This is a genomic window from Thalassotalea sp. G2M2-11 (assembly GCF_017168195.1).
Lineage (GTDB): Bacteria > Pseudomonadota > Gammaproteobacteria > Enterobacterales > Alteromonadaceae > Thalassotalea_E.
In genome coordinates this window covers 980413-1038083 of record NZ_JADNYL010000001.1, presented here as the reverse complement: position 1 = coordinate 1038083, position 57671 = coordinate 980413, and the positions used below count along the sequence as shown (strand labels likewise).

Below are 57671 nucleotides of genomic sequence, written 5' to 3'. Positions count from 1 at the left end.
CATTCGTTAACCGCCCTTCGCGCTTTACGAAACTACGTACTTTGCGAATGTATTTACCTTCTTGTTCGGCTTGCTCAATGGTTTTATGGGTTCTTTCAGTCATGATCATTCTTACACAAAAATTGGGCGCATATTATCTATGTTTAAACCAATAAACTCAAATAAGATACATATATATTCCATCAATTGGGTGAATTTTCTAATTCAACAATGTCAGAACTTGGCTAATTTTAATAAAGATTCAGGCGAAAATGAATCAACATTCTAGATAGGCTCTAAAATTCATTGCTCGAATACAAAGCGCTATCTATAAAGTCAATGTTGTGATAAAACGCCTACAAAACTAAGCGAATGAAATAATCACAGCAATAAAAGCTTATACTGAACTTATATGTCGCTGTTTAGTTAAAACCAATAAAGCAAAAGTGTCTTGAACAATTAGTCGCACAATTTAAAACTGAATAAGGGCTACCGAATGCAATACATATTCCTTTTACTACTTTTACTTTTTCTTCCACCTAGCCATGCAGAAGTCGTTTGGTCTGATGTAAGCGCATCATTTTTACAAGGTAGTGACTATCAAGTAGGTGATAATAAACGTACCGTGTTTACCTTTGAGCACGCTGCAGCTTATAGTTGGGGTGACAGCTTTTCATTTGTTGATCGCTTACATTCTAACAATGGCGATCGTGAAACCTACGCTGAGTTTTCACCACGAATTAAATTATCTTCTTATCAAAATGACATTATCGACAGCGTTTATATTGCAACAACCGCCGAGGTGGGAGATGGTTTCACTAACTATTTAGTCGGGCTTGGCACTAATCTCAAAATTCCCCAATTTATCTATTTTAAAGCCAACTTTTATCATAAAAATAATGACTTTGGTGATAATGCCGTACAAACAACGCTCAGCTGGGCACTGCCAGTTGGACCGCTGATGTATGATGGTTTTATGGATTATGTTACCTCTACGGACACTAGCAGTAGTAGCATGAACCTAACGTCTCAGCTTAAATACAACATTGGCGACGCATTAAATTTAAAAACTAAGCTTTATGTCGGAGTTGAATACGTTTTTTGGCAGAATAAGTTTGGCATTAAGGGGGTTGATGAAAAAAATGTTAATTTACTGGTGAAATATCATTTTTAACATCTTTTTTAACATCAATGAAATAAAACGAAAGCTAAAAGCCTGAGGGAATTGCCCATCAGGCTTTTAACCATCAAGTAAGCTATTCGGCCCACCAAACATCGTAAAGCTCGCTTACAGACACAGCGGTAGTACCATTATCTTTTAACCATTTTTCCACTGCTGCTCTATCTTGTTCTGTACATTTACCAAGCTTTTGCGTACATATTAAGCCATGCCAAATGGTGTCACCTTCACCACCAAAGCCTAAGCCGTTTGGCTCGATCACTTCAGCAAAAAAACGATCAATAAACTGATCAACTTCATCAGATTTAATATCATCGGCAAACTTCCAAGCGACATCAAAACCTAACTCTTGAAATTCATCAACTCTTAATTTTTTACGCAAGCGTCTACTACGGTTTTTCGCTTCAAACTTCATCATAACCTACTTGTCTTTCTCTACTTGTTAATGGGCGGAGCATAAAGGTAAAAACACCATTTGCCAACAAAAACAATTATAGATTACCGAAATCGTACTAGCCTTGATTGAAAATCATTTAAGCAGTGATTAAAGCTCTGGCAAATTATTTAATTGATCTGTGTCAAATAACAAGCTGCATTTGACGTAATACAGGAAAAAAACGCACCTAGAAATTTTGTTTTTTTAATTACCGTCTACGCTTAATTATTAGAGATAACATGAAAGCAACTTTTTGTAATAATAAAGATTATTAGTGTATTTATGGCAAAAGGTTCACTTAATCACTCACATTTGATGAAAAGCAATGAATACGCATACATATTCTTTTAGCCAATTTAGTAAGCACTTTATATTTAGTTTATTGATCTTACTTACTCTAAGCTGCGGGCAAGATGGTCAAGATGGAGCACAAGGACCTATGGGTGAGCCTGGGCCACCTGGGCCAACAACACCACCTATAAATACTGAACCCGCCACGTCATTGACAGTCACGATCACAGGCGTTGAAATAAATAGTGCTCCTGTTGTTCATTTTTCTATTTCCGATCAAAATGATCAGGCTTTTACTTCACTGACTGCTCCCCGCTTTTCTTTAGCTAAATTAATTCCCGGCGCCAATGGCGATAGTGATGCCTGGCAAAGTTATATCAATCGAACCGAAGATGCCGATGGTAATGGTCCGGGGACAGAAACAAAAATTCAGGCAACTCAAGACAGAAATGGCACTTTAGTCAATCATAATGATGGTAGTTACACTTATACCTTTGCCAACAATATCACCGAAATAACAACACCTTTACCAGTCAATTATCAGCCAGAGTTAACTCACCGCTTGGCAATTCAAATCAGTGGTAATGATCAACCAACCACTAACAGTATTTATACCTGGCGTCCTTCAGATCAGGCAACTACAGGGATTTTAACCCATGATATTGTCAAAACAGAAAGCTGTAACTCATGTCATGACGGGTTAGCAATGCATGGTGGTGGGCGCATTAATACTCAATTATGTGTGACTTGCCACAACCCTGGTAGCACGGATGCAAACAGTAATAACAGCTTAGATTTTAAAGTGATGATCCATAAAATTCACCGAGGAAAATTTTTACCAAGCGTGCTTGCTGGCAATGAATATGCGATTTGGGGTTATCGCGATAGCAAGCATGATTATTCAGAGGTCAGCCTACCGATGAACATTCGTCACTGTAGTAAGTGCCATGACAGTGAGGATCCAGTCACGGTAGATGCCATCAAATGGCAAACCACTCCAACAATAGCAGCCTGTGGTTCCTGCCATGACGATGTTGATTTTGCTCTGGGCAAAGATGGTGGCCACCCTGGCGGTGTGATGGATGACAACAGTGAGTGCACGGTTTGTCACCGCGCTGGCGGTTTTGTTGGCAGTATTGCTGATTCGCACAAAATCGACACACTAGTTGCGAGTAAGAACTTTAAATTCAATATCTTATCTGTTACTCGTACCCGCGCCAATGACATGCCGCAAGTCACTTTTTCTATCACCAATCCGCAAAATAACAACGAAAGTTACGATATTTTAAACGATAATGAATTTACCGCAGCAAATAGAGCTTCGCGCATTGCAATCGATCTTGCGTGGAATACCAACGAATATAGCAATGAAGGCAGTGGTTCACCTGTGTCAAATGCAGTATCGCTTAACCCATTAGCTAACGCATTTGATAATGGTGATGGCAGTTTCACCGTAACATCAAATGTTGCGATTCCCGACAATCAAATGGGATCTGGAGCGGTGGCTGTTGAAGGTCATCCTGCGGTTGATCTCGATGGAGATGGTGTTTACTCAGATCGGGTGCCAGTAAAAAGTGAAGTTGCCTACTTTTCTATCACCGATGATGAAGCTGTTGCCCGACGCCAAATCGTTGCTATCGAAAAATGTCAGGCATGCCATGTTAATTTGAGTATGCACGGCGCTAATCGTAATGATAACACTGAACTATGTGTAATGTGCCATAACCCCAGCGCCACAGATATCAGTAAACGTAACCCACCATCAGCCGATGGTTTAAAAGAACGCTCTATCGATTTTAAACGGTTAATTCACAGTATTCATGCTAGCGAGATGCGTACCAGCCCATTTATTGTTTATGGTTTCGGAGGCTCTGAGCATAATTTCAGCCATGTCACTTATCCTGGTAAATTAAACAATTGCGAGACTTGCCATATCAACAACAGCTATCAACTACCATTAGCCGTAACAGTACAAGGCTCTACCATAGATACAGGCGCAAGCCTGACTGACCGAGAGGATGATCTAAAAATTACTCCCACCGCAGCAGTGTGCTCTTCTTGCCACGATGATTATTTATCAAAAGCACACATGGAACAAAATGGCGGTGCATCTTTTGCTACCAGTCAAAGTGCTATTGATAACCATGACGTAGTAGAAACCTGTACATTTTGTCATGGCCCTGACGGTATAAAACCCGTTAAAACTGCCCATGGGATTGAATAAGCATTGGTGAACACTACAAAGGGAAGAATTAATAAAGTGAGCATGAATGAAGCGCTTATCAAATCCGTTATTAACAAAGCTATGAAAGTGGTTGTTGGCTTATTTATAATATTAACGTTAGTCAGCCTTAGTTTTTTAGTTGATGCTACTGAGCAGAAAAAACAATCGTCTAACACTGAAATCGCCGAATATTCTAAAGCAGGTGCAGACACCTGCTTACGATGTCACGATCAAGAGTCAACCTTTCCAGTGTTAGCCATTTTCAATTCGGCGCATGGCAACAAAAATGCCAAACATGGCCCTTTTTCTTCTTCAGGTCTTCAATGTGAAAGCTGTCATGGCGCAGCAGGAAAACATACCGTAAAACGCCTAAGAAAAGGTCGAGTCAGAGCGGCAATGATTAGCTTTACCGACCAAGACACCATATCAAATGATGAGAAGAATCAACTGTGCTTATCCTGTCATCAAGCATCTACAACCCGCCATTGGCTGGGAAGCACACACCAAAGCAGCGATCTAGCATGTACCGACTGCCACCAAATACACGTTCGCAATGATCCCATATTAAATAGCGCTCAACAGCTCGAACAATGTGGTCAATGTCACACCAAAGAGAAAATTGCCAGCCATAGTGCATTTTCGCACCCACTAACCTCAGGTCAAATGGGTTGTACCGATTGCCATGCCGCGCATGATGCCAACAATGAGCAATTATTAGCATCAGATTCAGTTAATGAAACCTGCTACCAATGTCATGCAGAAAAACGCGGGCCATTTTTATGGGAACATGAACCCGTTAGTGACAGTTGCCTAAATTGTCATCGACCACATGGTAGTAATCAAGCGGGTTTATTAACTCAGCGTGCTCCCTATCTATGTCAAAACTGTCATAGCAGTGATGGCCACCCAAGCTTTAGCTCTGGTTCTGACTATTTGCAGGGCCAACAAGCATCAGCATTTTTACTAGGACGAAGCTGTGCCAACTGTCATGCCAAAGTACACGGTTCCAATCACCCATCCGGCAATAAACTGCTGCGTTAGGACAAGTTATGAATGGTGTATCCTTTATTAATAAACGTCTGATTATCTACACAATTTTATTATCCTGTGGTGCAAGTGCCAGCCCTTTTTATGCCTCATCAGCCAGTATTTCTTCTGAGTCTGAGTTATCAACATCAGCAGCGAAAATTGATAACTGGCACTGTGAATACTGCCCTAATGCACAAGAGTTGACAGGTTATGTTTCGCTAAATTTCTCGTTATTGTCTGATGATGCCTACACTTTTAGCACTAATACCGGCATTGAAAAAGATAAGCCGGTCTTTGTATCCGCTCAACTCATGTATCAAAATGATCAAGGACAATATGGTCAATTTTACTTAGATAAACTCGGATTAGATTCACTTGCCTTAACAGGCAAAGCGGGCCTCTACGGCAGCTACCAATTCACTGTTGATTATCAACAAATTCCACAGCGAAAATATCATCAGCTGCTCACGCCATTCACTTTTAACGATAACCACCTGCAACTGCCTGATTACTGGCAAAATCTGGATACGATATCCACTAACCAAGGCCTCGACACCAGCAACTGGCAACAGCTAGATAACGCGATAGACTGGCAAAAGCTAGCTTTAAACTGGCGCTATTTTAGCGATGACAATTTTGATTATGCATTAAATTATCAACAACTTAAAAAATCAGGACTGCAACAGTTTTCTGCCGCACAACTAATTAATGCCAGTTATTTACCTTTACCCATTAACCAACAAACGGAGCTACTTGATGGCAATATCAGTTATCACCAAGACAAGCTATACCTCAATTTAGGCTACTTTATTTCTCACTTTAGCAATAGCAATGACTCTTTTTTTTACGATAATCCTTTTTCCAGTTATGTTGCAGGTAGTAAAACGGGTCAATTTTCTGCCGAGCCTGAAAACCAAGCTTATAAAATAAAGCTTAATCTTAACTATCGTCCAAGGATGACAACCTCGTTAAAACTTTACGCCGCACTTGGTAAAATGGAGCAAAATAATGCTCTGCTCCCCTATTCAAATAACGCATTTTTAGCCCACGATTTACCAGTCGATGATTTTAATGCACAAGTTGCTACTAAAGATCTTAGCCTCAGGCTATATAATAAATGGTCACCAACATTTAAAATCAATGCTAAATATCAATATAAACAAAGAGATAACAAGAGTAACCGCTATAATTTCACGCCAGTTGTTACCGACACCTTTATTGGTGACAGCATTGAAAACATTCCTTATGACTTTACCAAAGAAAAATGGCAGCTTGATGCTAACTGGCGTTTTTACCGCAAGCAAAAAGCCAGTATCAGCTTAAAAAAAGCCAATACTACCCGCTTTGCACTAGCACATTTTAAAAACACCGAACAAGGCATTGTTGGCAAGCTTCAACTGCAAGATCAAGCTAATCGCCACTACAATATAAAAGCCTCACACTTTAAACGTGACGGAGAAAAACAATCAGAAAATCACTATTTAGCCGTTAGTCAGAATCCATTGTTATATCGCTATAACACAGCAGATCGCATTGAAAATAAGGCCAACATCCATATCAGCAGTAATTTAAGCAACCAATTAGCAGGTAACATAAACGGTTATTTCAGCAAAAGGCGTTATCATCAATCCACGCTCGGCTTACAAGATGACAATCGCTATCACTACGGGATTGACATCAACTGGCAGTTTAAACCGCATGCAAATTTTACCTTGTTCTTTCAACAAGAAAAGATTAATGCCACGAGTAAAATTGGTAGCCGCTTCTCTTATTGGACAAGTAAACACCATGACGATATTGTCAATCTTGGTATGACATTAAAAGTGAGCCAACTCATCGATGACAAAGCCAGCTTATCAATCGAAGCACTCAATTCCGACGGCAACAGCCAAAGTAAAATAACAACCACAAGCTCAGAAAAACTGCCAGATATAAAGAACATATGGCGACGTTTAAAGGTTAATTTTAGCTATCAGATATCCCCTCAGCTTAGTGGCGAGCTGTTATACCAGCACGAGAAACTTGCCAGTGATGATTTTGCTATAGACAAACTTGAGCTAAAAACTGGCGATAATCTGTTAACGTTTGGCGCCCTAACACCAAATTATAATCTGAACTATACCAGCATGAAATTCACCTATACTTTCTAAGCAAACAAGCTCACACACTAAAACAACCAAGGAGTTTTAATAATGGATACAAAGGCAATGTTTAAATTACTTAGTTTTTCTACACTGTTAAGTTTTAACACGCTTGCTTTTACCGATACTACAGAAATAGTAAATACTTGCATCAATTGTCATGGTAAAGATGGGATCAGTACAGAGCCTGATATACCGACTATCGCTGGAGCTTCTGCTGCATTTATCGAATATTCATTGTTTGCTTTTATTGATGACGCTCGTCCAGCGCAGGAGTCTAAATACCGTTTAGGTGATACATCAAAACCGCCAACAAATATGAAAAAAGTTGTCGAGCAATTAACCGATGAGCAAATTAGCGAAATTGCCAACTATTTTGCTCAAAAGCCATTTAAAGCCGCCAAGCAAGAATTTAATCAGGCCTTGGTGAGCGAGGGGAAAAAAGTGCACGAACAAATGTGTCAAAGATGTCACAATGCCGGCGGTAGCGACCCGGATGATGATTCAGGCATTTTAGCAGGACAACACACCCTATATCTGGAAAATTCGATAAAGAATTATCTTAATGGTTCCCGCGAAATGGGTAGAAAAATGAAACAGAAAATGGAGCAATTAAATAAGAATGACTACCAAGCTTTGCTCGCCTATTACGCAAGCCAGCAATAAGCCATAAAAGAACCTATCAATGGCATCAACAATCAGTGTCCTATGATAACAACGCAGTGAGAAATAATTTTTGAGCAATTGCCTGTAAACAAGTACACTGCGTTGCATGAATCAAAGTACCGATATTACAGCGGCTTCCGCGTCGCATTTTAACCAAAACATACTTAGCTGGTTTCATCAGCAAGGGCGTAAACATTTACCTTGGCAGCAAAATAAAACGCCTTATCGAGTATGGATTTCAGAAATCATGCTGCAACAAACCCAAGTAGCCACTGTTATTCCATACTACCAGCGGTTTATGGAGAGCTTTCCCACCATTACTGATTTAGCAAATGCCGATGAAGATAATGTTTTACACCATTGGACTGGCCTAGGCTACTACGCCCGTGCGCGAAATTTACATAAAGCCGCGAAAATAATACGAGATGAGTATCGGGGTAAGTTTCCTGAGCACATTGAGCAAGTGGTTGCTTTACCAGGAATTGGTCGTTCTACCGCAGGGGCTATTTTAAGTTTATCACTAAAGCAGCATCATGCGATTTTAGATGGTAATGTTAAACGAGTGTTAGCACGTTATTACTTAGTTGAAGGCCATAATGCTCAAGCAAAGTTTGAAAAAGCTTTATGGCCAATTGCTGAGGCATTAACCCCCAAAAAAGAAGTAGAGCATTTTAATCAGGCGATGATGGATATGGGGGCAATGATCTGCACGCGTACAAAGCCTTTATGCCAGCAATGTCCTGTAATGGCTGGCTGTTTAGCTTTTGCCGCCAATGAACAAGCTAATTTTCCGCAAAAAAAACCAAAGAAAACAACGCCTGTTCGTCAAACCATTATGGTGATCCCACGCCTTAATAATCAAGTACTAATGAAAAAGCGACCTCCTGCCGGCATTTGGGGCGGACTCTACTGCTTTTTAGAAATAGAACAAACGGCAGCGCTTAACCAAACTCTTGCTGACTATGGTCTAGTGGTAGAAAAAACAACTAAGCTTACTGAGTTTCGTCATACTTTCAGTCATTTTCATCTTGATATCGAACCAATACTTGTCGACTGTACATTATCTACTAATAATCTAATCAACGAGCCAGCTCAATATAAATGGTACAAGTTAGACGATAGCAATACCCTTGGTTTAGCCGCCTCTACTTGTAAAATATTAGCGGAAATTAACGAGTTAGTATTACTGTAAAATGAGAATTACGGAGACGTTATGTTTAGTATAAAAAGTATTGATCACATCGTATTACGCACCGATAAGTTAGAGCAAATGCTGCATTTTTATTGTCAGGTACTAGGCTGCAAAATAGAGCGAGAAACCGAGCCATCATTAGGCTTAACTCAACTAAGAGCGGGTAATGCGTTAATCGACATTGTTGAAATCGACAGTGAGCTTGGTCGTAAAGGCGGCGCTGCACCGACAAAAAAGGGTAATAACCTTGACCATTTTTGTCTACAGCTGGAATCAATCAGTGAACAAGATATTAAAGCACATTTTCAACGCCATGGTATTGAAGTCGGAAACTTTGAAAAACGCTACGGCGCACAGGGTTATGGACAATCCCTGTATATAAAAGATCCTCAAGGAAATACCGTAGAAGTACGTTCTGAAATTTAATAAATGCGTATTATACCAATGGTATTAGAGCGATGAAAAAAACAGCTAAGAAAATAGATAAACAACTCAGAGAAAGCTTAACCCAAGTTTGTGAATACTCATTGGAGCAATATAATGGCTTCCAATGGTTAACCCATACGGTTAACTACGCTAACTTTCCTAAAAGTTTAAAAATCATATGTATTTTTGATACTGAGCAAAATCTAAAAGCACTGTTACAATCTAATGCTCAATTAGAACTCAACAAGCAAATCCAAGCCGCATTATTTAAAATAAACATTACCCTGCCTAACGCTACCAGCCAAATTAGCTACGATAGCGAAGAAAAATGTCAACAAACCCATAACGGTAATTGGGCTAGTAGACTTGGGCAATAAGGCAAACTAACCTATCGACTAGAATTGCACCAATATAATTAATTGTTAGACACTCGTGGCAAGCTAATGATCACAGCTAAGCCCCCACCTTTTCGGTTATGAATGGATAATTTACCTTCGTGTGCTTCCATGATTTCTCGACAAAGAGCTAAGCCAAGACCGGTGCCAGATTTTTTAGTGGAGTAAAAGGGGATCAAGGCATTTTTTAATACTTGCTCAGACATGCCTGTTCCTCTATCTTTTACTGCAATATTGACGTTATCAACACTTAATGACACTTCTATACCAACGTCTTCGGGTGCAGAGCCCGACTCCTGCGCATTCTTCACTAAATTAATTAATGCTTGTTCAACTTGGCTAAGATCTATAGCAACACAAATATCCGGTAACTCAGAAAACAAGTTAAAATCTAATTGTTCCTGTAAATGTTTAATAAAAGGGTTAAGCTCAGTTAGCTCTAATCTAGGTATGGGCAGTTTGGCAAATTTTGCATACCCTAAAATAAACTGATTGAGATGATCAATCCGCTCTTTTATGGTTGCAAAAATCAGTTCAAGCTTATTATTATCGTATTGTTTTGCGATTAATTGCCCAGAATGAGTGACAGAAGAAATCGGTGCCAACGAATTATTAAGTTCATGACTGATCACGCGGATCACTTTCTTCCAAACAGCCACTTCTTGGCGATTCAGCTCACGTGTCATCTGTTTAAGTAAAAATAATTGATGCTTTTTATTGTTTAATAAAAAGTTACCTCGTGATAAATGCCATGTTTCATTACTGCCTTGGTATTCAATGGTAAATAAGCCGTCTTGATGATGAGCAATGGCCGCTCGTAACGCCTCAGGCCATTGTTTTATCAGTGTAGAAAATATTTTCCCTTCCATTCGCCTTCCCTGATTAAGAAAATGACGGGTCGCAGTATTAGAGTAAACAAAATAATCATCATCATCGACAAGAAACATCATAATAGGCGAGCTTTCTATCACTTTATCAAGCAATAACTCACGTTGATAAATATGCTGCTTTTCAGATCTCAGCTTTTCTGCCGCATCATTATAGAGGTAGCAAAGTTGACTCAACTCATCTTTACCCTTCACCGATAAGCTATTGGAAAACTCATTATCTTTAAAATTAAGTAAGCCAGTTTCTAGCGCAGCAATTTTTTCAGATAAATTAGCAAACAAGTAGTTGACTATAGCCGCCACGAGCAATGATGTTAATAATAAAATCAATAACAATAACATCCAATCTGTCTGCTGCAGGTAGACATACATAACAGCATTGCTTATCCAAGTGACAGCAACAGCAATAGCAATAATTTTCGCCTTGAGCGTATGCAACATTATTTACTTATTCCATATTTATCCATACGACGATAAAACGCCTGTCGACTCAAACTTAATGACTGAGCCGCTCGACTAATATTACCGTCATATTCGGCAATCGCCTGTTCTATCATTTGCTGTGTGATTTGCTCACTTTGAGTAGCGCTATCGGTTGCTACCTCTGTCAAACCAAAATCTTGTGCCTGCCATTCCGGCGATTGCGACAATAACATTGCTCGCTGACAGGCATTTTCAAGCTCTCGCACATTGCCCGGCCAAGGATGGTGTTGCAATGCTTGAGCGGTAAGTTTGGGCATCGGCTTTTGATTATCAGTGAAGTGTTCAACTAAAGGTAAAATATCATCCTTGCGCTGATTGAGTGCTGGTAATTCAAGCCCGATAACATTTAAACGGTAATAGAGATCTTCTCTAAATTTTCCTGCTTTTATATCGTCAGCTAAATTCGCATTGGTTGCACTCACCACTCTCACATCTACTTTAATGGTTTCGTGGCTGCCCAAACGTTCAAATTCCCCTGTTTGCAGTACTCGAAGCAACTTCACTTGACCGGAAAGTGATAAATTGCCAATTTCATCCAAAAACAAAGTTCCGCCATCTGCAGCTTCAAAACGACCAATGCGTTTTTTATTGGCACCAGTATAAGCACCAGCTTCTGCCCCAAATAGCTCGGCTTCCATCAAATCAATAGGCAAAGCGCCAATATTAACTTTAATAAAGGCCTTGTCTGCACGTAAAGAGTTGGCATGAATAATATCAGCAATTTTTTCTTTACCGGCACCATTTGGCCCAGTAATTAACACGCCAACATCTGATTTTGCCACTTGAATACTCATATCAACCAAACGCTGCATCACCGTGCTTTCAAACACTAAACCACACAAGTTTGCTTGTTGATTAAGAGAGTCTCGTTCTCGCTTTTGTTGACTCAATCGCTGCGAGGCTTGTTGTAACTCATTTAATTCAATTAAATTGTTGATAGTGATTAACAGTTTTTCATCATCCCATGGTTTACCAAGGTAATCTGCAGCCCCATGCTTAACTAGCTCAACAGCCATAGACAGATCAGTCCATGCAGTCAATAAAATCACCGGTAAGTCAGGCTGAAGTTTACGAATTTGATAAAACGCTTTTTTGCCTTCTTCGCCACTGGTTGTGTCTTGCGTAAAATTCATATCAAGAAGCACTAGTGCAATACGCTGATACATAATCATTGGCATCGCTTCTGCGGGACTGCTTGCCGTCACCACTTGATAATCATGTAACTCTAATAATATGGTTAAGGCATTACATACTGACGGGTTATCATCAACCACTAAAATTTTATCCATAAATCCAATTTTTACCTTTAAGCAAACTTGCTTTGAAAACAACTTGTTAGCACTTTACACGCTCCTCTATGTTAGAGGTTATAACAGCATTAATAGCATTGCTATTAATGCTTTTTCCTAATTAAACCGAGCGTGTCGCAATTGCAGGAGAAATCATCGACGCTTTTCGCGCAGGCCAAAATACTGCAAATTCAATCACCAGAACAATACCAACTATAGTGGTTACAATGTAATTCAATGATAGCGAAGTAGCAGAAAAATAAGTCATTAAATAATTATTTAATACCAATGCCAATACTACGCCAATCACAATACCTAACCCAGCAATAAGTGCACTTTCTGTCATAAAGTAGCGCTGTATTTCCATGCGACTTGCCCCGAGTGCTCGCCTTGTACCTATTTGTTTTTGACGACGATTCACATTAAAAATGGTCATCCCCGCGATACCTAAAGCGGTAATAAATACTAGGACTGTTATGATCACTACCAGCATGTTAGTCATCAATTTATCACTTTGATAACTACGTTCTTTCTTTTCGATAAGCGTTTCGGCAGGTGAGACGACTCGGCGATTCTCTAAAGCTAATAAAAGCTCTTGCACACTCGCAATTACCTGATTAACTTCCTTTGGTTCAATACGCACAATAAAACGCATAAATTGTTTCACATTAATCATCGGCATTAATGCTGTTTTCTCGACTAAACTAGAGTGCACCCAAGAACCCTGCATTTTATCGATAATACCAATGACCTGAATAGGAATATCGGTACTATATATAAACTTTCCAACAGCATTACTTTCAGGAAACAGCTCGTCGGCCAGTGCCTGCGTGATAATAGTGACTTTAGGCACGTTACCATTGTTGTCACGAATAACAAATTCATCTGGACGAAAGTTTCTGCCTTGGGCAATCGTGTGTCCAAAAACATCAGCAATATTATAATTACCAATAAATACTCCCGCACCGCTTGATATAGCCCCATCAGTTTCAAGCTGGTTACGAAAGCTCCATGAATCACCACTACCAGATAAAGGTATTTGGTTAATTGGCGTAGCCTCAATCACACCAGGTACTTCAAGTAACTTCTGTTGATCAAGTAACAATTGGTTGGCAATGTTGACTGCATCATCATAAAAATACACATCAAAACCAATAAGTTGAGTTTCAGGTAGGCCACTATCGCGTTGCATAGTATCAATACGCTCTTTGATAATAAACGCAGCATTACTGACAATCGCCAGTGTTAAGGCGATTTGCATGACGATAAGTATAATACTGCTCTTATTACGCATCATTGCATTGAATATCGGAGATATATTTAACATAACGCGGCTCCTATTGGGTTTTAAGGTAAATTGAAGGTAAGGTATTACAAACGCGCCATGCCGGATAAACACCTGCCAGCACCGTTGCACAAATAGCGATCACCGGGGCAGATAAAAACATGACCATATCCATGGTGGCGACAAAATCAAAGCCAGCAAAATTATTTTTTAACAGAGTTAACCCTAAATAAGCGAACACTAAGCCAAGCAAGCCACCTATTAAGCCTAATAGCCCCACTTCAACTAAATGTTGTGAAAAAACCTGACCTTTACTTGCACCTAATGCCCTGCGCACACCTACACTAGGTGCGGAACGTAAAAACTTCGCTAATAACAAGCCGATAGAGTTCACTAAGCAAACCGTTAAAAACATAAAGCTCACAGCAACCAATACGTAACTGTCATCCCCTACGACTTCGTTATAATCAAGCCACTGCTGAACATTTCTTAGCACGGCTCGCGCATCATCACGTTCAAATCGTGCCAGTTTTTTCTGCTCGTCAACATAGCCAGTTAAAAACTGTTGAAAATGCTCTTTCGCCTCAGCATCGGGTAATTCAGCCCAATATTGCAGCCATAACACTTCAGATGCTAATTTGTCTTTAAAGGTATTATTACGTTCATCCTTCCATCCATTGTTATTACCAAATGAAGGGAGTTCATAGGTGCTTGAAAGCACAAGCGGAATAAATAATTGCTCTGTCGACTGGAAGCTACCATTGTTTAAATCATAAAACTTAGGTTTAGGGTGCCAAGGCTCAATAATACCAACGATCTGATATGTTTTATCATCTAAAAAGATTTCCTTTCCGGTATTGTCGCCGCCACCAAATAACTTGTTATTCAAGTCTTGATTAATCACTACCTGCAAGGTGGGGTTCTCATCAACTTTTTCGCTCCAAGGCGCGCCATATAAAAACTTAACATTAAACATTGAGAAAAAATGACGCGTAGTTACCCTAGCGGTACGCAGTAATGGGGCAAACTTAGGTTCAAGTGTGCGTACCGAAAACCCCGTTTTATACATTGCGGTATGTTTATACTTTGGCATCACACGCATCAAATTAGTTGCATCTTGATAGGCTATTTGAAACGGCACATTATCACTGGTTGGCCATTCTGATGTTTTGCCTGACGATTGTAACTGCACAGCAAATAACTGTGATGATTTTTCAGGTATTGGGTTGGTTCCTGTCATATGATTGAGCGTAAGTGCAGTCATGGAAATACCAATACCACACGCAATAGCAAGCACCATAAGCAAAGTTGTAATAGGCGTACTTTTAAGGCTTTTCGCCGCCAACTGTAAATAATAGCTAAACATAATATCCCCTTCTCTCACCTAAGCGACAGCATTCTTATCTGTGTCATTATTAACAGTGCCACCTTGATAAATAGTGAAATCACATAATTGACCATCAACGATTTGAATATTACGTTGAGCACGTCGTGCTAATTCAGGATCATGTGTGACCATAACTATGGTAGTTCCTTGCTTATTAATGTTTTCTAGCAGCTCCATCACTTGCTTTGCCATCAAGCTGTCTAAATTACCGGTTGGTTCATCTGCCAGTAAAAATTTAGGCTCGCCAGCTAATGCTCTGGCAATCGCAACACGTTGCTGTTGACCACCGGACAATTGAGAAGGTAAATGCTTCATGCGAGCCGATAAACCAACGGTTTCCAGTGCATGTTCAATTTTTTGTTTACGTTCTTTATTACTAAAACCTCGATATCTAAGTGGTACATCAACATTTTCATAAAGATTTAAGTCAGGGATCAAGTTAAACCCTTGGAAGATAAAGCCTATTTTTTCATTGCGTAAGCGAGATAACTCACGATCTGATAAGCCAACAATGCTTTGCCCGTCTAATTGATAATCTCCTGACGAAATATTTTCCAATAATCCTGCAATATTTAGAAAGGTGGTTTTCCCTGAGCCAGACGGGCCAGTAACAGCAACAAATTCTCCTTCTGCAACAGATAAGTTGAATTCTCGCAACGCGTGAGTTTGTACTTGCTCTGTTTGATAAACTTTATTAATACCTGACATAACTAACATAATGCTCTCCTTACAATAATTTTTTTTAATTTGTGGTTAATAAAGCAAGACACGCGCTTTATCATCGAAGATATCAAGATTTGAAATCACTAAGGTATCTCCCTCTTCCACACCACTTAATAGTTCAATATGACTCATACTTGTTGCGCCACTTTTTATGGTGATTCGCTCTGCGGTGTCTTGGTTTACCAGATAGCCCATTGTGCCTGCACCACTTTGATAAAATTGGCCACGACGCACCATTAGTACATCTTGTTTTTGTTCTAAAATAATACGACCACTCACCCGCTGATTTTGTCTTAAGCCCGCCCCTTGAGTGTCATCCATTCTCACTCTTGCGCTCACTTGACTACCGATCACTTCAGGTGAAATCGACGCTAACTTGCCATACAAGGTTTTACCCGACATGCTTACTTCAACAGTCATGCCTAGACCGAGTTCATCAGCGTATGCCTCAGGAACTTGTAACTCAGCCTCATACGCTGAAAGATCGACGATCATCATCAGCGAATCATTGTTATTAACTTTGGCTTTTTGCTCGACTAACCAGTTACCGACAATGCCGCTAACCGGAGAAATAATCACTAACTCATCAACCTTACGTTGTAATTCAGCTAAGCGTTGTTGCTGCGCTTTTAACTCTAACGCTTTGTCTTCAACTTCAAATGCCAAGGTATCAATTGCCAGCTTAGCTTCTTGTTCGGCATGACGTGTGCGAAGGCGAGACTTTGACAACTCATCTTGAGCTTTTTCAAAGTCAATTTGACTAATGATATTTCGTTTAATCGATTGATTGGCTCGGCGAGCTTCGCGCTCAGCCGCCGCTAAATCAACTTTAGCTATCTCAAGTTTCTGTTGATATTCCAGTTGCTTACGACGAGAGGATAGCTTTTCTCTATTGAGTGCAGACTGTAACTGTTGCACTAATGTTTTTTGCTGATTTAATGTTGCCATAAGTTGTGGACTATCAATCAAAGCCACTTTTTCGCCTTGCTCAACGGTATCACCTGGCTTAGCAAATAAGGTGACCAATCCTGGCTCTGGGCTATACAAAACAGGCGCATTGGCTGCGACAATCTTACCCGAAGAAACAATATCTCTAAGTAAGTCGCCACGCTCAACTGTTGCTAATTTTAACTGTGCTTTTGCCACACTCACGTCATTACTTAACCAAGAGCTTGTTGCCTGCCACGTAACCGCAATAGCTAAAACACTGACAGCCATTATGACGCTTCTTTTCAGCCAAGAGGTTTTCTTGTTAATCATCAATGTGTCTTGTTGACCAGTATCTCGGATCATCTTTGTTTCCTTTTCTTCGATATAACCAACAACAGCAGTTTACATACCAAAAATTTAACCTACTGATAAAAAAGAGAATTAATCAAAAACACACAAAAGAAAAAGTGTCCGCGGACACCTATTTACAGCCAAAAGATCATCATTATCGGACAGTGGACACTTTCGAAAATTAGAATAAAAGACCAAGCAATATCAATTAAAGTCATTAATTGCTATAACAACAAAAAATCATGGTGATAATGTCAGCTTTTGCTGCCGATGAACTGTTAATCAACTCGATATAAAGCGAATCAATGAAATGAACATACTCATTCTCTCCAACAAAGATATTGCCAGTAACTATGCGTTAAACTTGTTGCTTCCTCAACTTAAGCAAGATCATGACTTGCACCTGTGGTTATCTGAAAAAGTAGGAAAAAACAACAAACAACCCAAGCAGCTAGTGCAATTAAAGTTTTTTGAACAAAATTTATTCAACCAACTTTTAGCACCATTAATGAACGCTAGTAACATCACTAAATTTACTGATTTTGAAGGTTTCAACACTTTTTTAAAAGCTAAAGTAAGAGAGGAAAATAACATCAATGGCAGTGCAAGCATTCAACGAATAAAACAAATAGCCCCTGATCTCATTATTTCAATTCGTTATGGCGGAATTTTGCGAGAAGCATGTATTAACATTCCCACTAAGGGAGTCATTAACCTACACTCTGGCATATTACCTAAGTACCGAGGTGTAATGGCAACCTTCTGGGCAATGCTTAATGGCGAGCCAAACATCGGCACGACATTACATACCATTGATGATGGCTCAATTGATACGGGTAAAATAATTAAAGTGTCTAAAATCCCCATCAAACATGGACAATCATACTTGCAGCATACACTTGAGCTGTATCAACAGGGCGTTGAAGATATTATTGACGCAACAAACACCCTTAGCAGCAACGACAAACTATCAACCACCCCACAAGCGCAAACTAATAGCTACTTTACCTTTCCAAGTGCTGAAGATTTAGTTCAATTTGAGCAAAAAGGCTTAACCTTAGTTAATGAACAAGCCTATTTAGATTTTATCCGTGATACCTATTTTGCTGCTAACCATTAAATTTATAACCCTACAGTTTGATTAAGCAATGATTTTACTCGATAAATGCTAAGCAAAGCACAATGGATATGATAAAATCCCCTCTATTACATGATAACGATAAGAGACTCCTATTATGAGCAGAACCGTATTTTGCCAAAAATTACAAAAAGAAGCCGAAGGCTTAAGATTTCAACTTTATCCCGGTGACGTTGGCAAACGAATTTTCGATAATATTTCGCAAGAAGCATGGAGTGATTGGCAGAAAAAACAAACCATGTTAATTAACGAACACAAAATGAATATGATGAACCCAGATGATCGCGCCATCTTAGAAAAAAACATGGTTGACTATTTATTTAATAATATCGAACCCAAAATTGAAGGATATGTTCCTGAAAATAAATAATCGACAGGACGATTAAATCAAAGTGGCGTATTAATAAACACTTTTTTAGTCAGTGAAGACTGAATTCACTTTTTTATTGTTGTAAGCAACATAGTTTAACTAAATTAGCTTGTACACTTTATATACTGAACAACACATAAATATTGTCGATTAGCGTTATAAAGCAGCAATAAGTTGAAAAAAGCGTCAAACAAAAACTTTTTTAAAAAAAAGTGTTGACCTTGATAACGAAAAACAGTTTAATACGCCCCGTCTTCAAGACAAGGCAAACAAAGCCAAATCTGTGAGACTTTCCAAGTAACTCAATCGGTAGAGCCACTTGGAACTGATTTGAAAATCCCTAGATGGTTTTCAAATAAAACCGAAATTGCCCAGATAGCTCAGTCGGTAGAGCAGAGGATTGAAAATCCTCGTGTCGGTGGTTCGATTCCGCCTCTGGGCACCATTATTTTGAACTAGTGTTTATGTTACTCAACAAAACATTAATTCGGTGCCAAGGTAAACATTCAATAGAATACATTACCGCACACAAAGCTTTGTGTGCCGACTTAGCTCAGTTGGTAGAGCAACTGACTTGTAATCAGTAGGTCGCCAGTTCGACTCCGGCAGTCGGCACCATTTATCAGATAAGCCCAGTATTCGCTGGGCTTTTTTGTATCTATCGCATGTGTAGTTTCTTACCCATATATCAGTTACACCACTAACCTGTTAAACACCACAATATCTGCATCCTATTCCAAAATAATTTATCAATTTTGAAATGAAAATCGTTATTTTTTTTGAATAATTTTATTCGAAGCTACATCAAATTCATAAGATAGATGAGGAATATTTTCAGTTAAGTTGACTACTTTCAACTTAACCATTAGATTTGATTACCTTATTTATCGAATATCGTTTACAGGGATGTGATGAAAGCAACTTACCTAATATTGGCCTCTTTACTAGTAACATTTAGCCACTCACTAAAAGCTGCCCAATGGGAAATAGAAAAAAGGGTTGAACCTAAATACCCAATAAAGGCTGTAAAAAATGGCTTAGAAGGATGTGTCAGAATGCAGTTTTTTATAAACTCTGATGGTAAGCCTATATATGTTGAGCCAATCAAAAGTTCAAACCCTAAATTGTTCGATGGTGCAGCAGTTAAAGCTTTATCGAAGTGGCGATATAAACCTTCGGAAAGTAATCATAATAAAACTCCAGAACGGCAAACTGTGGAATTAAGCTTTTCAATGTCATCAATCTCTGATGTTAATCATAGTTGTGATGCTCCAATGACGGCTGAATCCAATGATATTGATATATTTCGTCAAGATCGCTTATCGATGCCTATAGATGCTAGAAATCTTCAGTCTTGGAAAGATTCTGTTGCAAAAATTGTAGGGGTATTATCAGATGATGAAATTCGTCACTTTGTTCAAAGTTTTACTTCACTAATCTCTATACAAATAGGCTCAAAAAAAGATAAGTTAGAAGCATTCCTTACTATTGTTAATGGCTTAGATTATTTTCAGCTCATGGAATTAGCTGATATTAAGCCAATCAAAAATGACTCTTTAACTGAGAAAGAAAGTGACCTTGCTGTTGATCCAACCAAATATCCATTGATAAATATGAAGCAATTTTTTCATACATGGGAAATTAGTGATTTGGCAATTAGTATAGAGTCTAATTTATATAAAGAAATATCGTATCAATTATTAAAAGTTGAGCTTTTAATTAAAAGTGATGGAACAGCTAAATTACTTAGTACGTGTAGAAAAGTAAGTGATGAAATGAAACTAGCATTAGAAGAATCAATATCTGATTGGCAAATCACGAAAAAAGTTAAATCACCAAAAACGGTTAGATTCATTTATGGTGTTCCTGCGCCTGCAGAAGATGGTGCGTATGTACATTGTGATGACGATTGGCATCAGTAACGCTTTCACTTGAAATGCGAAACTAACTTCCCTTTCCCCCTGCTCCCCCGAGCCACTTCGAAAGTAAGGGAGGAACGAGGCACCATTTATCAGATCAGCCCAGCATTAGCTGGGCTTTTTTGTATCTATTCTAAAAAAGTGCTTGGCTAAATTCTCAATCAATTTTCATTTATACCAATATTTTCTCTAGCCTGCACTATTCGTGGTTTATACGTTAGCTTGTTATTTATTTCGTGTTATTGATAGGCACAATTTCCAGCCTAATTTAAACAAACCCCATTAGGGCGAATTGGGTATTAGGGTGAAATCATCAAGATAAACGAATATTTCAGGTAATTTTTACAGGACAAAAAGGATTTAATCCGTTACTTGGATTTAATTCGGTATTCCCTACTCCGCACTAAGTTTGTAGTAGAGAGCGCGGTGTTTTGATAATTAGGGTAAATTATCTACTGGTGTAAATTTCCGAACTGGCTATTAGCACTAATAAAATCAGTTAGTTGGGTATCTGCCTTTAATAAAAATCACCTTCATTAATCCTCATAAATCATATAACCTTATGCTTTCTAATATTAACAAGGAATGGTTATGAACAACATTGAGTCTCTTATTCCACAAAGAAAACACCTTATTTTCGACATTCTTCAAGGACTAGACTTTGATATGGCTGATTGGTCTGACTCACTAAAATCGGATAGCCCTCCTAGTTCAAATCCCAAGTACTGTTTTAATTGGTCCTTTATCCGTGAAGACAACCAGTTAATTGTTCTTAATCTATGGCATGAAGAACTTGTTGAATCGAACGGAATAATATTTCAGGAACATAAATTTAAAGAGTTTGCAGCAATAACGTCAGAAAAAAAACGACGAAATAGGGCTTTAGCAATTGATCAAGCTTGTCGTACTGCTTATCAACAAAATATTCCTGTCCGAGTAGTAATCTGCAAAGGTGATATAGCAAATGGTAAGGTTCATAAAAGAGAATTGGACAATGAAGTGTGGGCAATTACAGGTTACGACCTAGTTAGTGGTGCAACCATAATACAACGTGGCGTAAACCCTACTAATAAAATATTAATCGATCAATTTGATTTAGACCGTTCTAATAGCACACCAATTCAATATGAAAGAAACGGGGTCACTTATGTACGTTCCAGCTTTGTAAGGCATAAAGTTCTAATGAGAGCTAATGGGAACTGTGAATTTTGTGGCAAGCAAGGGTTCACAACTAATAATGGCGACAACTATTTAGAAACCCATCATATAACACCACTCGCAGAAAATGGGCCAGACAGTATTAAGAATGTTATTGCTCTTTGTTCAGAGGATCATAGAAAAGCGCATTTTGAAAAAAATACGCTTCTTACTAGAGAAAATCTATACTCAATAGTTAAACAAAATATAGAAAAACAACTGGTAAAAGTAGTTTCTCAGCAACTACTTTGTGAAACTTAACTTTTAACATTAATTCAAATAGTTATTAATAGTCATTTAAAAATTTAATGTAATTAGATAAGCCATCTAAATCTGGAAAAATCGTGCCTTGATGCACACCGTATTTGATCAATTTGTCCATGAAATACTGTTTACGATTAGATGGTATTTTTATCTTAGTTATTTTACTAGTTTCCAATTTCATGTCTTTAGATGGATGAATCGTAAACATTCCAGATTGTGCAGTGACTCTCTTAGTATTATGTGATGGAAAAATAGCGATAATATCCTCTAATTTGGATAAATCTACGTCCTCTTCTTTTTTAAAGTCACCTATATCATAAATATAAACAGCCGCATCATCCTCACTTAAGCTCTGAACAGCAAAAAAGCATGCAACTAGAGGACTTAAACTCCAATCTAGTAATCTTGTTGGCAATCCGTGATGCTGTCCAATAATCAACCATTCTAGTTCGCTTTGGGGCACATTAGGTAAATGCGCTTTTGCATGAGTTTTAAAGACCCACATAAGATTCCTTTCCCTGAGGTCTGCATTTTCGACTTCAGAATGCCTAAAAAGAGAAGGCAACAAAGGATATTCATGATTAGACACCCCTCGACATAAAGCTGATTTACTGAAAGGCTCAATTGCTTTATCAAACTCTGCGAAAGTCTTTACTACTATTAAATTATCACCTTCTCTGAATTGAGTTAAATCAGAAGTTATCTTTTTAGAATCTTCATTTCTAAAAGCTAAAAAAACATCTGCTATCAGCTTTGCCCTTCTCAAAGCCCCATATAACTCTGAAGGATTTTGATTTACATAATACCTTTCACATAAGTTAGCCAAACTATTATTTTGGTCAGGATGCCTTTCATTACCAATACTTAGAATATCAACATAATCATTATCGAAACTGATGTTACCTGTAGCTGAACACGCCCCAAACTCTTGATGGATAAAAGGTAAAACATGAGTAGCATTATATAAAATGATCTCGTCATGTCCGATATACTCTATGAGCTCTTGAGCTATATCGTGGAATGTAGGCTTATCCAGCAAAAACTCAGGAGTTAAGCCACAGACATCAATCCAACTTTCTTCAATTGATACAGGAGAATTAAGATAAACATGGAAGTAACGTTCTGTCACAATACCATCAATGACTTCAGCACAGCCAATTTCAACAATTCGATTATTATCTGAAAATTTTGGTCCTGTCGTCTCTACTGATATTGCAACTAATCTCATAGCTTATGATTGAACGTTAAATAACTTACTGAGTAGTATATGATTTTACTGTCAGCCTAACAAGATAACGTGTACACCATGATTCCTACTTTAGATTAATATGAGTGAAGTGTTATAGTGTTAATTAATCATTAAATCTATCAATCACTGCTTTCATTTTCTCAGCTACCTTATTTTGCTCAAGGTGTGCATAGCGCATGGTAGTAGCAATGTTGGTATGCCCTAAAATGTGAGCAGTTTCCTGAACCTTCATACCATTTTGCACTTATCTACTTGCACAAGTATGGCGAAAATCATGTACTCGAAAATCTTCAATACCAGCATTTTCAATAGCACGGCGAATAGCAATTGTGGAGTGCTTACGCGGATTATTGCCTGATTTATCGGTGAATATCCATTTCTGATGTACCTTAAGCTGTGTTAATCCGTTCAAGCCTGAGCTATTTTGCCTGAAAAGTTGACTAGTTTTGTCCTAGCTATTCTTTTTTACTCGTCCTTATACTACAGCGAATAATCGAGAATAATAATACTAAAGGTAGTGCATATGTCGATGTCAACTCCACAAGATCAAAACCGTTCAAACAAGAACTTTAACCTTAGCTCAGTAGCGCTTGTCATTAGCGCGCTATTGTCAGGCAATATACACGCACAAGAGCAACAACAGCAAAAAGAAGAAAAAGAGAACAAGATTGAGCGCATTAGTGTCACCGCAACTCGCCATAGTGAGAATCTGCAAGAAGTTCCAATTGCTGTCACTGCAATATCTGCCGCCGAATTAGAAAAAATGCAAATACACGATTTAGGGGATCTTGAATCAAATGTACCCAACCTTAATTTGCATTCAGGGGATGCTTCTAACGCGGTTATTTACATTCGCGGTGTAGGGCAAATTGATTCAATTTCATTTAACGATCCTGGCGTGGGTGTTTATCTCGACGATGTTTATTTAGGCCGCGTTCAAGGTTCCTTTTTAGACGTGATAGACCCAGAACAAATCGAAGTATTACGTGGCCCACAAGGTACGCTTTACGGTCGCAATACCATAGGTGGTGCCGTACGTTTTACCAGTGCTAAACCAACCCATGATAACAGCGGATATATTAACCTTAATGCTGGAAACTATAACGCTCTAGGCATAAAAGCCAGTGTTAATGGTAGTTTGATTGACGATGTATTAGCAGGTCGTTTTGCGATAGCAAAAAGCAACCGAGATGGCTTTAGTAAAAACTTGCATGACAACAGCGATGACTTTGATAAAGACACACTCACTTGGCGCGGTAGTTTGCTATATCAGCCAAGCGATAACTTTTCAGCCTACTTAGTAGCAGACGGCTCTGAAGGTTCACCTTCTGCCTCTCGCACGCCGCATCGTGAAACCCCAATCTACTCGGTAGTTAAAGGGGATTATTACCCAGCCGCAGAAGACCCATTTAAAGTCGATGTTACCTATAATGATTTAGAAAGCCTGAAAACTTCTGGTATCGCCCTCACACTTGAATATATCTCAGGCAATTCAGTGTTTAAGTCCATTACAGCCAAGCGAGAAATGGAATACCGCACGCATTTAGATTTAGATGCCACCCCTGACGAATCTTTTGGTATTTATAACTTTGAAGATCAAAACCAGTTAAGCCAAGAGTTTCAATGGTTATACAAAGACGATACCTTTTCTATCGCTTCAGGTCTGTATTACTTTAACGAGGAAGATCTCAGTTTAGGTGGCGCAATTGCACCTGATTTTTTCGTAATGTTAGCACCTGAATTTTATTTCCCATGGCCGGTAATTAATGCGGGGCAGCGTGATCAAGAAAATACCAGCTCAGCCGCTTATGCCAATATTTCATGGTCAGTCACAGACAAGCTAGGTTTAACACTAGGTGCACGCTACACCATAGAAGAAAAAGAAGTCACCTCTAAAGGGGAAGAATTTTTCGGCACTGGCATCACCACAGCTGAAGAAATGGAAGCGGCATTTGATACTGGCATTGGCTACAACCCAACAGGTTATAGCGCCTCTGAAAAGTGGAAAGAATTTACGCCAAAATTTGTCTTAGACTACAAGCTTTCAGAAGACACTATGATATATGCCTCTGCGGGTAAAGGCTTTAAGAGTGGTGGTTTTAATGGCCGTATCACTTCATTTGCACAACCCTTTGAGCCAGAAACAATGTTGAGTTATGAAGTCGGTTCTAAGTCTTTACTTAACAACCAAAACATTCGCTTAAACATGGCAGCATTTTATAACGACTACAAAAACTTTCAGTTAAGTCGTTTCTCAATTGACCCTGACACGGGTGCATTTTTATCATTATTTGAAAATGCCGGTAAAGCAACAATTTACGGTGCAGAAATGGAGCTTGAAGCCGTCGCATCAAACAACTTAACCCTTAACTTCAACCTTGGTTATCTCGGTGGTGGTTACGATAAGTTCATTGGTGATTTTGAAATGGAAGTTAGTGATGAGCGTGAACTGGTCAATTCCCCAAAATGGAACGGTCGCGCCAGCTTTGAATACTTCTTTAGTAACTTCACCAGTGGTGAATTATCGCTACGTGGTAGCGCAGCGTTTCGCAGCAAAACTTACCTAACGGTAAGCAGCTCTGAAGTACTGGCGCAATCAAGCTATACCTTATTGGATATGTCACTTAATTACCTCTCAGAAGAAGGCAACTGGGGCGTGAGTCTTTATGGTAAAAACTTATCAGATGAACGATACCGTCAACATGGTTTTGATCTAAGTGCATCACCAGGCGTGCAATTAGGTTATTACGGTGCACCGAGAACTTTTGGCGTTAACGTTAATTATAAGTTTTAATCATGATGTTAGATAAACAAACCAAAGCGTTATTAGACAGTTTCGCCGAGCAATCTACAGATATTCACGATATTGAAATATCTGTAGAAACTTCCCGCGAAGGTGCCAGAGCAATGTTTTTAGGCTTAGCAGGGGAAGTTGATAGTCAATGTACTAGCGATGACATGGTCATTGAACACGGTGGTACTGAAGTCAAACTTCGTTGCTATCGTCCTGCACAAGCCAGCCCAGGATTAACACCCGCAGTGGTGTTTATCCATGGCGGCGGATGGTCACTGGGTGATGTTGAGTGTTACGACAGCCTCGTCAGAGATTTATGTCAGCAATCAGGGGCGATCTTTTTCAGTGTTGATTATGCGTTAGCGCCAGAAAATAAATTTCCCTGTGCGCTACACCAAGTGATTGGCGTGGTGAACTGGCTCAAAGCGAATCATCAGCAGTTTGACATTGCTCCTGAAAAAATTGCCTTAATGGGCGATAGTGCGGGTGGTAACTTAGCACTTGCCGCTGCCAATAAATTACATCAGCAGCAAACTGACCTCCTTGCCAATTTGTATTTAATTTATCCTGTGGTTGATTCCTTCTCACCTCACGATACCTATGCTTCACGCCTTAAATATGGCGATGGTAATTTTTTATTAACTAAAGAAGCGATAAAAGACACCTGTGATTGGTATCTTCAGCAAGATCAAAGCGCTAAAGATCCCGATGTTTCTCCTTTGTTTATTAACGATATGAAGCATTTACCTGCTACCAGTATGGTACTGGCCGGTTGTGATCCTTTATACGATGAAGGGCTATTACTGGCAAACAAAATGAAACAAGCAGGCATATTAAAGACGTTAACTTGTTATGAAAATACCATTCATGCGTTTTTCTCTTTTGCTGTATTGGATGTTTGTCGTTTAGCTCGGCAACAGTTAGCAAATCAATTAAGGCACGATTTATTTCACTAACTTCACAAAAAGAGCGTAAAGAGAATATAACAAACATAAATACCATTAAGTGACCATAGTACTAAAGTACCAATCAAGGTAGTTGATCTTGTCAGTTAATACTGGTTAACTGACTTTAGGTTCGGCTTTATTGGTTATTCAGGTATTAATGTTTCATTGTGCCATTATATCGTCTTGTTATATTCAACTGCTGCAACAAACGCTTGCAGCAGCGAATTTAACTTTTGATACTGTTGCCAAGCAGTTAGCGATTGATAAAAGCATTGATGACATCAACGTCATTGAGTTTATTAGGGTGATGGAACACTGCGCAATAGAACTGAGTGATGAAAGCCTACACCTTTGTAATAAAAAGTTACTGCCCGGCACCAATGACTTCGTGCTAAAAAGTTTGCACCACTGTCAAACCATTGAACAACTTTTACAAGAAATAGCTCGCGCTTATAATTTTATTCATGGCGGTGCATACAACTATTGTGAAGTATCAAACTCCCAGTTGCGCTACATCGTTGACGACAGTACATTTGAATATGCATCAACAGCTGATACTTTGTTATCACACTGCATGTTAGACAGTATGCTTGTTTTAATTCATGGCATTACCAGTTATTTAACCAGCGATGATACCAAGCTCAATTTGCTGCAGGTGAATACGAAAAGTAATAATGAGTCACTGCTTAACTCAATAATGACCAATGTTCCGGTTAAATTTGAGGAGAAGCATTACAGTCTCATTTATACCATTGATAAGCATTCGAACTTACTTAATCAAGACAAGTTAAAGCATTTAAATCTTACCTTAATTTACAGTTATCTCTCTAAGATGCTGAATCAGCAACAAGCGATAGACAATCATGCATCCATTTTAGATCAAGTACGTAATGAGCTTCATGCCGGTACCCTGTGCCAAGAAAAAATGGCAGATAAGTTAAATATCAGCACCGCAACATTGAGGCGGCGACTAGCAGAATATCAAATAAGTTTCAGAGAACTTAAAAATAATGAGCTAAATAAACAAGCCAAGGCGCGCTTAATGCAGGGAAGTAGCCTCTACGATATCTCTGATGCATTACAGTTTTCTGATGAACGCAGTTTTATCAGAGCGTTTAAATCATGGAATGGCATCACACCGATGCAATTTATTAATCAGCAAAATTCAGAAAATCTTAATACTTTTAAGTAAGCACTTACTCAGCATTACTCTCTTTTCATACTTATCATCAGGCATAATAACACCATGAACTATTTAACGCAGTTCACAACTTCACTGCGATAAGGTTTCAATCGTCACAAGACTTTCGATACCTGTCTGACTAACAGCAGAAACCGCTATTTTCTCAAGTATGACGTGAACAGGCTCATCTTTACCTTCTTGAACCAGTTCAATGTTAACCGGCAATGCAATACTATTATTCTGGCTAGCGAGTACCCGATAACGCCATTGACTTCCATATTGGCTATAAACTACATAGTGACTAAGCTCTTCAATATCGTCATTATCAATTTCAACAATAACTTGCTCATTTTCAAGTAAAGTAAATGAGGGCGCATCTGGCACTTCATCATCTAACCAGCTAGAGGCAGGCACTAATGCTTGAGTACTAAATGAAGCCGTTGTTAATCGTTTGGTCATTGGAGGATTATCTAAAATTCCCCCAATATGCCAGAAAATTTGACCCGTGTTATCTTCTAGCAATGCACGGTTGATCATAATTTGGTTTTGCACTTCATCCACTGCGCGCTCTGTTTTGGCATCATGAGTGCGGATCCCAGGCCAAATATGACGCTGTAAAGTGTTTTGTTTTTGCCACCAGTTTAATAGCATTGGGTAACTCTGCCCTTCTTGACTAATACGCCAATATAACTGAGGAGAAAAATAGTCGAGCCATCCCTCTTGTAACCAAAGACGTGCATCTGCATACAGCTTGTCGTACTGATCAAAACCTTCAATCCACTTTGGCTCCCCTGGTCGCCAAATGCCAAATGGGCTAATACCAAGTTTTACTTCAGGTTTAACTGATTTAACCACATGATACAATTCTTTGACAAAACGATTGACATGACTTCGCCGCCAATCTTGTTTCGACAGCTCACCGCCAGTGGCTAAATATTGTTGATAACTAGCTTGATCCGGAAAGGATTTGTTTGGGTGGTATGAAGGGTAAGGATAAAAGTAATCATCCATGTGTAACCCGTCGATGTTGTATCGTTCAGTGATGTCTTTGGCAACGGCAAGCGAATGTTCAATACTTTTCGGGTGGCTGGGATCTAGCCAATAGTAGCCACTGTCTAACGCAACCACCGCACCTGATAAGGTATTCACCAGCGAATGCTCACTAATTTCACCGCCTTCAACATGATGTACACGATAAGGGTTGATCCATGCATGAAGCTCAATGCCTCGTTGATGAGCTTCATTTATCCAAAAAGCTAATGGATCATAATAAGGGCTAGGTGCTTTGCCCTGCTCTCCGGACAAATAATACGACCAAGGTTCTAACTCACTTTCATAAAGCGCATCACCTTGCGGCCTGACTTGTAAAATCACTGCATTAAAATTGTGTTGCACTAACGCATCAAGCAGAGTTTTCGCTTGCTCTTGCTGCTCAGCAACCGAGACATCAGGCGTACTTGGCCAGTTAATATTAGCAACTGTTGCAACCCAAGCAGCGCGAAACTCTCTCCGTATCTCTATAGGCGGCTCAAAAGTAGCTTTAGGCCAGCTTAAGACAATAACTAGCACCAGCATAATGGCACAAACTATAAACGGTTGTGGATAGGCTCTTATGTAGTGAATCGTCAGCTGTTTAACCGTATTTAACCTTACTTTCATTTTTACTGATTCGTGTTTTTATATTCTTCAATGGATGCGTTAAGTAATTTAGCTTTGGCTGTTTTACTGGGTAATGCGGCGGCAACTTGTTCGAACTTTGCAATATTTTGCGCATTTAACACAGCGCCTATTTCTTTGGCTACCGTGCGAGCGACATAGAAACTCCCGGTTTGTAAGGTTTGGATCAACATAGCTTCATAACGTTCTCTTTGCTGAGGATAATCGGCTAATACCGCCATTGCTTTCATCATCACCTTAGGATCATAACTTTCAACTAAGCTGGTAATTAAGCTATCCGCATTTGCTTGGTTAACAGGCTGTGATGCCATCATTTCAATCGCTTGCATTTGTACGCGCCCTAACGGACTGACTAAATACTTGCCTGTGATATTTGCTAATGCTTGGTCAAACACTTGCTCTTTTTCATGATGTGCTTGTAGTTGCTTCAAGGTATCAACCAGCATTGCCTCTTGCTCAAACATTGATTGTTTCGGATCATTTTCATTGTATTGACACAAGCCATTAGTTTCACAGTTTTCAATTTGCTCTAATTTAACTAACAATTTATCACGCTGTTGGTAAAACTCAGCGTTATTAGGCTTTGCTGTGATCCCTTTTAGTGTTTGCTCATCGTCATTGGTTTTAGATAGAACTTGCGACTGTTGTTTATTGTCATCCTCAATATGCGCTTCGTGTGTATTTGACGGTTTTATTTGTGGTGTATCAGAGCTTATCAGTAAACGATTAGCTAGCACCGCAGCTAAAACAAAGACAATTGCAATGATCAGCTGTTTTGCCATTTTAATGCTCCCTACTCAATAATTCTCTAAAGATCAAAGTACCAACTAATAGCCATAAAAAATAACCATGGGTACTGCCGCCACCGCCTGATGAAGACTTAGGCTCTTCTGCTGGTGGACTTGGCGGCGTTGTTATTTGGCTAAAGGTAAATTGCTGAGATAAATTACTTTCAGGTAAAAGCATACCTGCGTACACAACCCCGTTTTGACCATTATGGCTGACGTGATAATACACCTCATTATTGACGCCCTGCACCGTTACATCATCCACGGTTAATTTAGTATCTTTTGCAATAGTGGCTAAGGTATCTGCACCTTGTTGTGGTGAAGTTTTTAACAAGGCTCCCGCGCTCTTCGCTACAAAGATTTCATCACCTGATAACGCAATCACTTTATTTTCATCAACAAGTTTGCTTACCTCTCCTTGGTATGCCCAATCTTGCCAAGTGTCATAATCTCCTGAAAAAATATAGCCAATTGTCGAGTTGTGCTTAATTTGGTAATAACGCTCTTGTACAGGAGCTGTTGAAAGCACAATATCTAATACCTGATAAGCTTGTCCTGTCACGGTATCGACATTTGTATCTGTGCCACCAGCGCTCTGACGTATGTTAATATCTTTATCGGTGGCAATAACTTCCCCGACCTTAAAACCATTTTGTAAATGACTCATGCACTGATGACGATCATATAGTTGTTTTGTATATTGCTGACTTTGTTGCTCTGATAAATGAAGCACTTGCGCTTTAGCGATCCTGTTGAACATTGCCGATAAACATACGGCATCTTGTGCCTGCACAACACAGTGAAACTCTCCTTGGTTAAGTAAACAAGTTTCACCACTAGAGAGCTGTAGAAAATTCAACCACCAAACTTGTTCATCCGTTTCTTGTGGTTGCTCCGGTGCTTGGTAGTTAGGTAAACAAAATTCAACTCCCTCCATAAAGCACTCAGCATCAATAGCACTTTCTAGTTCAGGCTGGCTGATATAGTTTTGCCAACTTGCCCCAAGATATTTGTTATAAAACCCATCATCCTGCCAAGCAGGGTTCTCTAACCAACGACAGATTTTACTCGGGCCGCCATTGTATGCTGAATAAGCTGAACGAGTGCGCTCGACCCAATTGTCTTCTGCCGATACACAGCTTTGCTCAGGCGCTTTTTGCCATTCTGAGTAGAATATTTCCATGGCATAAACCATATTCTCAAATATCTGCCAGCCTTTACCGTTATTTATTTCGGTAAAATGCCAACGATCATCAATTTGCATCATTCCGTGACCATGACCACTATCACCCCGCATCATTTTTGTTCGGCCATCAACAACAGCTTCAAAGTAATGACTCCAGAAAGTTTCTTGGTGAGCAACCGTTTTAATTGCACTGCCCCACGCTTCCATCTCATCTTGTGATGCATTCGGTTTTCGATTGATCAAGTAGTACTGCGCCGCGTCTATAATCACAGCATTTAGTTCATTCATATAGCGGTTGCGTTCTGTTGAGGCACTTTCTCCGCTATCAAAAATAATTTGGTTTAAGTAGTCTTGAACAAATTTAGGATCACCGAAAGGGTCAATATCACAATAAGCGGGAGCTGTACCAAAGTTCCAACTGGTACTTACCGTAGTTTTACCACTGCAAAGGTAAAAGTTTTCTGTATCATTGGGTAAAGCCTGTGCTTTAAACACAAACAATATTGCGAAAATAGCTAAATAATAATTATGCATAACCAAGCCTTTTGATGATAATACCAACAAAATAACTTATTTATTCCTAAAGGTAAACATTAAAAGAATATTATATTCCCAACTCTGTTTTATGACTTCAATTGACATACAGAATAAATATTGACTAGGGCGTGTTGAACTTTGCTGTTTAATTTTTGTTCGAGATAAAAGCGTTTTAATCGCGGCGTGAGGAATGACGCTTAGTCATCTAAGTAAATCTCCTCACAACAAAGAGTAAAACGCTTTTAACCGAACCTTTTAGGCAGCGTTTGTTGTCATTTCTACTATGTTGCCCCACATGGATGTGGGGTAAGGTGATTTTGCAGGAGCATAAAATCTTTAGTGCTTTATCATGTGGAACAACCACATATCAAAAGCACTGCCTTGTAAAAATTTCCAACAAACTGCTGCAAAAACAAACTTGAAAGATCAACGCACCCTAATAGTACTTGCAAAACAGTACTAAATATTGAACCCTAGTTTTACTGAATTCTTTAACCCGCCTGCTTAATAAGCATTAAAGCAGCTGATCAGAGTAGCAATATGAGTCAATCAATTTACGATTTTCAAGTAATAGATAACAAAAAACACACTGTTCCATTAAGCCAATATAAAGATAAAGTTGTGCTCATCGTAAATACCGCTAGCGCTTGCGGCTTTACTCCTCAATATGCAGGATTAGAAACTCTGTACAAACAATACAAAGAGCAAGGATTTGAAATTTTAGCTTTCCCTTGTAACCAATTTGGTCAACAAGAAAAAGGTGATAATGAGCAAATACAACAATTTTGTGATTTAAACTTTAATATTAGTTTCTCACTCATGGATAAAGTAGAAGTGAATGGAGAAAACACCGCAGAGCTTTATCAATATTTAAAGTCTCAGGCAAAAGGTATTTTAGGCACTAAGCGCATCAAGTGGAATTTCACAAAATTTTTAGTGAACCGCCAAGGCCAAGTCGTAAAACGTTATGCCCCAACAGCAAAACCTGAATCACTCTGTGCTGATATAGAAAAATTACTGTAATTTTTATAACAAAAAAGCCTTGGAGCAAGTTGCTGCAAGGCTTTAAAAAACAACAATAACAAAGTTGTCGTCTGTAACGTTACTCGTTCAATTTAGCTTTTCAAGTCATCGAAAAACTGCTTCACGCTATCGAAAAAACCGGTTTCTTTTGGACGATGCTTCGTCTGATTCTTACCCATTTTCTCTTCTAACTGACGTAAAAGATCAGCTTGATCACCCGATAAGTTCACAGGCGTTTCAATCACAGCTTTACACATTAAATCACCTGTTGCATGACTACGAACTGATTTAACCCCTTTGCCACGTAAACGGAACATCTTACCTGTTTGCGTTTCTTTCGGTACCTTCAGCTTCACTTTACCTTCTAAAGTTGGTACTTCAATCTCACCGCCAAGAGCAGCCGTTGTAAAGCTAATCGGCACTTCACAATACAAGTTATTCTCATCACGAACAAAAATAGGATGATCTTTAACATGTACTTGTACATATAAATCACCTGCTGGCGCACCATGTTCACCGGCTTCACCTTCACCAGATAAACGAATACGATCTCCTGTATCAACACCGGCTGGGATCTTGGCATTAAGCGTTTTGGTTTTCTCAACACGACCTTGTCCACGACATGAAGGACAAGGATCGGTGATCACTTTACCCTTACCAGAACATGAAGGACAGGTCTGTTGTACCGCAAATAAACCTTGGCGCATTTGTACTTGACCATGACCATGACAAGTAGAACAAGTTTTTGCACTGGTGCCTTTTTTCGCACCTGAACCATTACAAGGCTCACAGCTTACGTAAGTGGGTACTTTAATTTCAACCGACTTACCTTTTACAGCATCTTCTAAGGTCATTTCTAAGTTGTAGCGTAAATCACTACCACGGCGTTGGCGTGATTGGCCACCGCGGCGACCACCGCCAAAGATATCACCAAAAATATCACCAAATGCATCACCGAAATCTGCGCCACCGCCGAAACCGCCGCCGCCCATGCCGCCTTGCTCAAATGCAGCATGACCATATTGATCATAAGCAGCACGCTTTTGATCATTATTTAGCACTTCATAAGCTTCTTTGATTTCTTTAAACGATTCTTCTTTATCTTTATCACCCTTAGTACGATCTGGGTGAAATTTCATCGCTAAACGTTTATAAGCTTTTTTAATTTCTCGCTCACCTGCATCTCTCGATACACCTAGCACTTCATAGTAATCACGTTTGGACATAGTTTTTTACTTCACATTAATTGATACCAATTTGCTTAACCGCTCAATAACAAAAACTGTTATGCAAATGGATATTTTACTGACTCAACATCACCACTTTTTTGCATCCCGCTATCGTGGCATACCGTTCATCCTGAACATCGCCACTTTTTAGCGTCCTGCTATTGCGGCATACCGTTCATCCTGAACATAATAAAGCGCCGAGGTTATCGACGCTTTATTTAAAACACTCACTATAATCGAGTTATTAAAACTTATTTGAGTTGGCCTTAAAACAAATGCGCTATGCCAATGTAATAAAGCCGAACCCAGTTTTAACAGCGATTATTTATCGTCTTTAACCTCTTCAAACTCAGCATCAACTACATCATCTGCTGGCTTAGCTCCGGCGCCTTGTGCATCACCTTCTGGTGCTGCTCCACCTTGGGCTTGCGCTTTCGCTTGAGCAATTTCCATTAATTTAGCTGACGCTTCCATTAATGCTTGCTGTTTACTATCAATGGCTTCTTTGTCATCGCCTTTAATCGCTGCTTCAAGTTCAGTAATTGCCGCTTCAATTTTTTCTTTCTCATCCGCTGGTAAATCATCACCAGCTTCAGTTACTTGAGTACGAGTAGCGTGTACCATACCGTCAGCTTGGTTACGTGCCGTGACAAGCTCTTCAAACTTAGCATCTGCATCAGCATTCGCTTCCGCGTCACGTACCATTTGCTCAACTTCATCATCCGATAAACCAGAAGATGCCTTAATAGTGATCTTCTGCTCTTTACCTGTGTTCTTATCTTTGGCAGATACATGCAAGATACCATCAGCATCAATATCGAACGTTACTTCGATTTGTGGCATACCACGTGGTGCTGGGTCGATACCTTCAAGGTTGAACTGACCTAAAGACTTGTTTGCTTGTGCTTGCTTACGCTCACCTTGAATTACGTGAACAGTAACAGCAGCTTGGTTATCTTCAGCCGTTGAGAACGTTTGTGACTGTTTCGTTGGGATCGTTGTATTTTTATCGATAACTTTCGTCATTACGCCACCCATAGTCTCAATACCTAGAGATAATGGTGTCACGTCTAATAATAATACGTCAGTTACATCACCAGAAAGAACACCCGCTTGTACAGCCGCACCGGTAGCTACTGCTTCATCAGGGTTAACGTCTTTACGAGGCTCTTTGCCGAAGAAATCAGTTACTGTTTTTTGTACCAGTGGCATACGAGTTTGACCACCAACTAAAATAACGTCTGTCACTTCTGAAGTTGATAAGTCAGCATCAGCTAACGCAGTTTTTAACGGCTCTAATGTCGCTTTAACCATGTCTTCAACTAATGATTCTAATTTAGCACGTGTTACTTTGATGTTCATGTGCTTAGGACCAGATCCATCAGCTGTGATGTATGGTAAGTTCACATCAGTTTGTTGTGCTGAAGAAAGCTCACATTTCGCTTTTTCTGCCGCTTCTTTTAAGCGTTGCATTGCTAATGGATCTTTTGTTAAATCCATGCCTTGGTCTTTCTTGAATTCTTCAACCAAATAATTGATTAAACGGTTATCAAAGTCTTCACCACCTAAGTGAGTGTCACCATTGGTCGCTAATACTTCAAACGTGTGCTCGCCTTCAACTTCATCAATTTCGATGATAGAGATATCGAATGTACCACCACCTAAGTCATATACGGCTACTACTTTGTCGCCTTTTTGCTTGTCCATGCCGTAAGCAAGTGCAGCAGCAGTTGGCTCGTTGATAATACGTTTTACTTCTAAGCCAGCAATACGACCAGCATCTTTAGTAGCTTGACGTTGTGAATCATTGAAATAGGCAGGTACAGTGATAACCGCTTCAGTCACTTTTTCACCTAAGTAGTCTTCAGCCGTTTTCTTCATTTTTTTCAAAACTTCTGCAGAAACTTGTGGTGGCGCAACATTTTTATCACGTGCAGTTACCCAAGCATCGCCGTTATCAGCTTTTACGATGCCGAAAGGCATAATATCGATATCACGCTGAACTTCTTTATCTTCCCAGCGACGACCAATTAAACGCTTAATCGCAAATAAGGTGTTTTTAGGGTTAGTTACCGCTTGACGTTTTGCTGGTTGTCCAACTAACGTTTCGCCTTCTTCTGTGTACGCAATAATAGAAGGGGTTGTACGATCACCTTCAGCATTTTCAATTACACGAACATTTTCGCCGTCAAGAACAGCTACACATGAGTTAGTTGTCCCTAGGTCAATACCAATAATTTTGCCCATCTTGAGGATCTCCGAATTCTTAATAGTAATAAAATCTGTCGTTGGAATTTAAATTGGGGGCAGAAAAGTCGTTTTCAACTAAAAAGTGTAAAAAATTATAAAAAAAGTGACATTTTTACCCTTTAGGCAACCCCGTTAATTCACAACGGTCAAAACAAAAAACCAGACACAATGTCTGGTTCTTTAATAAATAAAAGTGCAAAAATTATGCTTGCGTATCAACGCCCGCAGCTTTAGATACCATCACCATCGCTGGGCGAATTAAACGACCATTTAATTCATAACCTTTTTGCATCACTGCAATCACAGTATTAGGCTCAACACCTTCTACTTCTTGCATTGACATTGCTTGATGTAATTCAGGATTAAAAGGTTGGTCTTGTGGATCTATCGCTTTTATCCCAAATTTCTCTAAACCAGCAATTAGCCCTTGTAAGGTTAAGTTAACCCCTTCAAACGTCGCCTTTTGCTCTTCTGCTTCGCCATCAATCGTCGCTAAACCACGCTCTAAATTATCAACAACAGTAAGCATTTCTGCGGCAAATTTTTCTAAAGCAAATTTACGTGCTTTTTCTACGTCTTGTGCAGCTCGACGACGCACATTATCCACTTCCGCTTTAGCACGAATAACAGAATCTTTCTGATCCGCCACCGTTGCTTGGGCTGCTGCTAATGCTAACTCAAGCTCGTTTATTTTTTCTTGCTCAGCGCTGATCGCTTCGTGTGCATGTTCGTGCTGTTCTTCCACTTGCTCTTCTGCCTCACCAATAATTTCAGCAGCTAACTCGTCTGAAGACATTTCTTCAGCACTCTTATTCTCTGTTGACTGTTTAGTCATGTAAAACTCCAAGATAAATCGTAAATGACGGTCAATAAATTAGACAATGTTGCTAATTATGGGGGCTGTATTAAATGATTCAAGAATAAATGTTGATCATTTCTTAAAAAGTACGCTTTACAACACTATTAAATACGGCGAAACTGCTGATATCTAGCTAAAAAAGTCTGTTATAGTATAAAGATGAGTAAACTATATAAAACCATCGGCCTGATCGGCAAACCTAATCATTCAAGGGCTGCTAATACCATCAATGCGCTCTTTGAATTTTTGTCTGAACAACAATATCAGGTGATAGTAGAAAGTTCAGTCGCCGATGCAATTTCACATCCAGCTCTAGCCGTTCATAGCTTGACAGAAATTGGCGAATTAGCCGATTTAGCCATTGTTGTCGGGGGCGACGGTTATATGCTTGGCGCTGCCCGAGTTTTATCTTGTTATAACATTGGTGTTTTAGGGGTTAACCGAGGTAATTTAGGTTTTCTTACCGACCTTTCACCGACCGAATTCGCTGAACCACTCTCTGACATTTTAGCCGGAAAATCACGCTCAGAGCAGCGTTTTATCATTGAAGCTGAAGTCTATAGACATGGAAAATTAAAAAGCTCAAACAGTGCGGTAAATGAAGCGGTTCTTCATGCCGGTAAAGTTGCCAGCATGATCGAATTTGAAGTATATATTGATAATAGCTTTATGTTCAGCCAACGCTCAGATGGCCTTATTATTTCAACACCAACAGGTTCTACGGCTTACTCGATGTCTGCAGGTGGGCCAATTTTAACACCTAACTTAAATGCTCTGTCGCTTGTACCTATGTTCCCGCATACTTTAACGAGTCGCCCGATTGTGGTTGATGGTAATAGTGAGATCAAATTAATTTTAGCCAATGAAAATTACGAGAACTTGCAAGTAAGCTGCGACGGCCATGTGATTTTAGCCGTGATGCCTGGTGACGAAGTGATCATTCGAAAAAGTGAAAATACACTACGATTAATCCACCCACTCGATCACAGTTATTTTAATGTATTGCGCACCAAACTAAGTTGGGGTAACAAGTTATATTAACTAAATGCACCATGCTAAAAAGCATAACGTATTTTGCAAAGCTAATATTGTTAATCAGTGTACAGCTTCATACTTGCCAAGCCATTCAGATTGACAAAACTGAAATCTCTTGGGCTACTGAAGAATGGCCTAATTACACTGATCGTGATGGTAGTGGCTTTTATCATGAATTATTCAATACGATATTTGCTAAATCTCCCTATACGCTAACGGTACAATATGTACCATGGAAAAGAGCAATTAATCACGTCTCTGAGAATAAGGCACACTTAACGGGAGCGCTACCGAAAGGTAAAAATTATAACTATGCTGAGCAACCGGTACTAACACAGCCTATCAGTATCTTGATAAAGCACGACGCAAGTATAAATTCACTTGTGCAGCTCAGCACACAATTAGGGACTTGGCCAGAGCGCTATAAAACTGAATTATTTCAACCCGAAATTGCGCCTTATATTAAAGGGGTTGGCAGTCAGCAGCGCAAGGGTGCGTTAAATTTGTTAATCAATGACAAAGTACAATACTACCTAGATATCCGATCCATGATTGAAGCTCAGCTAACAAACTTATCAGCTGAGCAACGAAAAAATTACCGGATAATCGACTTATCATCCTTAAACCTCTACTTTATTTTCAGTGAAGATAAGCAGGGGCAAGCCGTAAAGCGCTTCTACGACCATGCATTCCAACAGTTGCTCTCTGAGGGCGTTTTGCAAGAAATTTACAATAAATATCAAATAGCTATTCCAGATATTAATTAATCACTCATAAAAACTCCTAGCAGCACTTGCAATTAAAACAATTACTGTATAAATTAACACCTATATTTATATACAGTTGTTTGGGTGCGCTATGCTTTTACATCTTAATATTCAAAACTTTGCCATTGTTCGTTCGCTAGATATTGATTGGCGACAAGGCATGACTACTATTACTGGCGAAACAGGCGCCGGTAAATCAATCGCCATAGATGCCTTAGGTTTGTGCTTGGGCGAGCGCGCTGTGACTAACGTGGTAAGACCCAATTGTAAAAAAGCCGAGCTAGCCGCCACCTTTGATATTGCTGATAACCCACTCGCCCAACAGTGGCTTGATAAAAATGATATTTCTTACGACGATGACTGCATTTTAAGACGAGTTATCTCAAGTGAAGGCCGCTCAAAAGCTTATATAAATGGCAGCCAAGTACCGCTAGCGCAATTAAAAGATGTAGGCCGTTTGTTGATCAATATTCATGGTCAACACGATCACCAGTTAATCATTAAGTCATCTGAGCAGCGCCAGTTATTAGATGCCTATGCAGATCATCAACATTTACTTGATAATGTGAAGCACCAATACCAACAGTGGAAAAGCCTCACTTATGAATATCAACAACTACAAGAGAATCAGATACAACGAGAAGCTCAGCAACAATTATTACAATATCAAGTCAATGAGCTTGATGAATTTTCTTTGAATGAAAGTGAGTTTGAACAGTTAGAGAGCGATTATAAACGCCATAGCAATAGCCAGTACTTACTTGAAACCACACTGGCAACGTTACAAACATTATCCGAAAATGAACAATTTAATGCCTTAGACAGTGTTAGATCGGCTCATGATCAAATCAGTAAATTAGCCCATGTCGATACAAAGCTGGCGGAATTAGCCAATCAGCTTGAAAGTACTTTGATCCAACTAGAAGACACCAATAATGAATTACAAGGTTACTATCAACAGTTAGAGCTAGACCCGCAAGCCTACCAAATGATAGAAGAGCGTTATTCACTGGCTATTCAGTTGGCAAAAAAACACCAGGTATTACCCGAACAGCTTCACCAGCATCATGCTCAGCTTAAACATCAGCTCTCTCTTATCTCGTCTGATGAAAGCCGCTTAGCATCAATACTGGCCGATATCGACAACGCAGAAAACCAATATCGTGATGCCGCGAATTCACTCACTCAATCAAGAATAAAAGCGGCTCAAACCTTAAACAATAAAATTACCACTAGCATGAAAGAGCTCAATATGGAGCACGGGCAATTTGAGGTAAATATCAACCCACTTGAGAGCGGTAAATTATCCGCCCAAGGAATGGATGAGGTTAACTTTTTTATTAGTTTAAATCCGGGACAAGAGCTGGCAGCGATGAACAAAGTAGCCTCAGGTGGTGAGCTCTCTAGGATCAGCCTTGCCATGCAAGTTATTTTAGCCGATAAGGTGATCACGCCAACTTTGATTTTCGATGAAGTAGACGTTGGTATTTCAGGTCCTACGGCTGCTATGGTGGGCAGTAAATTACAACAACTGGCAACTAACACCCAAGTTATTTGTGTGACGCATCTACCGCAGGTTGCCAGTAAAGGACATCAGCAACTATTTGTCGCCAAATTAACCGATGGCGAGCACACTGAGACTAATGTAACGGAACTAAGTGAACAAGGGCGAGTCCAAGAAATTGCTCGATTGCTTGCTGGTGACAGTATCACCGAGCATAGTTTAGCCAATGCGCAAGAATTACTCGCTAGTTAACAAATTAGCCTGATAAGTCAGTAAAAAAACTTTGTAACTCTTTGCGTGCTTAGTTATCATCCACGTTCACTAGTTAAAGGATAATAAAAACCACCATGTTGTTAAGAGTATTCATCGCAATTTTTATGTTAAGCATTAGTGCTTGTTCAAGCTGGGTATACCGCATCGATATCCCACAAGGCAACTATTTAGAACAACGAGATATTGATAAGCTTAAACTTGCCATGACCAAAGAACAGGTCAAATTTGTTTTAGGCAGCCCAGTGGTATTAGACGCTTTTAATCAAGACACATGGCATTATGTTTATCGTTTTAAATCAGGTCGAAGTGAAAAGTTTGATGCTGAGAAGCAATTTGTGATCAAATTTGAAGATAATAAATTAGTCTCTGCCGAAGGAGATTTTGAGTTACCAGAAAGCTTCTATACGCCCATCGTCAATTAAGCTATTGGTCACTTATTTAATCAAAAAAAGCAGCAATTACGCTGCTTTTTTTGATTCAAATTCCACATATTTAACGTAGAATTATTTATTGCGTAATGGGTTTACTCTGCCGCCAGTCACTTTATCAGCACGCCCTTCTTCTTTTGCTTTTTCTGCTCGACGTTTGCGTACTTCTTTTGGATCAGCAATCAAAGGGCGATAAATTTCAATACGATCGAGATCTTTTAGCTTATCCGTTAATTTAGCGGTACGATTCCAAATACCAACTTTATTTTTTGATAAATCAATTTCAGGGAAAGTATCTAAGATACCTGACGCACTGATAGCCTGTTCAATGGTAGTACCGTCATCCACTGAAATTAATAACAGCTCTTGTTTGCTGGGTATACCATATACCACTTCCACTTGTATCTTTGCATTTTGTGAGGTTTCAACCTTATCCAACTTTGACTCCATAAACATCTTTAGCTCTTTGTGTAAAAGCTTGTACCATATTATTGGCTAACGTATTAAATACTCGTCCGAACGCTAAATCAAAAAACTTACTGGAAAATTCATACTCTAAATGTAACGTTATTTTGCATGCTTCATCTGATAATTTGGTTAATTGCCAACTACCAATCAATTGTTTAAATGGACCATCTACTAGTGACATTTTTACTTCTTTATTGGCAATGAGGGTATTTTTAGTGGTAAACCATTTTTTGATCCCCCCCTTTTCCACCAATAATGAAGCGGTTACTTGATGCTCGTCTTCATCAATCACCTTACTACCGCCGCAGTCAGGGATAAATTCAGGGTATGCATTGACATCATTTATCAACTGATACATCTGTTCAACACTAAACATCACTAATGCATTACGATTTATACTTGGCATTTATCTCCCCTCGATCTTAGCCAACCATAATACCAAAGCTATAACAAAATGACATTAACCGAATATAGTGGCATTGACATAGAACAATCATAAACCGAATATCAAACATGTGAGTATTTCCCTAACAAGCGTATATTTTTCCCCTTCCAATTTTAACTAACGAATGCGAAGCATAATAAAATATCAATTAGCCATTTAAATACGGTAAATTCTCCGTATAATAGCCGCGGTTAAGTGTAGGAATATCATGGCTAAGAAAAAATCCAAAAAGTCTAATAGCAATACAATTGCGCTCAATAAGAAAGCTCGTCACAACTACAATCTTACCGATAAGTTTGAAGCGGGAATGAGTTTACAAGGTTGGGAAATAAAAAGTATTCGTAGCGGAAAAGTTAATATTTCCGACTGCTACGTTATGCTCAAAGATCGGGAAGCTTACATAGTAGGTAGTGAGATCATGCCATTAAATGCTGCATCTAGCCATGTAGTATGTGACCCTGTGCGCCCAAGAAAATTGTTACTTAACCGTAGAGAGCTAGATCGCCTTATTGGTGCAGTTGAACGTGATGGTTATTCATTAATAGCGACCGCCATGTATTGGAAACAATGCTGGGTTAAATTAGAGTTTTACTTAGGTAAAGGTAAAAAAGCACACGATAAACGTGCCGACATCAAAGACAGAGAATGGCAGGTTGATAAAGGTCGCTTGATGAAAAACAAAACACTAAACAAGATCGATTAAAAAATACCACGTTGTTATCGCGTATAAAGCGCTGTACAATAAAGGATACTGATGATTCATCAGTACGTTTTACCTTTGGGGCGGATTCAGGATTCGACGGGATTCACGAAACCCAAGGTGCATGCCCAGGGGCGGTTGGCCTGGTAAAAAGCCGCAAAACTATAATTGCAAACGACGAAACGTTCGCACTAGCAGCTTAATGCTAGCCATCCTCTCGAAGATTCGCCTATAGTCTAGAGATGCTGATGGTCACCCCATGTAGGCTAGCGAGGGAAGCACGCTTGAGGCTGAACCGCGAAATAGTATCAAGCTCACCATGACGAAGCCTGTCGATTGGCGTCTAATTGGCTAAACAAAAAATCGACTAAGCATGTAGGACCGAGGATGTAGGTTTTTCGGACGGGGGTTCAACTCCCCCCCGCTCCACCACACAACTTGATATTTTGTTATTTTACAATGAGATATCTAACATTAAGAGGGTGACGCCACAGGAGTATCACGAACAGGTGGTACAAAATGTGTCGAAATCCTCTTTATTTTTTCAAGTCCAAGCATGGCGTTTATCAATTTCGTTATAGCTTCCCTCTCAGTCTCTGTAATCAGTACAATATTCAACGTGAAATCAAAATATCTCTGCGCACTAAAGATAGAAGCGTTGCCATCAGACGACATTTGATAGTATTAAATCAAGTACACGAAATAATTGAAGATATAAAGACGATAATAATGAAAGACCCTAAATTAGATAGCAAAGGCTTGCAAGGCGTGGTCGATAGCTATAAAAAAAAGATTGTTATCGATGATTTGCGTGATACTAACGAAAATCTGCAAATTGAATCTATGCAACTAATGAGAGCAATCGAACGCCAAAAAAAAGCGCTGAAGCATAAAGACGAAACAATACATGCGTTATCTACTAGAGACCCTAGCCCTTCACGTTCAATTGACACTATTAAAACGATCACCATCGCACAAGCGATAGTAAAGTACGTAAAGTTTCAAATAGAAAGAAATACTTGGAGCGACAAAATAATACGCCAACGTAAGGGGTATTTGTCCGTCTTCGCTGATATTGTAGGTCAAAAAAATGATATCTCTATGTTAAACCAAGACACGATCACCGAGTATCAACGCATATTAAGACAACTTCCTGCAAATGTTAATAAGTATTATGAATTGCCTCAAGCCGTTGAGCTTCGCCCCGAGCATTATAAAAAAATTGCTCAAACAACGAATAAAAACAAGTTGTCAGCCAGAGGATTAGAGTCACACTTTAACTCAGTTAAACCCTTTTTGACTTGGTGTGTTGACATAGGCTACTTAACAAAAGATCACCGAAAATTGCTGAACGTGGGCAAACGAGAAATACAAAAAACCCAAAAGAAAGTATTGCCTTTCTCCTCTGAGCATTTGTCTAGGATTTTAACCAGCTACATTTACTCAGAATATCGTCTGCCACGTGAAAAACCCAATGCGTTTCAATTCTGGATGCCCTTGTTAGGGCTATTCACGGGTGCTAGGGAAAGCGAAATTGCAAATTTGCGCATCTCTGACATAAAAATCATTAACGATATACTAAGTATTGATATTAACGATAACCACGCAGGGAAGAGCCTAAAGACGGAAGCGAGCAGACGATGCGTGCCCTTAGCAAAGATAATTATTGATGCTGGTTTTGAGTCATTCGTTGAGCATCGCATAAAAAGCTGCAACACCAACGATTCGCTATTATTCGAACTTCCCAATCACAGAGATGGTGTAGCACGAGCGGTATCCAAGTGGTTTAACGAAAACTTCAAGAAAAAGTGTAACCTAACCACTGAAGGCAATACAAAAGTTTGCTTTCATTCATTTCGTCACACATTTATTAATAAGTTGGGTTCAACAAAAGTGGGTAATGATCTAGTACCCGATAGAATAGTAAAAGAAATCGTTGGACACGAAATGGGGGATGTCACAAACGATGTTTATGGTCACGAGCATGATTACGTACTGAAGAAAGAAATCATTGACTGTATTGACTATGGAATTGACTTGAGCACCATAAGCTACTCACGTTTTCTAAAAAGAAAGCCCAAGAAATAGCAAACAAGCACCATCTAAATGCTAAAAGACTAGTATAAGAATATTAAATATGGGGGATTTCCCCCGCTAGTTTTGTATGCGAAATGTATGCAAAAAATTTTATTTTTATTCGATTTTAGTGAAGGTAGTTGTGCTTTAAGCAACCCACTACTTAATGACTAACCATAAGATAAAAATTATTTTCCCCTATTTTTTTACTTCACTATACCGACTAAAATGTTTTTTAGCTTACAGCAGTCTATCTACACCATTGACGTTCACAAGGCACTCCATCATTGTCACCGTCCATCTTAGTATTGGGGCAATGTTGAATATAGTATGTAGCTTCGGCACATGATGTCATTTGTGAACAATACTGGCGACCATCACACTCAAAAGCTGCTTGTTGTTGACTTGCTTTAATAGTGCGTTCGATAGGCGATTTAATCGCGTGAGTGATTTCTTGTGCCTCTGAGGTTTTAAGCGGTTTATCAGCCTTAACCATACTATCCGTATAGTACTTCCACACTGCGAATACAATAAACCCCAATATTAGTGCTTTTTTCATAACCGTTCCTTGTTGATGTTGCCTATAATTCCAGTTGTATCGATATTGGGCAGTGATCACTCAACGCTCGGCTTAATTTTTTCGAATACTTACCATCAAAGACTAACTGGTAAAATGAACCTTGTACGTATCGTTGCCTTGCCTTCGGGTCAAAGACAATGTGATCGATATAATCCTTGTAATAACCACCCCAACATTGTGAATCTTTGTCTAATGTTGGTGCCCACATATCTTCAGAGCCTTCATCATCGATCGCTTGCCACAATCCAGCTTCCTCACTATGAGCAAGTTCAATATCTTTGCTGAATCGCCTGTTAAAATCGCCTATAACGATGAAGGGGATGTTTTCCTGTGCTCGTTGGTCAATCCATGACTCCAAAGGCTTTATTTGCTTAGAGAGCTTCTCACAAGCCCGTTTATTTTTCTTAGCATTTTTAGTTGAGTTAGCCATAGCGCCAACGCTTTTTCCGTCCAATGCCTTTTCGAAACATCCTGACTTTAAATGTACCGCCAGCAATCGTAGCTTTTCATCATTTTTGGATAAAGTGATGTCCATGCCATAGCGAACTCTCCCAACATCTAGTGCTTTATACTCAACTGATGATACTTGATAGCCTTTTGACTTGCGTACAGCAACACCAACGCGCTGTACCCAGTTTTTTGTCGAAAAGTAATAGTCGTAATCATCTCCGAAGACTTTGCGCGCGTAATCGCTGTTTTCGACTTCTTGCAGTGCAATAACATCAGCGTCAAGTTGTCTGGCATATCGAGCTAACTCTTTATAGTCTTTTTCAGTGCGTTGATTAAATTTATGCGAACCAAGCCAAGCAATATTCCATGACGCTAATTTTAAATTTTCAGCATACACAGGGGTGATAGCAAATAATGATGTGATGAGCGACAGGCTTAATAAAAAGCGTTTATACATTCTAGCGTCCTTTTCGGAATTTTATCGTAAGTTAACTTATGACACTTAGACTCGCAATCACAATACGTCTAGAACGCAATTGGTGATCTTCTAGCGAGAGTTATTTGATGACTAATACATTATCTGCACTTTTCAATTTTGTGATCTGTAATCGCTTGTTAGAGTGTTTAAGCACAGGAAATCCCCCCTGTGAAATGGCACTGTAAACATAGAAACCAAACTATTAAAATCGAAACTGATTTGATATTTAAAACTACTTTTAGCTGTTAAGTGCCATTAGCGGATGAAAGTAACACTCAAGTTCATATTAGCTAGGACTCAACTAAAATGTACCTTTATGCACCTCTCCCTACTTAAAAAACTTCTTCATCTGAAGCGAACTCTTTGGGGCGTTTGGCATCCTTTCCGGCATTTAATTCAGCAACCAAATCGTTCATGAACCACTGGCCGTTCATATCATGGAAGTCAGCCATTTGAACTCGCATCAGGTACAAAACGCCACCTTCGTGCTTCTCATAAGCATTGGTACCATCAAGCAAAGTTAACTTTTGTGGAAAAGTCCGGATAGTGTACATAGGATTTTGCACGCCAAATTCCTTTCCCATGATTTTGAATTCATCACCACTTAGAAAGAATTGGGTTTTCTTTCGAAAGCAAAGCTCTACTTTCTCGTAACTATTATCTTTGAGAAGTTCAGCTGCCTGTAAAAATACCCGAAAAACATCCATTGCACTGCCTTCCCCAGATAAATTATTCACACAGTATTTCAGATTTTTTCCTGACTTGAACAAGTTAAAATCAACGTTAACGTTTCGTGAGTCGTTCTCTAGCACCGACTTTTCTTCAGCTTTAAGTTGTTCACCACAGGTAGCAAACGATATTATTGCGACTGCTATTAATATAACTTTTTGGATCATCTCCATTCTCCTTGTCTACTCAACTAAAATGCATCAGCATCTGATTCAATGTTGCCGCGTTCTATTTCTTTCTTCGCTATCGAGAAGTAAGGGCTTTCGTACCCAATCGTTAAATACCCGACACCGCGTTGCTTACCATTAAGTTGAACAGAAATCATTCCGCCAGCGAAATTAAAAAATGATAGATATACCCCACAACCTGAATACTCTAAACATTGATAAAACTCATCAGAGTCATCATAAAGTTTACGTCCAACTGTCTCATATTGCTCAGAGGGTGAACCGTATTTTTTGGCAAGTAAGTTCTTGACTTGCTTGTAAACAGACTTGCCCTCTGAGCCATAGATATCATCCGTAAATTTTTTAGATACTGCCACGGCCTTCACAAGTTTTCCCTTGTAGGTAACCACAATGTAATTTTCAGCTTTCGACCAAGCTTTAGGTACCGATAGAGATGAAAAAACTTTTAGTCCTTCAGAATCACTTATTTGCGCAAACCCTATTTTTTTTAATCCAGCCTCAGACATTTCCCATGTCAGCCCAAATGGTTCTGGGAACGTATCTGCAGCTAGAGATACTTTTACAACTAAGGCCAGCAACAGTCCTGTAAAAATCTTCCTCACTTTTTTTTCTCCTTCCTAGTTTTTCAAATTCGGCAAGCGTCAACTTTGAAGCTTATGACTCCAAATTACGACTATTAATTTTGTATCGACCATTAGGCGGTTTTTCGACCAAGCTTTAGGTCACTCATCTGCCAGTACAATTTTTAACACGCTTTCTAACTAATTGCTATATATCAACATATTGGGTTAATCAACTTTTCATAACGCAGAAAAACAACCCAATGTGTCATTTCCTTAAATATAGAAGAAAAGAATTAAAACTTGATGATAAAACAGTGTTAAAAGCTACAACAAAGTTAGCTATTCGCTCACAACAGTCTGACGAATTAATTCCAACTATTACATGTACATTGTTAGACAACTCAACGTATCAAGTTGTTGTTAACAAATGCTCCTCATGCGCACAATCAGAGCATTTCAGTGTATATGCCCCACCTTTCTTACTCACCTTCGTTTGCTTACTGCCACAGCTCTCACACGCCTTTTTAAGCGGTGTATTGGCTTCACAAACAACGCACTTTAAAAAATAACCGAACCGTCCTGGTAGTGGCGTTAACAAGGTGCTCTCTCTACATTTTTTACACGCATAAGAATGTTTGGAGATAATGACATTCTTTGTATTTTTAGGTGGCTTGAACACATCATCCACTGTCGTTGATACTGGTTTATTTTTAAATGTTATAGGTTCGTTAGCTTCATTATTGCTTCTCGTCTTCTCCCCCCCGCATTGGTTAAGAAGAAACGTTCGAATTGCGTAAATCTCACTATCATTAAAAGCTGGACGGTGGTCTGTTACTGTCAATATTCTTAAAACATCATTTTTCAAGTCCATGATGTTCTTCACAGCATCGACTAGAAACTCCGACTTAACCAACTTCTCCGAAATATGCTTTGGCATTTTTGCACGTTCTATTAACGTATTACTTGAAACTGCGCACAAGTGATCCCAACTTCGTTTACCTAGTGTTTGCTGCAGCCCCAACAACTTGCCGACAAGCTGACTACGATTCTCGTGAAGTAAGTCTTTTAATAACTGCTCTTGCAACAGCACTTGTTTGATAGGTGACGGCATACCTTGCCACTTACCTCGATAGTTTCGACTCCATTCTTCTTGGCTATTTACTTTTACACTGCCTGAGATGCTCTTAGATTCAATCAATATAAAGCCAAAGCGATAGAGTATCAGATGATCGATTTGTGCCGTTTCGTCGTTGTGAGTGAACTTGAAATCGTTAAACACGAATACTTGATTGTCATCTTTAAACGCTCTACGCAGATAAAACGCAACGTCTTTTTCTTGTTGTTGACCAGCGATGGTATTAGGTGATTTGCAATTTTTGTTATCCATTTCTTTTACTATCATTATGGCATCCTGCTCAATAACACTGCGGTGATTAAGTGTATAAGAAACTATATCCGAGGATCTAGCATTCATCAACAATTGACTAAAATGAATAGGTTAAACTTCTTCCCTCTATAAGAAGCGCTAGTATTTTAAGCGATATTTTTTGTAAGCATGGCGTCTGCTATACCGAGAATTTTCTAGGACTTTGCTTTTGGCTTCAACCCCATAGCTATTTGGTTATGTTCTATGATTTCAGCGACGTAGCTCTTCATGCGCTTTACGAGAGAGCGACTGATGTAATAATTTCGTTGGCTACGTTGCAACAATTGAACATGAAGTTGTTTAGATAGGTAATCCGCTAACCCGACATTTATACCGAGCATAGGCTTAACAAAAGAAATACCATGCGATCGTTGAAATAATGTCGGTAATTTCCAAGCGGTTTGTTCGGGATAATCATTGATTTCCATTTCTAATAGCTCAACATCGTCTTTCGATATGTAGTCTCCAAACATCTTAACTTCATAACCCCATTCAACATCAACACATCTATGCTCCGCATTCCCCCATTCATCAAAATAAACTTCGTTTGGGTTTTGTAATATCTCTTTCAACTCGTTTTCATTATGTTTTTGAGTTCGAAGAACTATATGAGCATGTAACCTTCTCCCAACTTGATTTTGTCTTCTTTTGCCTTCCTCGATAACGTAAAAAAAGTCAGTAACATTTAATGATTTAAGATACTCTTTTAGGCGCTTGCCATAGTAGCTCACTGGGCTTTTCATCGCTTCTAGTCTTTTTGTAAATGACTCACTAAAATTAACAGTTATCAATACTGCTTCTGCGTCACTGTTTTTTTCAAGAGGGGTAGTAAGCAACACTGTTGCCGCTCTTATCGCATAATTTAGGTTGTGCTTCATCTTTTTGTCTAATTGGTATGTTTTGTAGATTTTTCTATAACTAGTCAACAATGGTAATGTTGATGGTTTATAAGCCCTAAAATAACTATCTGTTGACGGTACTTCACGCCTATTATCAAACGTTCTTCGTAATATCCCCTGAGCCCTAGCAACCCTAGCTTTCCCCCAACTTTCTACATTCATCAAAAGACGCCTCTCATTCGAAAATTTACAACCTGTGGATAAATGGTATTTTAGGTTTACATGCTTGTGCAACCTATTTAATTTGCTATAATTTAAAAAGCACAACGACCGTTGTTATTTTTTAAATGCAGTTTGGAACAAATATGACTTTAAAATATGTAACCTATCGCAGGGTTAGCACAAAAGAACAAGGACGTTCTGGACACGGCTTAGACGGGCAACAAAGAGATATAGAACTCTACCTCCAAAATTACAGCGAATCGCCTTACAAGATCATTGGCGACTTTGTAGAGGTGGAATCAGGAACAAACAATGACCGTGTTGAATTTAATAAAGCTGTACACTTAGCAAAGAAAGAGGATGCTGTTCTCCTTGTCGCCAAACTCGACCGGCTCAGTCGCAAAGTTTCCTTCATTTCTTCTCTAATGGATGATAAGAACTTACAGATTAAAGTATGCTCGATGCCCAACGCTGATAATTTTCAATTGCACATATATGCTGCATTAGCAGAGCAGGAGCGGGAGTTTATTAGTATGCGTACGAAAGCTGGTCTTGAGGCAGCAAAAGCAAAGGGAGTAAAGCTAGGAGGCTTACGTGATAAAACAAATGCCCGAAACCAAGCTAAACGAAAGCAAGCTGATTTGTTTGCAAAGAAGGTGTGGTCTGTTATAGAGCCAATGCACCAAGCAGGGCTTAACTACAGTCAAATAGCAAAACGACTGGCTAGCATAGGTATGAAAACGTCCACAGGTAAAGGTTATGCCCCTCAAACGGTTAAAAATATCATCTCGAGGATGAACAACTGAAATTGATCATCCTCATAAATGCTAATTCAGCAAATATGACACAATTTTTTCATCTTTCATGATTTTGGCAGCTGTATCGTTCAAGGCTTTATCAAGAGCAGAGGTTGCAGGGTAGCCATTGAATTTACTCGATGATATTATATTTCTATACCCATCTCCAATCTGAGCTATTGCAGAAACAGTACAATCAGTAACATAATGTCCACCACAAATTATAGAACTAATTGACAATTTAAGTATTTTTGAATCATGGTTCCGAAGTGGCATTTTTGCTAACTCATTATGAACTTTCGAAATCAATATTTCAGACCACCCTTTATAGTCAGTTAAAACGGTTGTTATCCCATCGCTAAAAAAAACTCTTTCTTGCGTGTCAAGCTGGTCATTTACAACTGATACAGCTTTATTATTGCTGTAAGGATACTCCCCTACCGGTGCAGAAAAATGCCTCGTAGTACAAGCGGATAATATTAATGCAACGCATACCACTATAATTATTTTCATTTTTGTATCCTAATTAGTTAAATTTTTAATATGAAATGTGATCTTCCCCCGATTTTGTAGACTTCTAGCTTCCAGTTATAAACTGGTTTTCATACTCATCAGGCGACACATGACCAAGGTGGCTATGTAATCGTTTTCGATTGTAGAACATTTCAATGTAATCAAACAAGTCAGCCCGTGCTTCATTGCGGTTTTCGTACACTTTTCGCTTAACACGCTCTGTTTTAAGTGAGTGAAAGAAGCTTTCAGCAACAGCATTATCTAAACAATGTCCTCTTCGACTCATGCTAGGAATTAAATTATTCGCAGTTAAAAATTCTCGATAATCACAACTCGCATATTGGCTACCTTGATCACTATGAACAATAACCTCTTGTTTTGGGTTTCGTCGCCAAACTGCCATTAGCAGTGCTTTAATAACAATATCTTTAGTCATGTTGGGCTGCATTGACCAACCAATAATTTTGCGTGAGAACAAGTCGAGTACAACGGCTAGATATAGCCAACCTTCATAGGTTTTAATGTAGGTGATATCGGCTACCCAAGCTGTATCAGGCTCACAAACCACAAACTGTTGCTGCAAATGGTTATCTGCAATCAATGCAGGTACGGATGATTTAAAGTAACGACGCTTATAACCAATATTGGCCTTGAGTTTGGCTTGCTTCATTAAACGAGCAACTCGATTTTCACTACAACTTTCACCTTTTCGGCGTAACTCATGTGTAATACGAGGGCTACCGTAAACACCACCACTTTCCACATAACTTGCTTTGATGTGCTCAAGAAGGCGTTGATTATCAAGTTCACGGTTTGATACTGGCTTCTTCAACCACGCATAAAAACCGCTACGATGAACATTAAGTGCCTGACACATAGCTTTAACACGATAAATATCGAGTCGTGACTTTATGAACGTGTACCTTTCTTTGACTCGCTTGCAAAGTACACGGCGGCTTCCTTTAAGATGTTACTTCTTCGGTAACACGTTTAAGCTCAGCTTTAAGTTTACGTATTTCTTCTTGCTCGGCTGATTTAGCTGGTGGGGTTTTGGCTTTACTCACCCAGTAGTATAGGGACTTGTCGGAAATACCTAATCGTTTAGCAACGTCAGGAACGGAAAAGCCTTTGTCAACTACTTGGCGAACGGCTTCATCTTTGAATTCTTGGGGGTATTTATTATTACTCATAACATCTCTCATCATACTTCATTTTCTAAATAAAAGATGTCTACAGTGCTAGGGGAAGATCAATATGATGCTAGCATCATTCTGCATGAACCATGGACAGACTTCTTAACATTTATGTCAGATGTTGGCCCTTACCCTGATCAAAATTGGATTTTTACTAGGATAGACAAAAATAAAGGCTTTACTCCAGCCAATTGCAAATGGGTGACTCATTCACAGGCGTCGATATTAGCAAACAAACGTAATCAAACTATCAGTTCAGCTCCCCAACAGGGAAATGAACCCGCGTCCAAATAAGCTATTCAGTGCAATGATGCGATTAGATACTTAGTTACTGGTACAAAAAAGTGGTACAAAATGAAGAGTCTATATGGCTTGCGAATAGTTAAACTATTGTTATACTTGAAATTGCAGCAACTAATTTTATCGGGTGGATACTCCCCCCCGCTCCACCACTTTCATAATTAAAGACGCTTTTTAGCGTCTTTTTTTTGCAAAATAAGTTAACAACTTTTCCCGTTTAGGCTAACACTATAAAATTATTTTCTATAAGCAATTAAGAACAATAATTTCAATTGACTATCGTAAGTGTTACCTAAACTTTTAGTCACTTTTATTGACTTAAAAGCTTAACTCTAGCATCGTAACTCAAACAATAAAGCTAAGAACCGGGATGTTTATGTACTTTACTTACTATTACTTCACCGCATCGCTTATATTATTTTATCTAGCGAGTATATCGCACCACATTGTGCTCACGCTTGCCATTTTATGGATTGCTGCTTCATTATTAATAGTTTCTATAGCCTACCTGTTTCAACGACCCGCAATTTTTAGAAAACGTATCGATGGCACTATCCCTTTGTACATTCAGTGGATTTTTGTACCGTTTTTTCTTGGTGTTCAACTCTATAACTCTTGGGCGAGAAAAAACGATAAAGTACCTGCCATTCAAGAAATTGATGATAATACTTATCTGGCTTGTCGGTTATTCCCCCGTGATATTGAACGATTAGATGAGCTCAATATCACCACAATACTCGATGTAACTGCTGAGTTTTCGGGACTAAATTGGTCTGCAAATAACGAGCACCTAAACTACTTAAATATTCCTGTACTTGATCACCAAAGCCCGACTAACGAGCAAATTAAACAAGCACTTTATTATTTAACCAGTCACAGCCAACAAGGTCAAAAAGTCGTTATTCATTGTGCGCTAGGGCGTGGACGTTCAGTACTTATCGCTGCGGCTTATTTACTCAGTAAAAATCCTGATGATTCAGTTGAGCAAACTTTAGCAAAAATTAATGGTATTCGACGCACTGCTAACCTCAACAAAACACAGAAGAAAGCATTAGCAAAAGCACATCAACAAGGTATCACTAGCCAACTTAACCGCTTAGCAATCGTGGCAAACCCCGTTTCGGGAGGAGGTAAATGGCCAGAAAATAAACAAGAGATCTTACAAAGGCTCAGCCAACATTTTATTGTCCGCATTTATGAAACTACCGAGCAAGAGTCCGCCACAGAAAAAACACAAACGGCACTTAATGATGGAGCTCAATTTATTATCGCTGCAGGTGGAGATGGTACCGTCAGTGAAGTAGCGGCTCAAATTCTGCATCAAGATATTACCCTTGGTATTCTGCCAATGGGGACAACCAATGCGTTTTGTCATGTACTGTACGGCTTTGTTACTAAGCTCATGCCTGTACATGTGTGCTGCGATATCATCGAACAACAAGCGACGAAAACAGTCAACGTGGCTAAATGTAATGACGAACTTGTGCTATTAGTTGCCAGTATTGGATTAAGCCAGATCATGATTGCTGAAGCCGATCGAGATGAAAAAAACCAAGCAGGTCAATTTGCCTACATTAAAGGCCTTTGGAATGCTATCCAAGAGCACCAGTTATTTGAACTGACGGTAACTTTTGACGATCACTCTCCACAAACAATCACCACTCCAAGCATGGTTATCGCAAATTCAGCCCCCAGCACTACCATATTGGCGCAAGGTGGTGGTTCAACAACAGCGGATGAAAATAGCCTTGATATAACTTGGCTCCCCGGCGATATTGAAGTCAATCAGCAGCTCATTAATATTTTAGATCTTGCACTATGTGGTTTAAGAGAAGAAAAACCAAATGAGGACATAAAGTTTAAGCAAGTAAACCGTGTGAAAATTACCAGTAAAAAAACCATTAGTTACGCCATTGACGGCGAAGATCGCTCTGCAGGATCAATCCAAATGACACTGGAGAAAAAAGCACTGAGGCTATTTGCCAGAAATCAATAATTGCTTATCAAAGACCGCCGAAATAATGATGAAGTTTGTGCCTTCTTGTCATCAACTCACCCATGGTGTGGCTCGGTTCGTTTTAACATAAAACAAGTCATACCAAACACAATTGCGCATAGCGAACCAAAAATCACCCCGAGCTTGGCATAATCGAGTAATAATGCCTGTCCTGCAAAAGCCAAATTGGCAATAAATAAAGACATAGTAAAGCCGATACCAGCAAAACAGCTTAAACCTAGTAAATCAAGGTTAGTCAGCGAATCGGGTAAGTGTACCCAATTCAACTTTAACCCTACATAAGCAAAGCCAAAAATTCCCAAACACTTACCAATTACCAGTCCTAAGCTGCTTCCCCAAAATACTGCCGAATGTGTGACATCAGCAAATTGTTCAGGGATCATTACGCCAGCGTTTAATAAAGCAAACAAAGGTAAAACGAGTAAACTAATAGGCTTATCTAGCGCACTCTCCCAACGCTGAATTGGTGTTGTTGAACTGTGCGCAATTTGTTTAGCTGTCTCTGCCAATTCGTGCTGCTGTTGTTGCTCTAAAATAGATTTATCTTGTGAATCTATCTGTTTAAAACGAGTGAGCAATTTTGTCATATTGTCAGAGAACCAGTTGGTATCCGCATAAGGCTTGGTCGGTACAGTCAGTGCAGCTAAAATACCTGCGGTAGTTGCGTGAATACCCGAGTGATAAACAAACCACCATAAAATAAGCGCGCCAATTAAATAGAAAAACCGACTGCGAATACCCAATAAATTAAGCATAAATAAAGCAAGTAAAGTTACTCCAGCATATATTAATTGATGAATAACTAACTGCTCAGTATAAAAAATACCGATAACCAGCACCGCTCCCATATCATCAATTATCGCCAATGCAGTGATCAACAAAATAACCGAAGCAGGCACTCGTTTACCCAACAGCATCAACAAACCAATGGCAAACGCAGTGTCAGTTGCCATTGGAATGCCCCAGCCCGACATGGCATTGACTTGATCAAATAACAACACCATAGAGACATACACCGATGCTGGTATCAACATGCCCCCTAATGCCATGAGTATCGCGAGCATAGCAACTTTTATATCTTGCAGCTCCCCTGCCAGTATTTGATATTTGATCTCAAGGCCAAGTAAGAAAAAAAACAGGACGATCAGTCCTTCATTCATCCAATCGACCAGTGAGTGTGAAATGATAAAGTCATCAAGGAAAATACCGAGCTTTGCATTAATAAAACTGTGATAGCTATCTGACCAGGTGCTATTCACCCACACCATGGCAATCAAGGTAAATAACAACAAAAATAGCCCTGCTGCGGTTTGGCTTTGCACAAAGTTTTCAAACGGCGATACCACCTTTTCAAATGGCTTTTCTAAGGGCATTCGTTCTCGGTTTTGCTCTTTTATCTCTAACTTCATACTTGTCTCACTTTGATAACATCAATCGCTAATAGTATGTTTTAGTTGAATATAAGGCTCACAGATAATTAAACGCCTTGAGTGAGCATCACGGTAGCAAGCTTTTGTAATGCGTAACTATTAGCACCACACTGATAATCTACTGAGTCTGATTTATTTGTTTTTCCCCATTTGACACACTTGTCGTGGATGTCTTTCATCACCATTTTTAAGCATTCTTGATTGTTAGCAAACTGTGGGCTGGAAAATCTTGCATTCATTCCCATTTCAAATACGGATGCTACCACCCCGCCTGCGTTCACGGCTTTTGCTGGTGCATATGTGATTGAGGCATCATGCAGAGCAGTAAGTGCTGACGGTGTACAAG

Annotated in this window: 54 protein-coding genes, 2 tRNA genes and 1 other RNA gene (2 of these 57 only partly in view); 28 read left to right on the top strand and 29 right to left on the bottom strand. The window is 39.2% G+C overall.

Annotated elements, in window-relative coordinates:
- Positions 1–103: the start of a tRNA (guanosine(46)-N7)-methyltransferase TrmB gene (trmB, locus tag IV514_RS04460; RefSeq protein ID WP_206483685.1), read on the bottom strand. The gene continues 623 nt to the left of window position 1, outside the view; the window shows 103 of its 726 coding nt (coding positions 1–103); the start codon lies at positions 101–103; its stop codon lies off the left edge, out of view.
- 372 nt (positions 104–475) lie between these two features.
- On the opposite strand from trmB, the gene IV514_RS04455 reads away from it, so the two are divergent.
- A complete protein-coding gene (locus tag IV514_RS04455; protein ID WP_206483684.1) occupies positions 476–1153 on the top strand; it encodes an outer membrane protein OmpK in 678 nt (225 codons plus the stop codon).
- A gap of 82 nt (positions 1154–1235) precedes the next feature.
- On the opposite strand, the gene IV514_RS04450 is transcribed toward IV514_RS04455, so the two are convergent.
- Positions 1236–1574 carry a 50S ribosome-binding protein YggL gene (locus IV514_RS04450; RefSeq protein WP_206484022.1) on the bottom strand — a complete coding sequence of 113 codons (339 nt, stop codon included), beginning with the start codon at positions 1572–1574 and terminating at the stop codon, positions 1236–1238.
- A 346-nt stretch (positions 1575–1920) separates the two neighbouring features.
- Between IV514_RS04450 and IV514_RS04445 the strand changes: the two genes are divergently transcribed.
- The 7 genes from IV514_RS04445 to IV514_RS04415 all read left to right on the top strand — a co-directional run bounded on the left by IV514_RS04445 (position 1921) and on the right by IV514_RS04415 (position 9941).
- Positions 1921–4110: an OmcA/MtrC family decaheme c-type cytochrome gene (locus IV514_RS04445; RefSeq protein WP_206483683.1), complete on the top strand. Its 2190-nt coding sequence runs from the start codon at positions 1921–1923 to the stop codon at positions 4108–4110.
- A 42-nt stretch (positions 4111–4152) separates the two neighbouring features.
- The gene (locus IV514_RS04440) at positions 4153–5151 is read left to right on the top strand and encodes a DmsE family decaheme c-type cytochrome (protein WP_206483682.1); all 999 of its coding nucleotides are present in this window, start codon (positions 4153–4155) and stop codon (positions 5149–5151) included.
- 8 nt (positions 5152–5159) lie between these two features.
- The gene (locus tag IV514_RS04435) at positions 5160–7289 is read left to right on the top strand and encodes an MtrB/PioB family decaheme-associated outer membrane protein (RefSeq protein ID WP_206483681.1); all 2130 of its coding nucleotides are present in this window, start codon (positions 5160–5162) and stop codon (positions 7287–7289) included.
- 42 nt (positions 7290–7331) lie between these two features.
- Positions 7332–7946: a c-type cytochrome gene (locus IV514_RS04430; protein WP_206483680.1), complete on the top strand. Its 615-nt coding sequence runs from the start codon at positions 7332–7334 to the stop codon at positions 7944–7946.
- 106 nt (positions 7947–8052) lie between these two features.
- Positions 8053–9138 carry an A/G-specific adenine glycosylase gene (gene mutY / locus IV514_RS04425; protein ID WP_206483679.1) on the top strand — a complete coding sequence of 362 codons (1086 nt, stop codon included), beginning with the start codon at positions 8053–8055 and terminating at the stop codon, positions 9136–9138.
- Positions 9139–9159: 21 nt separating this feature from the next.
- Positions 9160–9564 carry a VOC family protein gene (locus IV514_RS04420; RefSeq protein ID WP_206483678.1) on the top strand — a complete coding sequence of 135 codons (405 nt, stop codon included), beginning with the start codon at positions 9160–9162 and terminating at the stop codon, positions 9562–9564.
- 32 nt (positions 9565–9596) lie between these two features.
- Positions 9597–9941 (top strand): Fis family transcriptional regulator, encoded by a 345-nt coding sequence (locus IV514_RS04415; RefSeq protein WP_206483677.1) that lies wholly within the window; start codon positions 9597–9599, stop codon positions 9939–9941.
- Between the two features lie 38 nt (positions 9942–9979).
- Here IV514_RS04415 and IV514_RS04410 read toward each other — a convergent pair whose 3' ends face one another.
- From IV514_RS04410 to IV514_RS04385, 6 genes are all read right to left on the bottom strand, one after another.
- A complete protein-coding gene (locus IV514_RS04410) occupies positions 9980–11287 on the bottom strand; it encodes an ATP-binding protein (RefSeq protein WP_206483676.1) in 1308 nt (435 codons plus the stop codon).
- Positions 11287–12618 (bottom strand): sigma-54 dependent transcriptional regulator, encoded by a 1332-nt coding sequence (locus IV514_RS04405; RefSeq protein ID WP_206483675.1) that lies wholly within the window; start codon positions 12616–12618, stop codon positions 11287–11289. The genes IV514_RS04410 and IV514_RS04405 overlap by 1 nt, the downstream gene beginning before the upstream one ends.
- 121 nt (positions 12619–12739) lie before the next feature.
- Positions 12740–13945: an FtsX-like permease family protein gene (locus IV514_RS04400; RefSeq protein ID WP_206483674.1), complete on the bottom strand. Its 1206-nt coding sequence runs from the start codon at positions 13943–13945 to the stop codon at positions 12740–12742.
- Positions 13946–13955: 10 nt separating this feature from the next.
- Positions 13956–15269, bottom strand: a complete 1314-nt coding sequence (locus IV514_RS04395; protein ID WP_206483673.1) for an ABC transporter permease — start codon at positions 15267–15269, stop codon at positions 13956–13958.
- A gap of 18 nt (positions 15270–15287) precedes the next feature.
- Entirely contained in the window at positions 15288–16007 is a 720-nt protein-coding gene (locus tag IV514_RS04390) for an ABC transporter ATP-binding protein (RefSeq protein ID WP_206483672.1), read from the bottom strand.
- Between the two features lie 36 nt (positions 16008–16043).
- Positions 16044–17306: an HlyD family efflux transporter periplasmic adaptor subunit gene (locus tag IV514_RS04385; RefSeq protein WP_206483671.1), complete on the bottom strand. Its 1263-nt coding sequence runs from the start codon at positions 17304–17306 to the stop codon at positions 16044–16046.
- Positions 17307–17604: 298 nt separating this feature from the next.
- Between IV514_RS04385 and IV514_RS04380 the strand changes: the two genes are divergently transcribed.
- The 6 genes from IV514_RS04380 (at position 17605) to IV514_RS04355 (ending at position 22179) form a co-directional block, all read left to right on the top strand.
- Complete coding sequence (locus IV514_RS04380; protein ID WP_206483670.1) at positions 17605–18414, top strand: formyl transferase; 810 nt, start codon at positions 17605–17607, stop codon at positions 18412–18414.
- Between the two features lie 115 nt (positions 18415–18529).
- Positions 18530–18802: an oxidative damage protection protein gene (locus IV514_RS04375; RefSeq protein ID WP_206483669.1), complete on the top strand. Its 273-nt coding sequence runs from the start codon at positions 18530–18532 to the stop codon at positions 18800–18802.
- A gap of 369 nt (positions 18803–19171) precedes the next feature.
- Positions 19172–19247 (top strand) — tRNA-Phe (locus tag IV514_RS04370).
- Positions 19248–19344: 97 nt separating this feature from the next.
- Positions 19345–19420, top strand: a tRNA-Thr gene (locus tag IV514_RS04365).
- Between the two features lie 293 nt (positions 19421–19713).
- A complete protein-coding gene (locus IV514_RS04360) occupies positions 19714–20724 on the top strand; it encodes an energy transducer TonB (protein ID WP_206483668.1) in 1011 nt (336 codons plus the stop codon).
- A gap of 588 nt (positions 20725–21312) precedes the next feature.
- On the top strand, positions 21313–22179 hold the full coding sequence (locus IV514_RS04355; RefSeq protein ID WP_206483667.1) for an HNH endonuclease: 867 nt from the start codon (positions 21313–21315) through the stop codon (positions 22177–22179).
- A 25-nt stretch (positions 22180–22204) separates the two neighbouring features.
- Here IV514_RS04355 and IV514_RS04350 read toward each other — a convergent pair whose 3' ends face one another.
- The 3 genes from IV514_RS04350 to IV514_RS04345 form a co-directional block, all read right to left on the bottom strand.
- On the bottom strand, positions 22205–23410 hold the full coding sequence (locus IV514_RS04350; protein ID WP_206483666.1) for an FRG domain-containing protein: 1206 nt from the start codon (positions 23408–23410) through the stop codon (positions 22205–22207).
- Positions 23411–23534: 124 nt separating this feature from the next.
- Positions 23535–23663 carry a hypothetical protein gene (locus IV514_RS17600; RefSeq protein WP_277601487.1) on the bottom strand — a complete coding sequence of 43 codons (129 nt, stop codon included), beginning with the start codon at positions 23661–23663 and terminating at the stop codon, positions 23535–23537.
- Between the two features lie 12 nt (positions 23664–23675).
- Positions 23676–23843, bottom strand: a complete 168-nt coding sequence (locus IV514_RS04345; RefSeq protein ID WP_206483665.1) for a hypothetical protein — start codon at positions 23841–23843, stop codon at positions 23676–23678.
- A gap of 111 nt (positions 23844–23954) precedes the next feature.
- On the opposite strand from IV514_RS04345, the gene IV514_RS04340 reads away from it, so the two are divergent.
- The 3 genes from IV514_RS04340 to IV514_RS04330 all read left to right on the top strand — a co-directional run bounded on the left by IV514_RS04340 (position 23955) and on the right by IV514_RS04330 (position 28364).
- Positions 23955–26225, top strand: coding sequence for a TonB-dependent receptor (locus IV514_RS04340; protein WP_241242168.1), 2271 nt, complete (start codon positions 23955–23957; stop codon positions 26223–26225).
- Between the two features lie 2 nt (positions 26226–26227).
- Complete coding sequence (locus tag IV514_RS04335) at positions 26228–27181, top strand: alpha/beta hydrolase (RefSeq protein ID WP_206483664.1); 954 nt, start codon at positions 26228–26230, stop codon at positions 27179–27181.
- 148 nt (positions 27182–27329) lie between these two features.
- The gene (locus IV514_RS04330) at positions 27330–28364 is read left to right on the top strand and encodes a helix-turn-helix domain-containing protein (protein WP_206483663.1); all 1035 of its coding nucleotides are present in this window, start codon (positions 27330–27332) and stop codon (positions 28362–28364) included.
- A gap of 81 nt (positions 28365–28445) precedes the next feature.
- On the opposite strand, the gene IV514_RS04325 is transcribed toward IV514_RS04330, so the two are convergent.
- The 3 genes from IV514_RS04325 to IV514_RS04315 are packed head-to-tail and all read right to left on the bottom strand — an operon-like array spanning position 28446 to position 32540.
- Positions 28446–30014 carry a family 10 glycosylhydrolase gene (locus tag IV514_RS04325; protein WP_206483662.1) on the bottom strand — a complete coding sequence of 523 codons (1569 nt, stop codon included), beginning with the start codon at positions 30012–30014 and terminating at the stop codon, positions 28446–28448.
- Between the two features lie 2 nt (positions 30015–30016).
- Entirely contained in the window at positions 30017–30814 is a 798-nt protein-coding gene (locus IV514_RS04320) for a hypothetical protein (protein ID WP_206483661.1), read from the bottom strand.
- Position 30815: 1 nt separating this feature from the next.
- On the bottom strand, positions 30816–32540 hold the full coding sequence (locus IV514_RS04315; RefSeq protein ID WP_206483660.1) for a hypothetical protein: 1725 nt from the start codon (positions 32538–32540) through the stop codon (positions 30816–30818).
- A gap of 543 nt (positions 32541–33083) precedes the next feature.
- On the opposite strand from IV514_RS04315, the gene IV514_RS04310 reads away from it, so the two are divergent.
- Positions 33084–33566: a glutathione peroxidase gene (locus tag IV514_RS04310; protein ID WP_206483659.1), complete on the top strand. Its 483-nt coding sequence runs from the start codon at positions 33084–33086 to the stop codon at positions 33564–33566.
- Positions 33567–33658: 92 nt separating this feature from the next.
- Here the strand turns inward: IV514_RS04310 and dnaJ are convergent, their stop codons facing one another.
- From dnaJ to grpE, 3 genes are all read right to left on the bottom strand, one after another.
- On the bottom strand, positions 33659–34792 hold the full coding sequence (gene dnaJ, locus IV514_RS04305; RefSeq protein WP_206483658.1) for a molecular chaperone DnaJ: 1134 nt from the start codon (positions 34790–34792) through the stop codon (positions 33659–33661).
- Between the two features lie 324 nt (positions 34793–35116).
- Positions 35117–37042, bottom strand: coding sequence for a molecular chaperone DnaK (dnaK, locus tag IV514_RS04300; protein ID WP_206483657.1), 1926 nt, complete (start codon positions 37040–37042; stop codon positions 35117–35119).
- A gap of 205 nt (positions 37043–37247) precedes the next feature.
- Positions 37248–37880, bottom strand: a complete 633-nt coding sequence (gene grpE, locus IV514_RS04295) for a nucleotide exchange factor GrpE (protein WP_206483656.1) — start codon at positions 37878–37880, stop codon at positions 37248–37250.
- Between the two features lie 183 nt (positions 37881–38063).
- On the opposite strand from grpE, the gene nadK reads away from it, so the two are divergent.
- From nadK to bamE, 4 genes are all read left to right on the top strand, one after another.
- Positions 38064–38945 (top strand): NAD(+) kinase, encoded by an 882-nt coding sequence (nadK, locus tag IV514_RS04290; RefSeq protein WP_206483655.1) that lies wholly within the window; start codon positions 38064–38066, stop codon positions 38943–38945.
- A 47-nt stretch (positions 38946–38992) separates the two neighbouring features.
- Positions 38993–39706, top strand: coding sequence for a transporter substrate-binding domain-containing protein (locus IV514_RS04285; RefSeq protein WP_206483654.1), 714 nt, complete (start codon positions 38993–38995; stop codon positions 39704–39706).
- Between the two features lie 91 nt (positions 39707–39797).
- Positions 39798–41462 (top strand): DNA repair protein RecN, encoded by a 1665-nt coding sequence (recN, locus tag IV514_RS04280; protein WP_206483653.1) that lies wholly within the window; start codon positions 39798–39800, stop codon positions 41460–41462.
- A gap of 125 nt (positions 41463–41587) precedes the next feature.
- Positions 41588–41905 (top strand): outer membrane protein assembly factor BamE, encoded by a 318-nt coding sequence (gene bamE, locus IV514_RS04275; protein ID WP_241242167.1) that lies wholly within the window; start codon positions 41588–41590, stop codon positions 41903–41905.
- Between the two features lie 81 nt (positions 41906–41986).
- Here bamE and IV514_RS04270 read toward each other — a convergent pair whose 3' ends face one another.
- Both IV514_RS04270 and IV514_RS04265 read right to left on the bottom strand, forming a co-directional pair.
- The gene (locus tag IV514_RS04270) at positions 41987–42367 is read right to left on the bottom strand and encodes an RnfH family protein (RefSeq protein WP_206483651.1); all 381 of its coding nucleotides are present in this window, start codon (positions 42365–42367) and stop codon (positions 41987–41989) included.
- On the bottom strand, positions 42342–42785 hold the full coding sequence (locus IV514_RS04265; protein WP_206483650.1) for an SRPBCC family protein: 444 nt from the start codon (positions 42783–42785) through the stop codon (positions 42342–42344). Before IV514_RS04265 ends, IV514_RS04270 begins: the two co-directional genes overlap by 26 nt.
- Before the next feature lie 247 nt (positions 42786–43032).
- On the opposite strand from IV514_RS04265, the gene smpB reads away from it, so the two are divergent.
- From smpB to IV514_RS04250, 3 genes are all read left to right on the top strand, one after another.
- Positions 43033–43527, top strand: coding sequence for an SsrA-binding protein SmpB (gene smpB / locus IV514_RS04260; RefSeq protein ID WP_206483649.1), 495 nt, complete (start codon positions 43033–43035; stop codon positions 43525–43527).
- A gap of 77 nt (positions 43528–43604) precedes the next feature.
- Positions 43605–43956, top strand: a transfer-messenger RNA (tmRNA) gene (gene ssrA / locus IV514_RS04255).
- Between the two features lie 297 nt (positions 43957–44253).
- Positions 44254–45612: a site-specific integrase gene (locus tag IV514_RS04250; RefSeq protein ID WP_206483648.1), complete on the top strand. Its 1359-nt coding sequence runs from the start codon at positions 44254–44256 to the stop codon at positions 45610–45612.
- A 238-nt stretch (positions 45613–45850) separates the two neighbouring features.
- On the opposite strand, the gene IV514_RS04245 is transcribed toward IV514_RS04250, so the two are convergent.
- The 6 genes from IV514_RS04245 to IV514_RS04220 all read right to left on the bottom strand — a co-directional run bounded on the left by IV514_RS04245 (position 45851) and on the right by IV514_RS04220 (position 51075).
- Positions 45851–46159: an excalibur calcium-binding domain-containing protein gene (locus IV514_RS04245; RefSeq protein ID WP_206483647.1), complete on the bottom strand. Its 309-nt coding sequence runs from the start codon at positions 46157–46159 to the stop codon at positions 45851–45853.
- 22 nt (positions 46160–46181) lie between these two features.
- Complete coding sequence (locus IV514_RS04240; protein WP_206483646.1) at positions 46182–47087, bottom strand: endonuclease/exonuclease/phosphatase family protein; 906 nt, start codon at positions 47085–47087, stop codon at positions 46182–46184.
- Positions 47088–47440: 353 nt separating this feature from the next.
- Positions 47441–48004: a hypothetical protein gene (locus IV514_RS04235; protein WP_206483645.1), complete on the bottom strand. Its 564-nt coding sequence runs from the start codon at positions 48002–48004 to the stop codon at positions 47441–47443.
- A gap of 23 nt (positions 48005–48027) precedes the next feature.
- Positions 48028–48627, bottom strand: a complete 600-nt coding sequence (locus IV514_RS04230; protein ID WP_206483644.1) for a hypothetical protein — start codon at positions 48625–48627, stop codon at positions 48028–48030.
- A gap of 370 nt (positions 48628–48997) precedes the next feature.
- The gene (locus IV514_RS04225) at positions 48998–50062 is read right to left on the bottom strand and encodes a nuclease-related domain-containing protein (protein WP_346776893.1); all 1065 of its coding nucleotides are present in this window, start codon (positions 50060–50062) and stop codon (positions 48998–49000) included.
- Between the two features lie 107 nt (positions 50063–50169).
- On the bottom strand, positions 50170–51075 hold the full coding sequence (locus IV514_RS04220) for a hypothetical protein (protein ID WP_206483643.1): 906 nt from the start codon (positions 51073–51075) through the stop codon (positions 50170–50172).
- 143 nt (positions 51076–51218) lie between these two features.
- On the opposite strand from IV514_RS04220, the gene IV514_RS04215 reads away from it, so the two are divergent.
- Positions 51219–51881, top strand: coding sequence for a recombinase family protein (locus IV514_RS04215; RefSeq protein WP_206483642.1), 663 nt, complete (start codon positions 51219–51221; stop codon positions 51879–51881).
- 21 nt (positions 51882–51902) lie between these two features.
- Here the strand turns inward: IV514_RS04215 and IV514_RS04210 are convergent, their stop codons facing one another.
- Entirely contained in the window at positions 51903–52385 is a 483-nt protein-coding gene (locus tag IV514_RS04210; RefSeq protein WP_206483641.1) for a hypothetical protein, read from the bottom strand.
- Between the two features lie 64 nt (positions 52386–52449).
- Positions 52450–53575, bottom strand: a protein-coding gene (locus IV514_RS04205; protein ID WP_206483640.1) for an IS3 family transposase whose coding sequence is annotated in 2 segments (ribosomal slippage) — positions 52450–53356 and positions 53355–53575 — 1128 coding nt in all. Because the reading frame shifts where the segments join, the coding sequence is not laid out codon by codon here.
- A gap of 36 nt (positions 53576–53611) precedes the next feature.
- On the opposite strand from IV514_RS04205, the gene IV514_RS04200 reads away from it, so the two are divergent.
- Both IV514_RS04200 and IV514_RS04195 read left to right on the top strand, forming a co-directional pair.
- Positions 53612–53872 carry a hypothetical protein gene (locus IV514_RS04200; protein ID WP_206483639.1) on the top strand — a complete coding sequence of 87 codons (261 nt, stop codon included), beginning with the start codon at positions 53612–53614 and terminating at the stop codon, positions 53870–53872.
- A gap of 382 nt (positions 53873–54254) precedes the next feature.
- Complete coding sequence (locus tag IV514_RS04195) at positions 54255–55874, top strand: diacylglycerol kinase family protein (RefSeq protein WP_206483638.1); 1620 nt, start codon at positions 54255–54257, stop codon at positions 55872–55874.
- Between the two features lie 56 nt (positions 55875–55930).
- On the opposite strand, the gene nhaA is transcribed toward IV514_RS04195, so the two are convergent.
- Positions 55931–57304 carry a Na+/H+ antiporter NhaA gene (gene nhaA / locus IV514_RS04190; RefSeq protein ID WP_206483637.1) on the bottom strand — a complete coding sequence of 458 codons (1374 nt, stop codon included), beginning with the start codon at positions 57302–57304 and terminating at the stop codon, positions 55931–55933.
- Between the two features lie 68 nt (positions 57305–57372).
- Positions 57373–57671: the end of an NADP-specific glutamate dehydrogenase gene (gene gdhA, locus IV514_RS04185; protein ID WP_206483636.1), read on the bottom strand. Its footprint extends 1045 nt past the window's final position; 299 of the gene's 1344 nt are visible here — the last part of the coding sequence; its start codon lies beyond the right edge, outside the window; the stop codon is at positions 57373–57375.

What these genes read in the sequence shown, in the direction of transcription:
- mutY (WP_206483679.1), top strand. Translation starts at nt 8,053, where the DNA reads ATGAATCAAAGTACCGATATTACAGCGGCTTCCGCGTCGCATTTTAAC.
- nadK (WP_206483655.1), top strand. Translation starts at nt 38,064, where the DNA reads ATGAGTAAACTATATAAAACCATCGGCCTGATCGGCAAACCTAATCAT.
- IV514_RS04420 (WP_206483678.1), top strand. Translation starts at nt 9,160, where the DNA reads ATGTTTAGTATAAAAAGTATTGATCACATCGTATTACGCACCGATAAG.
- IV514_RS04390 (WP_206483672.1), bottom strand. Translation starts at nt 16,007, where the DNA reads ATGTTAGTTATGTCAGGTATTAATAAAGTTTATCAAACAGAGCAAGTA.
- IV514_RS04215 (WP_206483642.1), top strand. Translation starts at nt 51,219, where the DNA reads ATGACTTTAAAATATGTAACCTATCGCAGGGTTAGCACAAAAGAACAA.
- IV514_RS04315 (WP_206483660.1), bottom strand. Translation starts at nt 32,540, where the DNA reads ATGCATAATTATTATTTAGCTATTTTCGCAATATTGTTTGTGTTTAAA.
- dnaK (WP_206483657.1), bottom strand. Translation starts at nt 37,042, where the DNA reads ATGGGCAAAATTATTGGTATTGACCTAGGGACAACTAACTCATGTGTA.
- IV514_RS04310 (WP_206483659.1), top strand. Translation starts at nt 33,084, where the DNA reads ATGAGTCAATCAATTTACGATTTTCAAGTAATAGATAACAAAAAACAC.
- IV514_RS04430 (WP_206483680.1), top strand. Translation starts at nt 7,332, where the DNA reads ATGGATACAAAGGCAATGTTTAAATTACTTAGTTTTTCTACACTGTTA.
- IV514_RS04355 (WP_206483667.1), top strand. Translation starts at nt 21,313, where the DNA reads ATGAACAACATTGAGTCTCTTATTCCACAAAGAAAACACCTTATTTTC.
- IV514_RS04195 (WP_206483638.1), top strand. Translation starts at nt 54,255, where the DNA reads ATGTACTTTACTTACTATTACTTCACCGCATCGCTTATATTATTTTAT.
- IV514_RS04415 (WP_206483677.1), top strand. Translation starts at nt 9,597, where the DNA reads ATGAAAAAAACAGCTAAGAAAATAGATAAACAACTCAGAGAAAGCTTA.
- IV514_RS04445 (WP_206483683.1), top strand. Translation starts at nt 1,921, where the DNA reads ATGAATACGCATACATATTCTTTTAGCCAATTTAGTAAGCACTTTATA.
- IV514_RS04385 (WP_206483671.1), bottom strand. Translation starts at nt 17,306, where the DNA reads ATGATCCGAGATACTGGTCAACAAGACACATTGATGATTAACAAGAAA.
- bamE (WP_241242167.1), top strand. Translation starts at nt 41,588, where the DNA reads ATGTTAAGCATTAGTGCTTGTTCAAGCTGGGTATACCGCATCGATATC.
- IV514_RS04250 (WP_206483648.1), top strand. Translation starts at nt 44,254, where the DNA reads ATGAAAGACCCTAAATTAGATAGCAAAGGCTTGCAAGGCGTGGTCGAT.
- IV514_RS04350 (WP_206483666.1), bottom strand. Translation starts at nt 23,410, where the DNA reads ATGAGATTAGTTGCAATATCAGTAGAGACGACAGGACCAAAATTTTCA.
- IV514_RS04440 (WP_206483682.1), top strand. Translation starts at nt 4,153, where the DNA reads ATGAATGAAGCGCTTATCAAATCCGTTATTAACAAAGCTATGAAAGTG.
- IV514_RS17600 (WP_277601487.1), bottom strand. Translation starts at nt 23,663, where the DNA reads ATGAAGGTTCAGGAAACTGCTCACATTTTAGGGCATACCAACATTGCT.
- IV514_RS04340 (WP_241242168.1), top strand. Translation starts at nt 23,955, where the DNA reads ATGTCGATGTCAACTCCACAAGATCAAAACCGTTCAAACAAGAACTTT.
- IV514_RS04220 (WP_206483643.1), bottom strand. Translation starts at nt 51,075, where the DNA reads ATGAATGTAGAAAGTTGGGGGAAAGCTAGGGTTGCTAGGGCTCAGGGG.
- IV514_RS04450 (WP_206484022.1), bottom strand. Translation starts at nt 1,574, where the DNA reads ATGAAGTTTGAAGCGAAAAACCGTAGTAGACGCTTGCGTAAAAAATTA.
- IV514_RS04270 (WP_206483651.1), bottom strand. Translation starts at nt 42,367, where the DNA reads ATGTTTATGGAGTCAAAGTTGGATAAGGTTGAAACCTCACAAAATGCA.
- IV514_RS04240 (WP_206483646.1), bottom strand. Translation starts at nt 47,087, where the DNA reads ATGTATAAACGCTTTTTATTAAGCCTGTCGCTCATCACATCATTATTT.
- IV514_RS04245 (WP_206483647.1), bottom strand. Translation starts at nt 46,159, where the DNA reads ATGAAAAAAGCACTAATATTGGGGTTTATTGTATTCGCAGTGTGGAAG.
- IV514_RS04235 (WP_206483645.1), bottom strand. Translation starts at nt 48,004, where the DNA reads ATGATCCAAAAAGTTATATTAATAGCAGTCGCAATAATATCGTTTGCT.
- IV514_RS04360 (WP_206483668.1), top strand. Translation starts at nt 19,714, where the DNA reads ATGAAAGCAACTTACCTAATATTGGCCTCTTTACTAGTAACATTTAGC.
- IV514_RS04395 (WP_206483673.1), bottom strand. Translation starts at nt 15,269, where the DNA reads ATGTTTAGCTATTATTTACAGTTGGCGGCGAAAAGCCTTAAAAGTACG.
- IV514_RS04200 (WP_206483639.1), top strand. Translation starts at nt 53,612, where the DNA reads ATGTCTACAGTGCTAGGGGAAGATCAATATGATGCTAGCATCATTCTG.
- IV514_RS04400 (WP_206483674.1), bottom strand. Translation starts at nt 13,945, where the DNA reads ATGTTAAATATATCTCCGATATTCAATGCAATGATGCGTAATAAGAGC.
- recN (WP_206483653.1), top strand. Translation starts at nt 39,798, where the DNA reads ATGCTTTTACATCTTAATATTCAAAACTTTGCCATTGTTCGTTCGCTA.
- IV514_RS04435 (WP_206483681.1), top strand. Translation starts at nt 5,160, where the DNA reads ATGAATGGTGTATCCTTTATTAATAAACGTCTGATTATCTACACAATT.
- IV514_RS04210 (WP_206483641.1), bottom strand. Translation starts at nt 52,385, where the DNA reads ATGAAAATAATTATAGTGGTATGCGTTGCATTAATATTATCCGCTTGT.
- IV514_RS04405 (WP_206483675.1), bottom strand. Translation starts at nt 12,618, where the DNA reads ATGGATAAAATTTTAGTGGTTGATGATAACCCGTCAGTATGTAATGCC.
- IV514_RS04375 (WP_206483669.1), top strand. Translation starts at nt 18,530, where the DNA reads ATGAGCAGAACCGTATTTTGCCAAAAATTACAAAAAGAAGCCGAAGGC.
- IV514_RS04335 (WP_206483664.1), top strand. Translation starts at nt 26,228, where the DNA reads ATGATGTTAGATAAACAAACCAAAGCGTTATTAGACAGTTTCGCCGAG.
- IV514_RS04320 (WP_206483661.1), bottom strand. Translation starts at nt 30,814, where the DNA reads ATGGCAAAACAGCTGATCATTGCAATTGTCTTTGTTTTAGCTGCGGTG.
- smpB (WP_206483649.1), top strand. Translation starts at nt 43,033, where the DNA reads ATGGCTAAGAAAAAATCCAAAAAGTCTAATAGCAATACAATTGCGCTC.
- nhaA (WP_206483637.1), bottom strand. Translation starts at nt 57,304, where the DNA reads ATGAAGTTAGAGATAAAAGAGCAAAACCGAGAACGAATGCCCTTAGAA.
- grpE (WP_206483656.1), bottom strand. Translation starts at nt 37,880, where the DNA reads ATGACTAAACAGTCAACAGAGAATAAGAGTGCTGAAGAAATGTCTTCA.
- IV514_RS04265 (WP_206483650.1), bottom strand. Translation starts at nt 42,785, where the DNA reads ATGCCAAGTATAAATCGTAATGCATTAGTGATGTTTAGTGTTGAACAG.
- IV514_RS04410 (WP_206483676.1), bottom strand. Translation starts at nt 11,287, where the DNA reads ATGTTGCATACGCTCAAGGCGAAAATTATTGCTATTGCTGTTGCTGTC.
- IV514_RS04325 (WP_206483662.1), bottom strand. Translation starts at nt 30,014, where the DNA reads ATGAAAGTAAGGTTAAATACGGTTAAACAGCTGACGATTCACTACATA.
- IV514_RS04380 (WP_206483670.1), top strand. Translation starts at nt 17,605, where the DNA reads ATGAACATACTCATTCTCTCCAACAAAGATATTGCCAGTAACTATGCG.
- IV514_RS04455 (WP_206483684.1), top strand. Translation starts at nt 476, where the DNA reads ATGCAATACATATTCCTTTTACTACTTTTACTTTTTCTTCCACCTAGC.
- dnaJ (WP_206483658.1), bottom strand. Translation starts at nt 34,792, where the DNA reads ATGTCCAAACGTGATTACTATGAAGTGCTAGGTGTATCGAGAGATGCA.
- IV514_RS04225 (WP_346776893.1), bottom strand. Translation starts at nt 50,062, where the DNA reads ATGAATGCTAGATCCTCGGATATAGTTTCTTATACACTTAATCACCGC.
- IV514_RS04330 (WP_206483663.1), top strand. Translation starts at nt 27,330, where the DNA reads ATGTTTCATTGTGCCATTATATCGTCTTGTTATATTCAACTGCTGCAA.